Source organism: Rubrimonas sp. (assembly GCF_036788415.1).
GTDB lineage: Bacteria > Pseudomonadota > Alphaproteobacteria > Rhodobacterales > Rhodobacteraceae > Rubrimonas.
The window spans coordinates 1-56100 of record NZ_DAIQNN010000004.1 but is presented as its reverse complement, the minus strand read 5'-3'; the positions used below and the strand labels follow the sequence as shown (position 1 = coordinate 56100).

Genomic DNA, 56100 nt, shown 5'->3' with positions numbered 1-56100 from the left:
CATCGGCATCATGGGCGGCTATCTGGTCGGGGTCGCGCGGCTCGGCTTCAATGGCGGGACCTACATCCAGAACACCTGGGACTTCTTGGAACTCGGGGACGTCACCTCCGGCTTGGTCAAGGCCGCCGTGTTCGGCTTCATCATTGCGCTGATGGGCTGCTATCAGGGCTACCATTCCGGCCGCGGCGCACAGGGCGTCGGGCGCGCCACCACCAACGCCGTGGTGGGCGCCTCGATCCTGATCCTCGCCTCCAACTACATGCTCACCGAATTCTTCTTCGCGGGGCGCTGATGGAGGCCATTGCCCGGATCGAGTTGCGCGGCGTCGCAAAGAGCTTCGGTTCGAACCATGTGCTGCGCGGCGTGGACCTCTCCGTGGCGCGCGGCGAATCGATGGTGATCATCGGCGGCTCGGGCACCGGGAAATCGGTCACGCTGAAATGCGTGATCGGCCTGATCGAACCGGATGCGGGCCGGATCCTTCTCGACGGCGAGGACGCGACCCATGCGCGCGGAAAGGTCCGCGCCGCGATGCTCGACCGCTTCGGGATGCTGTTTCAGGGCGGAGCGCTCTTCGACAGCCTTCCGGTCTGGCGCAACGTCGCCTTCCGCCTGCTCAACGGCAAGGGGCGGCTGAGCGACGACGAAGCGCGCGCCGTGGCGCTCGACAAGCTGCGCCGCGTGGGGCTCGGCCCGGAGACGGCGGAGAAGTTCCCCGCCGAACTGTCGGGCGGCATGCAGAAGCGGGTCGGCCTCGCCCGCGCTATCGCCGCCGAGCCCGAAATCATCTTCTTCGACGAACCCACCACTGGCCTCGACCCGATCATGGCCGACGTCATCAACGCCCTGATCCGCGAGATCGTCGTCGAGATGGGCGCCACGGCCATGACCATCACTCACGACATGAGCTCGGTCCGGCGCATCGCCGACCGGGTCGCCATGCTGCATGAGGGCGTCGTGCAATGGTGCGGCGGCGTGAGAGAAATGGAAGACAGCGGAAATGCTTACGTCGACCAGTTCATCCACGGCCGCGCCGAAGGCCCAATCGCCGCTCTGCGCTGACCAAGGGAGACGCCGATGTCCGACGACGCCCTCTGGGCCGAACTGATGCGCGCCGCGCAGGAGCATCTCGAAGCCGAAGAACCTGCGGATTTCGCGACCAACTACCGCCGCGTGGCCCGCGTGCTCGCCGTCTGCAACCGCCTCGGCGTGGTGCATGAGGACGCCGGCATGATCGAGCGCGACGGCTTCTCCCCCGAGGAGCTCGCCGCTTTCTTCAGGAAGACCTGGCGGATGGCCGCCCTGCACGCGGAACAGGACACTGTCGCCCGCATCGAGGCGCGGCGCGGCGTGGACGAGGACGCCGCCGACTTCAAGCGCCTGCGCGCGCTGCTGTCCGAGGCGCGCGGCATGATCCTCGATTTCAGCTGGCTCCCCGAGCCCGCCAAGCGCCGTCATCTCGAGCAGCTGGAGGCGCTGCAATCCCAGCTCCAGCGCGCGCGCGACGATTTCGACGTGGCGATGCGCGACGTGCGCGACCCCGTCGTCGCCGCCGCCGTCGAGATCGGCCGCCCCTCGCGCTGGGAAAACTTCTGGAGGCACACCGTCGCCCTGTTCGGCCCGGCCAAGGTGGACGAAGACGAGCCCCGACCGGCGCGCAAGGCGCTCCCGCCCCTGCGCCCCGAAGACCCCGCCTGAGCGGCGCCTTGAGCCGCGCCCCCGCCTTCGTCTGCGCCGAATGCGGCGCCGCCCACCGCAAATGGGCGGGGCGCTGCGACGCCTGCGGCGCATGGAACAGCCTCGCCGAAGATCAGGGCCTCTCGACTGCAGGCCCGCCCGGCAAGTCGCTCGGCGCCGCCAAGGGCCGCCCCGCCGCGCTCGTGCCGTTGGCCGGCGACGACGCGCCCCCGCCGCGCCGCCCCACCGGCAAGGCCGAATTCGACCGGGTGCTAGGCGGCGGGCTGGTCGAGGGCTCGGCGGTGCTCGTCGGCGGCGATCCGGGCATCGGCAAGTCCACGCTGCTCCTGCAAGCCGCCGCCGGCCTCGCCGCCGCCGGCGCCCCCGTCATCTACGTCTCGGGCGAGGAGGCGACGGCGCAAATCCGCATGCGCGCCCGCCGCCTCGGGCTTGACGCAGCCCCCGTGCGCCTTTGCGCGGAAACGAACCTGCGCGACATCCTCACCATGCTCGACGCCGAGCGTCCCGCCCTCGCGGTGATCGACTCGATCCAGACCATGTGGGCCGACAGCGTCGACAGCGCACCCGGCTCCGTCTCCCAGGTCCGCGCCGCCGCGCATGAGATAACGAACTTCGTCAAGCGCCGCGGCGGCGCCGCCATCATGGTCGGCCACGTCACCAAGGAAGGCCAGATCGCCGGTCCCCGCGTGGTCGAGCACATGGTGGACACCGTGCTCTATTTCGAAGGCGAGCGCGGGCACCAGTTCCGCATCCTGCGCGCAGTCAAGAACCGCTTCGGCCCGGTGGACGAGATCGGCGTCTTCGAGATGACCGGCGCCGGGCTCGCCGAAGTCCCCAACCCCTCGGCGCTCTTTCTCGGCGAGGGCGGCCGGCGCGCCGCCGGCGCCGCCGTCTTCGCCGGCGTCGAGGGCTCGCGTCCCCTGCTCTGCGAAATCCAGGCGCTGGTGGCGACCTCCACCCTCGGCACGCCCCGCCGCGCCGTGGTGGGCTGGGATTCGGGCCGGCTCGCCATGATCCTCGCCGTGCTCGAGGCGCGCGCGGGCGTCTCCTTCGCCGGGCTCGACATCTACCTCAACATCGCCGGCGGCCTGCGCGTGTCGGAGCCCGCCGCCGATCTGGCGGTCGCCTGCGCGCTGCTGTCGGCGCTGCATGACGCGCCGCTGCCGCAGGATGCGGTGATTTTCGGCGAAATCGCGCTGTCGGGGGCCGTGCGCCCTGTTTCCCAGATCGAGGCGCGGCTAAAGGAGGCCGAGAAGCTCGGTTTCGCCGCCGCATGGACGCCGCCTTCGGCGGCGCTCTCCGGCGCGGGGCCGGGCGTGCGCGCGACCCCAGTCGAGGATTTGCGGGAGTTCGTCCTGCAAGTCTTCGGCGCCGACCATGCTGGATGATTTTCGATGACCGCCGCCATAGCCGACGCCGCCATTCTGCTCATCGTCGCCATTTCCGGCTTTCTCGCCTATGCGCGCGGCCTCACCCGCGAGGCGCTCGCGATCGGCGGCTGGGTCGTGGCGGCGCTCGGCGCCTTCTTCTTCGCCCCTTTCGTCGAGCCCCTGATCGCCGAAGTCCCCTATCTCGGGGACTTTCTGCGCTCTTCCTGCACGCTCTCGCTGCTCGCCGCCTTCGCCGTCGCCTTCGCCGCCATCCTGATCCTGCTGTCGATCGTCACCCCGCTGATCTCGAGCGTGATTCTCGACAGCGCGCTCGGTCCCTTCGACCGGGGCTTGGGTTTTCTGTTCGGCGTGGCGCGCGGCGTGATCCTCGTCGCCGTGCTCTACCTGCTCTACGGCCTGCTTGTCCCCGTCGATCAGCGCATCGCGGCGCTTGAGGAGGCCCGGTCCATCGCCCTGATCGCCGACGCCGCCGAATTGCTGCGCGCCAACGCGCCCACCGAGCTGCCGCCCTTCATCGGCGAGCGCATCGACCGGCTGATGGGCGTCTGCGGCCCGGCGGACGCAGGCGCCGGCGTTGCGACAGGCGGGTGACAACCCCCGCGCGCCCCGCTATACCCCGCGGCGTTCCACGCCTCGCCATCGGAGATCGCGGATGTTGAGCGGCGCGCCCGGCCTTCCGCTATCCAGCCCATTCGACGACGACAAGCTGCATGAGGAATGCGGCGTCTATGGCGTGTTCGGGGCGCAGGGCGCTGCGAGCTTCGTGGCGCTCGGCCTTCACGCGCTGCAGCATCGCGGGCAGGAGGCCGCCGGCATCGTCTCGCACGACGCGACGACCGGCGAATTCCACACCGTCCGCCGCCTCGGCTATGTGCGCGACAACTTCACCTCCGCCAAGGTGATCGCCGCCCTGCCCGGGACTCACGCGCTCGGCCATGTCCGCTACTCGACGGCGGGCGGCAAGGGCGCGACGGCGATTCGCGACGTCCAGCCGCTCTACGCCGAACTCAATTCGGGCGGCTTCTCGATCGCGCATAACGGCAATCTGGTGAACGCCGACGCGCTGCGGGCGGAGCTGATCGAGCGCGGTTCGATCTTCCAGTCCTCCTCCGACACCGAATGCATCGTCCATCTGATGGCGCGCTCGATCCAGAAGACCGTCGCCGAGCGTATGAAGGACGCGCTGCGCCGCGTCGAAGGCGCATTTTCGGTCGTCGCGATCACCCGCTCGAAGCTGATCGGCGTGCGCGACCCGTTGGGCGTCCGCCCGCTGGCGCTGGGCCGCGTTGGCGACACCTGGATTCTCTCCTCCGAGACCTGCGCGCTCGACATCGTCGGCGCGGAGCTCGTCCGCGACGTCGAGCCGGGCGAGATGGTCATCATCTCGAAGGAGGGGGTGGAGAGCATCTTTCCCTTCACCCGCGCGAAGCCGCGCTTCTGTATCTTCGAATACGTCTATTTCTCGCGCCCCGACAGCGTGATCGACGGCCTTTCGGTTTACGAGGCCCGCCGCCGCATCGGCGCCGAACTCGCCCGCGAAGCGCCTGTCGAGGCCGATCTCGTCTGCCCGGTGCCCGACAGCGGCACGCCGGCGGCCATCGGGTTCAGCCAGCAGAGCGGGATTCCCTTCGCCATGGGGATCATCCGCAACCAGTATGTCGGCCGCACCTTCATCGAGCCGTCCGAGCAGATCCGCAACATGGGCGTGCGGCTCAAGCTCAACGTCAACCGCGCGGTGATCGCAGGCAAGCGGGTGGTGCTGGTCGACGACAGCGTGGTGCGCGGAACCACGAGCCTCAAGATCAAGGAGATGGTGCTCGACGCCGGCGCCCGCGAAGTCCATCTGCGCGTCGCCTCTCCGCCCACGGTCTGGCCCTGCTTCTACGGCGTGGACACGCCCGAGAAGGACAAGCTCCTCGCGGCGCAGATGACCGAGGAGCAGATGCGCGCGCATCTGGGCGTCGACTCAATCCGCTTCGTCTCGCTCGACGGGCTCTACCGCGCCTGCGGGATCGACGAGGGCCGCGACGCCGCCGCGCCCCGATTCTGCGACGCATGCTTCAGCGGCGACTACCCCGTTCCGCCCTCCGACCAGATCGCCAAGGGCAAGATCAAGCTTCCCAACTCCCGGTGAACTTCATGACCGACCGTCTCGCCTTCGTCGCCGGCGCCTCCCGCGGGCTCGGCTGGGCCTGCGCGCGTGAGGCCGCGCGCCGCGGCTTCCATGTGATCGCGCTGGCCCGCACGGTCGGCGGGCTCGAGGAACTCGACGACGCGATCAAGGCCGAAGGCGGCGCCGCCACGCTCACGCCGCTCGACCTGACCGACGACCCCGCCCTTGAGCGCCTCGGCGCCGCCATCGCCGAGCGCTGGGGCAAGCTCGATCTCTGGCTGCACTGCGCCGCCTTCCCGCCGATGCTCTCGCCGACCCCGCACGCCTCGGCCGAGGATTACGACAAGGCGATGGCGATCAACGCCCGCGCCCCGCAGCGGCTGATCCGATCGCTCGACCCGTTGCTGCGCGCCGCCCCCGCCGCGCAGGCGGTGCTGATGGACGACCCGCGCCCGAGCCGCGCCTTCTTCTCCAGCTACGCCGCCTCCAAGGTCGCGGCGCGAGAGATCTGGACGTCATGGGCGCTTGAATCGAAAGCCACGGCGCTCCGGGCGATGCGCGCATGTCCTCCCCCAATGCCGACGGCGCTGCGCGCCCGCTTCTATCCCGGCGAGGACCGCGCCGCGCTCACCCGACCCGAGACGGTGGCCGCCGAGCTGTTCGACGCGCTGGAGGCCAAGCCCGAGGCGAACGCCGAGATCGATCTGCGTCACTTGTCGGCGTAAGGATTGTCCGACTTGCGGTAGCTGAAGCGGATCGGCGCGCCTTCGAGCTTGAAGTCGCGCCGCAACCCGTTGACCAGAAAACGCGTATAGCTTTCCGGCAGGTCCTCGGGGCGCGAGCAGAACGCCACGAAGCTCGGCGGCCGCGCCTTCACCTGCGTCATGTAGCGCAGCTTGATCCGCCGCCCCGACGGCGCAGGCGGCGCGTGCTCCTCGAGCTTCGCGGCGAGCCAGCGATTGAGCTTCGCCGTGGGGATCCGCACGTTCCACGCCGCGTGCGCCCGGATCACGGCCTCGCGGAGCCGGTCGAGCCCCTGCCCGGTCAGCGCCGAGACCGTCACCAGCGGCGCGCCCTTGAGCTGCGGCAGCAGCCGGTCGAGCTCCTCGCGCAACTGCTTGAGGCGCTGAGCCTTTTCGGCCTCGAGATCCCATTTGTTGACGGCGACCACCACCGCCCGCCCTTCGCGCTCCGCCAAATCGGCGAGCCGCAGATCCTGCGTCTCGAAGGTCGAGCCGACCTCCAGCAGCACGACCACCACTTCCGCGTAGCGGATCGCCCTGAGCGCGTCGCCCACGGAGAGTTTTTCGAGCTTCTCCTGCACCCGCGCCCTCTTGCGCATCCCCGCCGTGTCGAAGATGCGGAAGACCCGCCCGCCCCACTCCACCTCCAGCCCGATGCTGTCGCGGGTGATCCCCGCCTCCGGGCCGGTCAGCAGACGCTCCTCGCCGAGAATGGCGTTGACCAGCGTCGATTTGCCGGCGTTGGGCCGCCCCATCACCGCGATCTGGATGGGTCGCGGGGCGTCGGGCTCGGCTTCGTCCTCAGCATCCGCGCCATGAGCGTCGACGAAAGGCTGCAGCGCCGCATAAAGCGCCTCCATCCCCTCGCCATGCTCCGCCGAGAACGGGATCGGCTCGCCGAGCCCCAGCGAGAACGCCTCCATCGCGCCGGCGATGCCCTGCCGCCCTTCGGCCTTGTTGGCGCCGAGCAGCACGGTCGCGCCGCTGCGGCGCAGCAGATCGGCGAAGACCTGATCCTGCGGCGTCACGCCCGCGCGCGCGTCGATCACGAACAGGCAGATGTCGGCCTGCGCCACCGCCCGGTCGGTCAGCTTGCGCATGCGGCCCTGAAGCGAGCCTTCCTCGGCCTCCTCCAGCCCCGCGGTGTCGATGGCGGTGAAGCGCAGGTCGCCGAGCCGCGCATCGCCCTCGCGCAAGTCGCGCGTCACGCCCGGCTGGTCGTCCACCAGCGCGATGCGCTTGCCGACGAGCCGGTTGAACAGGGTGGACTTGCCGACATTGGGCCGGCCGACGATGGCGAGTTTCAGCGACATGCGCCGGGCGATACGCGATCGCCGGCGCGGCGTCCAGTTGGCGCGCGCTCAGCGGAACGCGAACAGGTCCCCGGCGTCGCTCAGGACGTAGAGAACGCCGCCGGCGACGACCGGCCCTAGCGTCGCCCCGCCCGGCAGCGGCGCTTCCGAGAGCTGCGCTCCGGTCTGCGGATCGAAGGAGAGCAACCGCCCGTCGCTCGACGTGACATGCACTGCGCCGCCGGCCAGCATCGGCCCCCCATAGCTGATCAGGTCCTCCCGGTCCTCCGGGTCGCCCCATTTCGGCAGATCGGTCGCCCAGAGCGTCTCGCCGGTCGAGGCCGCGAGCCGGAAAAGCCGCGCGTCGACGCTCATCGCGAAGAGCGTGGCGCCCGCCACCCAGACCGGCGAGGTCGAGCCGATGTCGCGCGTCCAGCCGCGCGCCCCGCTGCGCCCGTCGATGGCGAGCATGAGGCCGGCCTGATTGCTCGCGAAGACCGCGACGCCCGCCATCACCGGATCGCCCGAGACGTCCGCGATCTCGGTCATCGCCGAGCCCCGCCGCCCGCCGCGCAGCGCGTCCGACCACAGCCGACGCCCGTCCACCGCCCGCACCGCGATCAGCTCGCCCGATGCGAAGGGCAGCACGGCCACCGGTCCGCTGATCGCGGGGCTCGCGCCGCCGAGAAAGCCCGCCCCCCCGGTCGCCCCGGAAACCCGCCACCGCAGATCGCCGGTCGCGGCGTCGAGGCCGAACGCCGTGTTGTCGCGCGTCGCCGCGACCACGAGCCCGCCATCCACCGCCGGCGCAGCGCGCATCGGCGCGCCGAGGTTGCGCCGCCAGAGGACCTCTCCGGTCGCCGCCGAGAGGGCGATCACCTCGCCGAATCCGGTCGTCGCGATCACGCGCCCGTCGATCTCCGCGAGCCCGCCGCCGAAGCCGTCCGAGGCGTTCTGGCCCTCTGGCGCGATCTCCGCGCGCCAGATGCGCGCCCCGCTCGCAGCGTCATGAGCCGAGACGTCCGCCGAAGCGCCCAGCGCGAAGACGCGCCCGCCCGAGACGATCGGCGCGGCGGTGATCCGCGCGTCGCCCCGCGCGCCCGACACCGCCGAGACGCGCCAGAGCTGCGTCGGACGCGTCGGCCCGGCGAGATGCCCCGGCGCGCGGTCGGGCGTGGCGTTGGGTTGCGGCCAGTCCGCATTGAGCGCGGGCGGCGCGATGGCGGAGACCGCCGCCGCGAGCTCGGGCGAGGCGATGCGCGGATCGGGCGCCGCCCGCACCGGAACGCGCGCGCCGGGCAGCGGCGGATCCTCGTCGGAGAACCCGGAGCACCCCCCCAGCGCGAGCGCCGCCGCGAGCAGAGCCGCCCGCGCCCGACGCGTCGGACGCGCCCGCTTCGTCGTCGCCAGCGCGCTCATTGGACGCCTCCGAGCAGGCCCCACAGCGCGCGCACCCGCTCGCGCATCGCTTCGGTCGCCGCCGGATCGGCCGCGACCGCGTCGAAATCGGCCCGCGCGCCGGCATGGTCGCCCACCGCCAGCAGCGCCGCCCCCCGCGCCTCGAGCGCCAACAGGCGGAACGCGGAGTCGGGCCCGGTCAGCGGCGTCAGCGCGGCGGCGGTCGCTTCCGGCCCAAGCGCCTCCGCGTTCAGCACTGCAGCGCGAAAGGCTGCGAATTGCGCGAGCGGCAGGGGCGCCGCCGGGGCCTCCGCGATCGCCGCATAGCGCGCCGCCGCCTCGGCGAAAGCGCCCGACTCCGCGAGCGCCGCCGCCGCGCCGAACTCCGCCGCCAGCGCAGGCCCCGCCGGCAAGGCGTCGACAGCCGCCGCGTAAGCCTCCGCACGCTGCGTCGCGTCCGGGGAGCGCGCCGCCGCGATGAGCGCAGCGCCTGCGCGCCGCGCCGCTTCCTCGTCCCGATGATCGAGCCATTGCAGCGCCGCCGTCGCCGCCACCGCCGCAACGACGGCGCCGATCGCGAACGGCCCATAGCGCTTCCACAGGCGGAACATCCGGTCGCGGCGAACCTCTTCGGTCACCTCATGGATGAAACTGTCGGCATCGCTCAAAGACTGGACCTCCTGCGTTCGCGGGCGACCCTACAAGCGGCGATGCGCGTCGCCAAGACCCCCGGATCTCGGGCGGCCCATGGAAATCCGACGCCGCCGGCTATATGTTTCGAGATGTGCACCGCAACATGACGGACCGGACTCAAATGCCCTCCCCACCGCGCGCGCCCTCCGCGCCGCTGCGCGCAGCGCTCGCCCTGCTCTGCCTGCTCGCGCCGCCCGCAGTCGCGCAGGACCTCGGGGGCGCGACCCGCGTCGTTGCGCTGCGCAGCGCCGCGCAGCCCTATGCGGAGGTGGTCGCCATCCGCGGGCGCACCGAAGCCGACCGCCGCGTCGAGCTGCGCGCCGAACTCTCGGGCCTCGTCATCTCCACGCCGATCCGCAAGGGCGCGCAAGTGAAGGCCGGCGACGTGCTGTGCCGGCTCGACCCCGGAGAGCGGCCCGCGGCGCTCGCCGAGGCCGAGGCCGAGCTGCGCCAGGCGGAAGCCGAAGTCGCCGCCTCGCGCCGGCTGTCCGAGCGCGGCTTCACCGCCGAGACCGAGGCGCTGACCCGCGAGGCGCAGCTCGAGGCGGCGCGCGCCCGCCTGCTCCGCGCCCGGATCGACCTCGATCGCCTCGCCATCGTCGCGCCCTTCGACGGCGTGCTCGAGACCGACACCGCAGAAACCGGCGGCCTGCTCCAGCCCGGCTCGCTCTGCGCCACGCTGCTCGCGCTCGACCCGATCGCGGTCGTGGGCTACGCCGCTGAACGCGACGTGGACCGGCTGACCGTCGGCGCTCCGGCGCAGGCGCGGCTCGTCACCGGGAGGCGCATCGAAGGCGACATCCGCTTCGTAGCCCGCTCCGCCGACGAACAGACCCGCACCTTTCGCGTCGAGATCGCCGCCCCCAATCCCGACCTCGCGATCCGCGACGGCATGACCGCCGAAATCACGGTCGCCCTGCCGCCGCGCGCGGCGCATTTCGCGCCGCAATCGGCGTTGACACTCGACGATGCGGGCCGGCTCGGCGTGCGGCTGGCCGTCGAGGACCGCGCGCGCTTCGCCCCTGTCGAGATCCTAGCAGACGTCCCGGACGGCGTCTGGCTCGCCGGGCTGCCGCGCGACGCCGCGATCATTGTCGTCGGTCAGGAATTCGTGGACGATGGCGCGCCGGTGGCGCCGAGCTACGTCGCTGAGGACGCGGTCGAAGCGCTGCGGCGGGAGCTTCCATGACCGGACTGATTTCATGGGTGGTCGACCGGGCGCGGATGATCGCCGCGCTCGCGATCTTCTCAGTGGTCGCGGGGCTCGTCGCCTATGTAGGCCTGCCCAAGGAGGGCAGCCCCAACATCGACATCCCCGTGCTCTACGTCTCGGTCGGGCTGCCCGGCGTCTCCGCGACCGACGCGGAGCGCCTACTCGTCAAGCCGATGGAGGCCAAGGTCCAGGGGATCGAGGGCCTCAAGAAGATGACGGGCATCGCCTCGGAGGGGCACGCCAGCCTTCTTCTCGAATTCGATTTCGACTGGGACAAGACCAAGACGCTCGCCGACGTTCGCGCCCTGATCGACGAAGCCAAGGCCGAGATGCCAGACGACGCGCTCGAGCCGACGATCAAGGAGGTCAATCTCTCCGCGCTGCCGATCCTGATCGTCTCGCTCTCGGGCGACGCGCCGCAGCGCGCGATGCAGCGGCTCGCCAAGGACCTCCAGCGCGAGATCGAGGCGCTAAAGCCCGTGCTCGAGGCCGGCCTCGCCGGCGAGCGCGAGGAGCTTGTCGAAGTCCTCGTCGATCCGCTGCTGCTCGAAGCCTATGACGTGACCGCCTCGGAGCTGCTCGCCATCGTCTCGCGCAACAATCGCCTCGTGGCCGCCGGCGCGATGCAGAGCGAGAGCGGCCGCTTCGCAGTGAAGCTCCCCGGCAACTTCCAGTCGCCGCAGGAGATCCTCCAGACCCCCGTGCGGGTGAACGGCGACCGGATCGTGACCATCGGCGACATCGCCACGATCCGCCGCACCTTCGACGACGCCGAAGGGACCGCCCGCTTCAACGGCGCGCCGACCGTCGCGCTGCAGGTCAAGAAGCGGACCGGCGAGAACCTGATCGACACGGTCGATTTGGTGAAGGCGACCGTCGAGCGGTCGGTCGCGGCCTGGCCGTCCGCGCTGCAGGCCGCGGTGTCGGTTGCCTACTCGATGGACGAGTCCCGCCAGGTCAAGGACATGGTGCGCCAACTTGAGGGCTCGGTGATGCTGGCGGTGACGCTGGTGATCGCGGTCGTGGTTCTCACGCTCGGCGCGCGCTCGGCGCTGCTGGTGGGCCTGTCGATCCCGCTGTCGTTCCTGCTCGCCTTCGCCCTGCTCGGGGCGTTCGGCATGACCGTCAACAATATGGTCATGTTCGGCCTGATCCTCGCGGTCGGGATGCTGGTGGACGGCGGCATCGTCGTCGCAGAATACGCCGACCGCCGCCTCTCAGAAGGCGCCGAGCCCGACGAAGCCTACGCCGAGGCCGCGCGGCGCATGTTCTGGCCCATCGTCAGCTCGACGGCGACCACCCTGTCGGCCTTCCTGCCGATGCTGTTCTGGCCGGGCGTGCCGGGGCAGTTCATGGGCCATCTGCCGATCACGCTGATCTTCGTGCTCTCCGCCTCTCTGATCGTGGCGCTGATCTATCTGCCGGTCATCGGCGGCGGCGTCGCCCGCGTGTCGGCGGCGCTCGGGCGCGGCGCGCGCGGGCTCGGCGGCGTCGTCGGCCTGCGCAGCGCGTCCCGCCCGCGCCCCCTCGCGCCTGCGCCGGGGCGCACCCTGTTCGGACGCGTCCTGTCGCTCGTCGTGACCAACCCCGTCGGCCCGTTCCTCGGCATCGCCGGCGCGGTCGCCGCCATGATCGGCGTGTTCGCGATCTACTCCGAACATGGCCGCGGCGTGGAGTTCTTCGTGGACACCGAGCCCGAGCGCGCCATCGTCCATGTGCGCGCCCGCGGCAATCTCGCACTCGCCGAGAAGGATCGGCTCGTGCGCGCCGTCGAAAGCCGCATTCTCAGCGTCGAGGGCGTCGAGGCCGCCTTCGCCTTCGCCGGTTCGGGCGGGCTCGAGAAGATGGGCGACAGCGGCCCCAAGGATGCCATCGGCCAGATTCAAATCGAACTGGCGCCCTGGGGAACCCGCCCGCCCGGCGACGACATCCTCGCCGAGATAGGCCGCGTCGGCGCGCTCGTGCCCGGCGTCTTTGTCGAGATCGCCGAACAGGCGGACGGGCCCGAGCAGGGCAAGCCGATCCAGATCCGCGTCGAAGCCGAGGACTGGGAGCGCCTTCTGAGCGCCACGGCCGAGATCGGCGCCCGCCTGCGCGGCGTCGAGGGGCTCGTCGACGTCGACGACACGCTGCCTCTGCCCGGCATCGACTGGGAAGTCCGCGTCGACCGCGAGGCCGCCGGGCGCGACGGCGCCGACATCGAGACCATCGGCGCCATCGTCCAGTTGGTGACGCGCGGCGCGCTGCTCGACACCATCCGCCCCGACGACAGCGACGAGGAGATCGACATCCGCGTCCGCTTCCCCGCCGACCAGCGCCTGCTCTCGACCTTGCGCGGGCTGAACCTGCGCACCGAGAAGGGGCTGATGCCGCTCGGCAATTTCATCGAGATCGTCCCCGCCCCGGCGCTGGCCGAAATCACCCGCCTCGACGGGCGGCGCTTCCTGCTGGTCAAGGCCGACGTGGCGCCCGGCGTCAACGTGAACGAGCGCATCGCCGCCATCTCGTCGATGCTCGCCGCCGACCCGATCCCCGGCGTGATAACGACGTTCCAGGGCGATCAGGAGGAACAGGCCGAAAGCCAAGCCTTTCTGATGAAAGCCTTCGCGGCGGCGCTGGGGCTGATGTTCGCGATTCTTCTGGCGCAGTTCAACAGCCTCTACAACTCGGTTCTGGTCCTGAGCGCGGTGGTGATGTCCTTCACCGGGGTGATGATCGGGATGATGGTCATGGATCAGACTTTCTCGATCATCATGACCGGCACGGGCGTCGTCGCGCTGGCGGGCATCGTGGTCAACAACAACATCGTTCTGATCGACACCTATCGCGAGTTCTCGCGCACCATGCCGCCGCTCGAGGCGATCCTTCGCACCGGCGAGCAGCGCATCCGCCCGGTTCTGCTGACGACCATCACGACCATGGCCGGCCTCGCGCCGATGATGTTCACGGCGAGCATCGACCTCACTGCGCTGGGCGCGGGACTGCGCGACCTTCTGGGTGGCGGTTTGTTCACGGTCGCGGGATGGGCCGCGTTCCGCTCCGACGTGATGACCGTCGGAGCGCCGGCGGCGCTATGGTGGGCGCAACTCGCCACCGCCGTGGTTTTCGGACTGGGCTCCGCGACCGTGCTGACGCTGGTCGTCACGCCCGCCGCGCTCGCGGCGCGCGTCTGGTTCTGGCGCGGCGTGGCGGCGCTCGGGGCCGGCGCCGGCCTCGGGCCCTCGCGGGCCGAGCGCGCGCTGCGCCGCTGGGCCCGCCGCACCGCGCCCCCCGACATCCTTTGGGACGTCGAGGAGCCGCCGGCTCCGCCGCGCGTCCTGCCGCCGCGCGCCTACGCCGACGCGGCGGAGTGAGCGCCCGACGCGCGAGGCCGCGGCCTCACGCGTCCTGCGTCTCCCGCTCCGTCTCCTGCATCCGCCACATCGCGGCGTAGCGCCCCCCTCGGGCGAGCAGCTCGGCATGCGCGCCGCGCTCGACGATCCGGCCGGCCTCGAGCACGACGATCTCGTCGGCGTCCACGACCGTGGACAGCCGGTGCGCCACGATCAGCACGGTGCGGTCGCGCGCCAGCGCGCGCAGCTCGTCCTGGATCGCCCGCTCGGTCGCCGTGTCGAGCGCCGAGGTCGCCTCGTCGAGGATCAGGATCGGCGGGTTCTTCAGGATGGTGCGCGCGATGGCGACGCGCTGCTTCTCGCCGCCCGACAGCTTCAGCCCGCGCTCGCCGACGACGGTGTCGTAGCCCTGCGGCAGCCGCGCGACGAAGTCGTGGATGCTGGCCGCCTTCGCCGCCGCCTCGATCTGCGCCTGGCTCGTCGACTCCGCCCCATAGGCGATGTTGTAACCGATGGTGTCGTTGAACAGCACCGTGTCCTGCGGCACCACCCCGATGGCCGCCCGCAGGCTCTCCTGCCTCACGTCGCGCACGTCCTGACCGTCGATCCGCACGGCGCCCGAGGTCGCGTCGTAGAAGCGGAACAGCAGCCGCGAAAGCGTCGACTTGCCGGCGCCGGACGGCCCCACCACCGCCAGCGTCCGCCCGCCCGGAATGACGAAGTCCACGTCACGCAGGATCTGGCGGTCGGGGTCGTAGGAGAAGTCGACATGCTCGAAGCGCACTTCGCCGGCCCCCACATTCAGGGGTCGCGCGTCTGGCCGGTCCACCACTTCCGCCGGGTGGTCGAGCAGGCGGAACATGTCGGACATGTCCACCAGCGCCTGCCGGATCTCGCGATAGACCGTGCCCAGGAAGTTCAGCGGCAAGGTGATCTGGATCATGTAGGCGTTGACCATGACGAAATCGCCGATGGTCAGCGTCCCCGCCATCACCCCCTGCGCCGCCATCGCCATCACCGCCGCAAGCCCCGCCGTGATGATCAGCGCCTGACCCGCGTTCAGCGCCGCGAGCGACGTCGCCGTCTTGACCGCCGCCGCCTCGTAGCCGGCCATCGCCCGGTCGTACCGCTCAGCCTCGCGCGACTCGGCGGTGAAGTACTTGACCGTCTCGAAATTCAGCAGGCTGTCGACGGCCTTCTGATTGGCGTCGGTGTCCTCGGCGTTCATCTTCTGGCGGATCTTCACCCGCCATTCGGTGACCCGGAAGGTGAACGCCACATAGAGCGCGATGCAGACGAGGATCGCCGCGAAATAGCGGACGTCGAACACCCACAGGAAGATCGCCGCAACCATCGCCAGTTCGAGGATCAGCGGCCCGATGCTGAACAGCAGGAAGCGCAGCAGGAAGTCCACGCCCTTCACCCCGCGCTCGATGATCCGGCTGAGCCCGCCAGTGCGCCGCGTCAGGTGAAACCGCAGCGACAGCGCGTGGATGTGCCGGAACGTCTCCAGCGCGAGCCGCCGCAGCGCGCGCTGGCCGACCTGGGCGAAGACCGCGTCGCGCAGCTGCTGGAAGCCAACCGAGGCCAGCCGCGCCAGCCCGTAGGCCAGCACCAGCCAGACCGGGACCGACAGCAGCAGCGCCTCGCGATCCGCCCCCGAAGCGTCGAGCGCGTCGACCGCGAACTTGAACACCGCCGGCGTCGCAACGGTCGCGATCTTGGCCAGCACCAGAAATCCCAGCGCCGCAAGCACCCGCAGCTTCGCCTCGCGGTCGTCCGTCGGCCACAGATAAGGGGCCACCCGGCGCAGCACACGAGTCTCGATCTCGGCGCGCGGAGGGGCGCCCGCGCTGGATGCGCGCATGAACAGGCTCCTGAAATGGCCCGCCGGTCAGGGACTCGACGCGGCCGTGGGAAGTTCGAGGATCTGGCCGGGATAGATCAGATCGGGATCGCGGATGCGGGCGCGGTTGCTGTCGTAGATCACCGTGTAGCGCAGACCCCGTCCATAGACCTGCTCGGACAGTTTCCACAAGCTGTCGCCGGGCTGGACGACGATGCGATCATCCCGCGGCGCGTCCTCGCTCGGCGCGGCGCGCTGGAATGGAGTTTCGATCCGGCTGAGGACGCTCCCCTGCGGCCCGAGCTCGTCCACCCGCAAGGTATAGTCGCCCGGAGCGAGCCCTTCCGCGCCCTGCGCCGTCCAGTCGCCATCGGGCGAGGCCGTCGTCTCGGCGATGACCGTCGCGCCGGCGTAGATGCGCACCCGGCTGTCGGGGCTGGCGCGGCCCTGCATGGTGACGGCGCCCTCCGGCGAGTATGAGAGGATGTCGAGCGTGACCGGCCCGTCCTTCGGCTTCTCCGGGGCTTGCAGCAGCGCCACGCCCTCGGGTCCGGCCTGGGCGACGATCGGCGGTGCGGCGTCGGGGCGGTCCTCCTGCGGCGCCGTCACGAAGACGGGTTCGCGGCTCAGCCGCTCGCCGAGCTCTCCCGTGGCGCGCAGATCGAGCCGGATCAGCCCGCCGCCCTTCGGCAGATCGAAGGTCGCGACGAAGGCCCCCGACCCATCGGCTGTGACGCGCGCCGCCGCGGAGGAATCGAGCAGGACCTCCACCACGTCGCCGGGGTCGGTCGATCCCGCGACCAGCGTCGCGCCGTCGGGTTCGACGCGGACCAGATCGAAACGCGGAGCCGTCGCGGGAGCCTCCCGCGGATCGGACGGCGGCTCCGCCGCAGGCGGCGGCGGCGGCGGCGGCGGGACCGCCGCGCTCGCCGGCGCCTCTGGGGCGTCGATCCGGCGCATCTCGATCGCCGCCAGCACGCCGGCGGCGACGACGGCGACGATGGCGAGGCCCAGCAATACTCTTTTCACGCCGCTCATTTCCGGCCTCCGGAACGCGACAGCGCGCACGTGATCGTCGGCTGGTCGCGTCAGCCCGACAGTTTAGCCGCATTGCGTCGCCACTTCAAATTCTTGCTGCAACGCGATAGGGCTCGGGAAAAACCGCAACGGAGTCGCCCCATGTTTCCCCATCCCGTCGAGAGCGTCTGCGTCTATTGCGGCTCGCGCCATGGCGACGATCTCGGCTTCACCCATGCGGCGCGCGCGCTCGGCGCGGGGCTCGCCGAACGGGGACTGCGGCTGATCTACGGGGCGGGCGACGTCGGTCTGATGGGCGAGGTCGCGCGTTCGACGATGGCGGCCGGAGGAAAGGCGGTCGGGGTGATCCCGCGCCATCTGCTTGACATGGAGGTCGGCCTGCGCGACCTCACGGCGATGATCGTCACCGACACCATGCACGAGCGCAAGAAGATCATGTTCGCCAACGCCGACGCGGTCGTGGCGCTGCCCGGCGGCGCCGGGACGCTCGACGAACTTATCGAAGTTCTGACCTGGAGGCAGCTCGGCCTGCACGACAAGCCGCTGATCCTGGTCGACGTCAACGGCTACTGGCGGCCCTTCATGGATCTTCTGCGCCATGTCGTGGCGCATCGCTTCGCCTCGGAGACGCTGCTCGACTTCCTCACCCTCGTCCCCGACGCCGAGGGCGCGCTGCATCTGCTCGCCCGACGCTGAGCCGGTCGCGCTCGGCGCTCAGATCAGCTGGCCCGCATCCAGCCGGACGACGCGGTCCATCCGCGCCGCGAGGTCCGGGTTGTGGGTGGCCACAAGCGCCCCGGCCCCTTGGCCGCGCACCGCCGACAGCAGCACGCCGAACACCACATCGGCCGTCGCCGGGTCGAGATTGCCCGTCGGCTCGTCGGCCAGCAGCAGGCGCGGGCGATTGGCCAGCGCCCGGCAGATCGCCACGCGCTGCTGCTCGCCCCCCGACAGCTCCGAAGGGCGATGCCCCAGCCGAGCCTCCAGCCCGACCGAAGCCAGCAGCGCCCGCGCCCTGCCCTCCGCCTCCGCCCGGCCGGCGCCTGAGGCGCGCTGCGGGATCGCGACGTTCTCCAGCGCGGTGAACTCGGGCAGCAGGTGGTGGAACTGATAGACGAAGCCGACCGCTTCGCGCCGCAGCGCCGTGCGCGCCGCGTCGCCCAACGCGCTCGCCTCCACGCCCCCGATGCGCACCGTCCCCGCATCCGCCCGGTCGAGCAGCCCCGCGATCTGCAGCAACGTCGACTTGCCGGCCCCCGACGGCGCCGTCAGCGCCACGATCTCGCCCCGCGCAACCCGCAGATCGACGCCGCGCAGCACCGCGAGCGCCGCGGCGCCCTGCCGATAGCTGCGCGCGACCCCCGTAAGCTCCAGCGCCGGCGGCGCGCCCTCACTCACGCCGCAACGCCTCGACAGGGTCGAGCCGCGCCGCCCGCCAGGCGGGATAGAAGGTCGCCAGAAACGACAGCCCCAGCGCCATCGCCACCGTCGCCGCGAGGTCGCCCGCCCGCAGCTCCGCCGGAATGTCGCTCAGCACCCGGATCGAGGGGTCCCAGACCGACCCGCCGCTCAGCGCCTCCACCCAGCCCTGCACAGTCTGGATGTTGAGCGTGAACGCCACGCCCAGCGCCACCCCAAGCGCCGTGCCGACGACGCCGATAGAGGCGCCGCAAATGAAGAACACCCGCAGGATCGCGCCCCGCGTCAGCCCCATCGTGCGCAGGATGCCGATGTCGCGGTTCTTGTCCTGCACCAGCATGATCAGCCCCGAGACGATGTTGAGCGCCGCGACCAGCACGATCAGCGTCAGGATCAGGAACATGGTGTTGCGCTCGATCCGAAGCGCGTCGAGAAAGCCGCCATTGGCCTGCTTCCAGTCCCAGAAGCGCACCGGCTGGCCGATGGCGTCGCCAATGGGGCCGCGCATCCGCTCGACCCGATCCGGCTCGGCGACCATGATCTCCAGCCCGTCCACCGAGCCCTCGCGGTCGAAGAAGAGCTGCGCGTCGTCGAGCGCCATGAACACCAGCGAGCGGTCGTACTCGTGCATCCCGACCCGCACCACATAGGCGACCGGATAGCTGCGCGAGCGCAGCGACCGCCCGAACGGCGTCGCCAAGCCATTCGGCGAGATCAGCGTGATCGAATCCCCGACCGACAGCCCCAGCGCATCCGCCACGCCCCAGCCGATGGCGACGCCCGGCCCGACATCCTCGAGCCGCCCCATCCGCGATTCGGGCTCGGCGAGAGCCGGCAGCGAGGCGAGGTCCTCGGGTCGGTAGGCGCGAACCAGCACGCCGGAATTGCCGCGCGGCCCTGAGGCCATCACCTGCCCCTCAAGCACCGGGGCCGCACGGACGACCCCCGGCAGCGCTGCGACCCGCGCCGCCGCCCCGACCGGATCGGCGAAGCCCTGGGGCCCGGGCGTCGCCATCACATGCGCGTTGGCGCCGAGAATGCGCGCCACCAGCTCGTCGCGGAACCCGTTCATCACACTCATCACGATGATCAGCGTCGCGACGCCGAGCATAATGCCCACGAGGCTGAACCCCACGATGGCCGAAATCGCCCGTTCGCGCCGCCTAGCGCGCAGATAGCGCCCGGCGATCATCCACTCCAGCGCCGAAAAGGGCCCCGCCGCGCGCTCAGCCATAGATCGCCTTCAGCCGCGCCACCGCCGCGTCGGGCGTCAGTTCCTCGCTCACGCCCGTGCGTCGGCAGGTCAGCTCGACAACCCCAGAGGCGAGGCCCCGCGGCCCCACCGTCACCCGCCAGGGCAGACCGATCAGGTCCATCGTGGCGAATTTCGCCCCCGCCCGCTCGTCGCGGTCGTCGTAGAGCGGCTCGAGCCCCGCTGCGACGAGCTGCGCATAGAGGCTCTCGCAGGCCGCATCCGCCGCCGCATCCCCCTGCCGCAAGTTGACGACCCCGACGTGGAAAGGCGTCACGCCTTCCGGCCAGACGATGCCCTTCTCGTCATGGCTCGCCTCGATGATCGCGCCGACCAGCCGGCTGACGCCGATGCCGTGGCTGCCCATCTCGACCGGAACCCGCGCGCCAGCCTCGTCGACCACCACCGCGCCCATCGGTTCGGAATACTTGGTCCCGAAATAGAAGATCTGCCCGACTTCGATGCCCCGGCCCACCTTGCGGCGCGCCTCCGGGATCGCCTCGAACAGCGCCGGGTCATGCGTCTCGTCGGTGCGGGCGTAAGGCGTCGTCCACTCCGCCTTGATCGCCTCGAGCTGGGCGCGGTCGCCGTAATCCACCGCTCGGTCGCCGAGCTTCAGATCGACGATGGCGCTGTCGTAGAACACTTCAGACTCGCCGGTCTCCGCCAGCACGAGGAACTCATGCGTGTCGTCGCCCCCGATCGGCCCCGACGCCGCCCGCATCGGGATCGCCGTGAGCCCCATCCGCTCATAGGTCCGCAGATAGCTGACCATGTGGCGGTTGTAGGCGTGCAGCGCGTCCGCCTTGGTCAGGTCGAAATTGTAACCGTCCTTCATAAGGAACTCGCGGCCGCGCATCACCCCGAAGCGCGGGCGCACCTCGTCGCGGAACTTCCACTGGATGTGGTAGAGCGTCAGCGGCAACTGCTTGTAGCTGCCGACATGGGCGCGGAAGATGTCGGTGATCATCTCCTCGTTGGTCGGCCCGTAGAGCATGTCGCGCTCGTGGCGGTCGCGGATGCGCAGCATCTCCGGGCCGTAGGCGTCATAGCGCCCGCTCTCGCGCCAGAGCTCTGCGGGCTGGAGCGTCGGCATCAGGACGGGGATGTGGCCTGCGCGTTGCTGCTCCTCGTGCACGATCTGCTCGATCCGGCGCAGCACCTTCAGCCCCAGCGGCAGCCAGGAATAGATCCCCGCCGCCGCCTGCTTGATCATGCCCGCCCGCAGCATCAGCCGGTGCGAGACGATCTGCGCTTCGGCCGGGGTCTCCTTCAGAACGGGGAGGAAATAACGGGTCAGGCGCATCGGCGGGCTCCACAAGGCGGCGCGGACGCGGCGAAGGCCGCGCACGCGCGGGGTTTAGGCCAAGCCCCGACGCCGCGCAACGCGCTCCGAAGGCGCCACCCAGACAGATTTGAAAGGCTGTTTATTAGGCGGGCCTGATCAAAAAAACGACAGGATTGCGACAATGCGCTCGACTCGGCGGGCGCGGTCGGGTAATAAACTTTCGCAAAGGGTCCAGCGAGGCTCAAGTCTAGGGGGGAGCGGCTCGCAAGCGTGCGGGCCGTTTTCTTTTGATGACTTACGCCACGACGCGCGGCGTCCGCCCCAGCGCGTCGGCGAGCGCGCCAAGCCGTCGCGCCACCAGTTCGCCGTTCAACCGATGCGCGCTCGGCCCCAACGTCAGCGAGACCGCGCCGTCGTCCAGCGTCAGCGCCGCGTCGGCGAGCGCGCCGGGGGTCGAGGCCGACAGCATCGCGCCGAGCCGCATCGCCCGCCCGAGCGCCTTGGCGCGCTGGCGCCCGTCATCCGCCATCAGCGCCAGCGCGCGCTCGATCTCGGGCGGGCGCATCGGACCGCCGCCGCCATAGCGCTGCATCAGCGCATAGCCCAGATAGACGCGGTCCGCATGGTCGAGCCCGGCGAGATTGGCCCGCGTCACCGTCTCGAAACAGCTGGTCGCCCGATAGTCGGGATGGGCGCGCCAGTTGACGTCGTTGAGCAGGCAGGCCGCCCGGTTGAGCCGCCGCTCGCGCTTGGTCCATTCGGCGGCGAGAGGCGCGCTCCAGCGGGCGAGTTCCTCCCCGAAACCGGGGAAGCGCGCCTGCGTCGCCTCCAGCACGCGCGCCGCCTCGATCAAGGGGTCGCGGTCGCGCACTTCGGGCGGCAGCTGTTCGAAATAGGCCCCCTCGCGCAGCCCGAATGCCGAGATGGCGAGGCGCGCCGGCGCGAGAACCGCCAGCATCCGCGCCAGAACCCGCGCCGCCAGCGGCGCCGTCGTCGCGCGCGCAGCGGAGACGCCGGACAGCGCGCGCAGCGCCTCGGGGCTTTGCGCGGCGACCCACTCCGCCGCCTCCGCCGCCGCATCCGCCTCGATCGCATGGCCATGCAGCACATGCAACGGATGGCCCGTCCGCGCCATCTGGATGCGCGCGAAGGCGCGCCAGGCGCCGCCGACCAGATGCAGCGTCCGCCCCCGCACATACGAGGCCATCGCGCTGCGACGCAATTCGCCGTCGATCGCCTTGGCGAGCGCCGCCCCGCTCAACCCGTCGAGCCTCTGCGGCCCGAGCGCCAGCGTCGTCCGCGCGCCGACCGCGCCGCCGCCCAGCGCCGCGAGCTCCATCGACGATCCGCCCATGTCGGCCATCGCGCCCTCGGCTTTCGGCTCGCCGACCAGCACGCCCAGCGCCGACAGCCGCGCCTCCTCGTCGCCCGAGATCACGCGCAGGCTCAGCCCGGTGCGCCGGCGGACTTCGGCGCAGAAATCGGCTCCGTCGCGCGCCTCGCGCACCGCCGCGGTCGCCACCGCGTCGAGCCCGGCGACGTGCATGCGCCGCGCCAGTTCGCTGAAGCGGCCCAGCGTCTCCAGCGCCCGCGCCACCCCCTCGGGATCGAGCGCCCCGGTGCGCGCGATCCGCGCCCCGAGACCGCAGGCGACTTTCTCGTTGAAGAAATAGGCCGGCGCCCGCCCCGCCCCGTCGAACACCACCAGACGCACGGAATTCGAGCCGACGTCGATCACCGCGATCCGACCTTGCGCGGCGCCGGGGCGCGCGAAGGAAGGCGGCGCGTCCGCGAAGAAGTCGCCCTGCCTGCTCACGCCGTCTCCGCCGTCCGCCCGCATCGTCCTTCGGCCCGCGCGCAGCTTGCATGGCGCGCTCGCACGGTCAACCGTCGCGCCCGCCCGCCTCCGGTCGCCCCGCCGCCGGGATCACGTCCACCGCGACCGTCAGCTGATGGGTCCCGCCGCCCAGCACCACGCCGGTCACCGGGCCGACGTCGCCGTAATCGCGCCCCCAGGCGCAGGTGACGTGTTCGAGGCTCGGCGAGAGGTCGTTGGTCGGATCGAACTCGACCCAGCCGTCGTCGGGGCCCCAGACGGCGACCCAGGCATGGCTGGCGTCGGCGCCGACGAGCCGCTCGCGACCCTCCGGCGGGCGGGTCAGCAGATAGCCAGACACATAGCGCGCCGGCGCGCCGAGCGCCCGACAGCAGGCGAGGAACACATGCGCGAAATCCTGACAGACGCCGCGCTTCAGCGCGAAGGCCTCGCGCGCCGTGGTGTGCGCTTCCGTCGCCTCGGGGTCGTAGGCGAAATCGGCGTGGATGCGCGACATCAGATCGCGCGCCGCGGCGAGCAGCGGGCGGCCCTGCGAGAAGCTCTCGCGCGCATAGGCCTCGATGGCGTCGTCGGCGAGGGTGAAGCGCGAGGGGAAGGCGAACTCCGCCGCCTCCAGCGCCTCCGCCCCGGCGGGCGCGCGCAGCCGCGTCGCGACATCCTCCCACGAGGTGAAGTCGAGCGCGGGCTCGGCGGCGCGCAGCGCGACTTCCGAACGCGCCTCGATGGTCAGCTTGGCGTGGTCCTCGCGGATTTCGAGCAGGTGGCCGCTGTTGCCGAAGCCGTCCTTCTCGGCGACCAGCGATCCGATCTGCGGCAGGATCTCGAGCGCGAAGCGGCGCAGCTTCTGGCGCGGCGTCTCGCGCGGGGTCAGCCGCAGGCGGTGGCTCGACAGCGTCACCGGCGTCTCATAGGCGTAGGTGGTGCTGTGGCGGACCGAGTAGATCACGTCTAGGACCTCGCGATCCGGCTGGTCATGATCTCGGTGAGCGCCGGCTCCGCATGGGCGAAATAGGCCTTGGCCACCAGATCGGAGATGTCGGCGAGCCCGATTTCCGCGTCGGCCAGCAGCGCGATCAGCGCAGGGCGCGGGTGGTCGGGATCGGCGAACTCCACCGCGCCCAGCGCGTCCGCGTCGCTCACGCGCAGGGCGGTCAGCAGCTTCAGCGCGATGCGGTGCTCGGCGTTGCGATAGGGCGTCGCGCGCGGCAGGGCGTCGAGCACCTCCTCCATCCGCGCGAGCTGGAACGCCAGACTGCGCGGGTTGGCCTCGTCGAGGATCAGCAGGTCGATGGCCGGCACGGCTTCCGGCGTCGTCAGATAGCGCGCGCGATAGGCGAAGAAGCTGTCGCACAGATGCAGCATGGCGAAGATCGCAGCGGGCTCGTCCGCCCCGGCATGGCCGACCATCGCCTTGAACAGCGCCACGGTCTGCTGCGCCCGCTCGATCCGCCGCCCGAGTTCGAGAAAACGCCAGGCGTAGTTGCGGGTCATGTTCTCGTGGCTCGCCCCGGCGAAGGCGGCGAGGCTGCGGATCGCATCCTCGATCGGCGCGGCCAGCGCGAGCGCGCGGCCCGGCGCCGGCGCGCTCCGCCAGACCGGATCGCCGCACAGCCGGCTCACGTCGCGCCAGGCGTCGCGCGACAGATGCGCCCGCGCGGCGCTGGCGTTCCAGTAGAGCACGTCGAGCGCCTGCCCCAGCCCGTTCGGCTCGTCGCGGTCGAGCGCCAGCAGCGCGATGCGCGCGCGCACTTCGGCGAGCGAGGAGGTCTCGGGCGGCGCCTCCAGCCGCAGCGACAGCAGCCGGTGCAGCAGCGCCGGGTCGCGGTCGGCGCGCGGCGCGTCGATCATCCGCTCCAGCACCGCCTTGAGAACGCGCAGGGTCGCCTCGGCGCGCTCCGCGTTGCGGCCCAGCCAGAACAGATTGTCTGCGACCCGGCTGAGCAGCTCGCGCCCGGTGCGACGCAGATGGGCGGTGCGCTGTCGGCGCGTCAGCAGCGTCGTCGCGGCGGGCTGCGAGCTGCGCTCGGTCTCGCTTTCCACCCAGACGTCCTTGACCACCCAGTCGAGCGACAGCCGCGTCGCCTCCGGAGTCGGCGAGATCGCGGCTACCCCGCCCGGCATCACCCGGAAACCCTCGGGCGCGGCGGTGGCGAAGAGCCGCAAAGCGATCGGCGCCGACGCAAGCTCGCCGCCCTGCAGCGTCGGCGCGACCGACAGCGCCACCGGCGCGCGCGCGACATGCGCCCATCCCTCCCGCCCGAGCCGCCGCGCCAGCGCATCGCGGTCGGCGCGGTCGAGATCTTCGCCGAGCGACCAGCGCGCCGTCTCCTCCAGCACCTGCGCCCGCGCCGCCGGATCGCCCAGCCACAGATGCGGCGCTTCCGCGAGCGCCGGCTCCTCGCCGAGCAGATCGCCGATCAGCCGCGCGCTGAACGGCGCGAGCGCCCGTCCGTCTGCCACCCCGGCCCCGAGCGCATTGGCGAAAGTCAGTTTTCCGAAGCGCGCGGCGCGCAGGATGCCCGGCGCCCCCAGCGCGCCGCCGCCCGGGGCGTAGAGCGGGTCGATCCGCCGCGAGCCGACGCCGCGCAGCAGCACGTCGACCCGCCGAAGCCCCTCCAGCGTCTTGACATGCGCCTCGCCGTCGCGCGCGGCGAGATCGCCCGGCTCGACCAGCGTGATCCCCAGATAGCGCGCCAGATAGGCGTGCGAGAAATAGCTCGGATCGCCGGGTCCGGGAGTCAGCAGCGCGATGCGGCCCTCGGCGCCGGTCTCCTCCTCAAGCGTCTCCTGAAGCAACGCGAAATGCGCGCCGAGCCGGCGCACCCCGGTCTCGGCGAACAGCTCCGGCGTCGCCTGCGCCAGCGCGATGCGGTTGGCGAGCGCCCGACCCGAGCCGTCGGGGCGGTCGGCGTGATCGTCGAGCAAGACCCAGCGTCCGTCCGGCGCGCGCGCCACATCGACGGCGTAGCGGATCAGCCGCCGGCGCGGCGGCCGCTCCCAGCGCGCCGCCTCGCGCAGGAATTCGCGCGACCCGAAGGCGACCGAAGGCGGCAGAGCGCCCGTCGCGATCAGCGTGCGCGCGCCATAAAGGTCGCGCAGCGCCGCCTCGATCATCCGGGCGCGCTGGATCACGCCCGCTTCGAGCGTCCGCCAGTCCTGCGCCGAGATAATGAGCGGCGTCGGGTCGAAACGCTCGGCCCCGCGCGCCGACGCGCCGTCGGCATGGGCGTTGTAGGACAGACCGGATTCGTCGAGCAGCCGCCGCGACTCCGCCGCCGCCTGCGCGCGCTCATGCGGAGCCGCGCGGGTCCAAGCGGCTGCGAAGGCGCGCCAATGCGGGCGCGGCGCGCCGTCCGCGCCCAGCATCTCGTCATGCCGACCCGGCGTCGGCGCGTGACGCTGCTGCGGAGCGGCGAGGTCATCCATGCGGCTTGAAGTCCTTCAGGCTTGGCGCGGGATGCGCCGGCCCAGATAGGGCCGCGATGGTGAACGAAGCGTCGATCATAGTCGCGCGCAACTGTGCAGCGGCGCGCGGGCTCCGTCCAGCGAGTCGACCTCTCAGCCCGCCTCCGCGAGCGAATCGAGATAGATCTCGCGCAGCCGCCGCGCAACCTGCCCCGGCGCGCCGTCGCCAAGCTTCACACCGTCGATTTCGACCACCGGCGTCACGAAGGCCGAAGCCGACGTCATGAACGCCTCCGCCGCGTCCTGCGCTTCGGCGATGGTGAAGGGCCGCTCCTCGACCCGAAGCTGCGCCTCGGAGGCGAGTTTCAGGACCGAAGCGCGCGTCACCCCGTGAAGGATGTCATTCGACAGCTGCCGCGTCACGATCGTCCCGTCGCGCGTGACGATATAGGCGTTGTTGGAGCTGCCCTCGGTGACGAAGCCATCCTGCACGAGCCACGCGTCGTCCGCCCCTGCGTCATGCGCCGCCTGCTTGGCCATCGACGCCGCCAGAAGCTGCACGGTCTTGATGTCGCGCCGCCCCCAGCGCAGGTCGGGCGCCGAGACCACGCGCAGGCCGACGCGCGAGGCCCGCGTCTCGCGCACGTCGCGCGCCTGCGTGAACATCACCAGCGTCGGCGTCGCGCCTTCCGGGTAGAGGAAATCGCGGTCGGCGGCGCCCCGCGTCACCTGCAGATAGACCGAACCCTCCCGCAGATCGTTGCGGCGCACGAGCTCCTCCATCAGCGCCGCGATCTCCGAGACCGGCATCGGCGCCGGCATCGCCAGTTCGCGCAGCGAACGCTCGAGCCGCGCCATATGGCCCTCGTTCTCGAGCAGACGCCCGTCGAGAACCGGCGTCACTTCGTAGATCGCGTCGGCGAACAGGAAGCCGCGGTCGAAGATCGAGACGCGCGCCTCCTCCTCCGGCAGGAACTCGCCGTTGACATAGACGATGCGGCTCATCTCACCCCCAGAGCTCGGGCGACGGCGGATGCGCGCCCGCCTCGTCATAGAGCAGCCCCGGCTCGCGGTCGCGCGCCAGCAGCAGCGGGCCGTCGAGATCGACCACCGCCGCGCCCTGCGCGACGATCAGCGCCGGCGCGATCGACAGCGAGCTGCACAGCATGCAGCCGACCATCAGGCCGAACCCCGCCGCCTCCGCCGCGTCGCGCAGCTTCAGCGCCTCGGTCAGCCCGCCGGTCTTGTCGAGCTTGACGTTGACCATGTCGTATTTGCCGCGAAGCCCCTCGAGCGAGGCGCAATCATGCGCGCTCTCGTCGGCGCAGACCGGCAGGGGCCGCTCCAGCGTCGCGAGCGCCTCGTCGGCTCCGGCGGGGAATGGCTGCTCGACCATCAGCACGCCGAGCGCGACCAGCTCCGGCGCGAGTTCGGCGTAAGTGTCGGGCGTCCAGCCCTCGTTGGCGTCGACCACGATCGGCGCATAGGGCGCGCCCTCGCGCACCGCCCGGATCCGCGCCAGATCGCCCTCGCCGCCCAGCTTGATCTTCAGAAGGCCGCGAAAGGCGTTCCGCGCCGCCTTGCGCCGCATCTGCTCGGGCGGGCCGAGCGAGATGGTGAAGGCGGTCGGCACCGGGGCCGGCGGGTCGCGCCGCGCGATCTCCCAGACGCGCTTGCCCGCGCGTTTTGCCTCGAGGTCCCAGAGCGCGCAGTCGAGCGCGTTGCGCGCGGCGCCCGGCGGCATCGCGCTCTGCAGCGCTTCGCGGTCGAGCCCGTCGGCAACCGCGCCCGCCATGCCGCGCAGCGCCTCCATCACGCCCTCGATGGTCTCCCCGTAGCGCGCATAGGGCACGCATTCGCCCCGCCCCACATGTCCGCCCCGCCGCAGCGTCGCGACCACCACTTCCGCCGTCTTCCGCGCGCCGCGCGAGATGGTGAAGGACCCGTCGACCGGGAAGCTCTCATGCGCGACATCGAGCGTCGCCTCCGCCGTGTCGAGCCTCATTCCAGCGCCTCCGCGATCCGCTCCACGCCCGTGCGCACCGGGTCCACCGCCGGCAGGCCAAGCCGCGCCTCGATCTCCGCGAGACAGGCAGCGGCCGCCGCGTCGTCGAGCGCATGGGTGTTGATCGAGGCGCCTGCGAAGCGCGCCTTCGGATTTGTCAGCCGCGCCGCCGTCAGACACTGCTCCATCACGGTCTCGAGGCTGGGGATCGGATAGTGCGGCAGCCCCCGCAGATGCGTGCGGGTCGGCTCGTGGCAGATCACCAGCGCGTCGGGCTGCGCGCCGTGGATCAGACCCAGCGTCACGCCCGCGAAGGACGGGTGCAGCAGCGAGCCCTGCCCTTCGATCAGATCCCAGTGATCCTCGGGCGCGTCGGGGCTGACCGTCTCGACGGCGCCCGAGATGAAGTCGGCCACCACCGCGTCGAGGGGAACGCCCTCGCCGGTGATCAGGATGCCGGTCTGCCCGGTCGCCCGGAAAGTCGCCGGGCGCCCCCGCGCGCGCAGCGCCGCCTCCAGCGCCAGCGCCGTGTACATTTTGCCGCAGGAGCAGTCGGTGCCCACCGGCAGCAGCCGCTTGCCGCTGCGCTTGCGCCCGTCGCCGACCGGATAGGGACGCTCGGGGCTGCGCACGTCGTGGATGGCGCGACCGCGCGCGCGCGCCGTCTCGGCCAGTTCGGGGATGTCCGACAGACGCTGATGCAACCCCGCCGCGAGGTCGAGCCCCGCCTCCAGCGCCGCCTTGAGGACGGCGACCCAGGACGGCGCGACCACGCCGCCGCGATTGGCGACGCCGACCAGCAGCGTGCGCGCCCCCGCCGAGACCGCATAGCCGACGCTCATCTCGGCGAGCCCGAGATCGGCCTTGCATCCCGGCATGGACAGCTGGCCCAGACAGGCCTCCGGGCGCCATTGCTTGACCCCCAGCGCCACCTTGGCCGCGAGCATGTCCGGGGCGTCGCCAAGGAACAGAAGGTAGGGCTGGCGCAGACTCATGAGGCCCCTCGATCAAATGCAGCGCCTGATCATGCGCAATCTCTGCTGCGGCGCAAGACGGAGGCCGCAGCCCGAGCGGCTTGCGCGCCGTGCGCGCCGCGGTAACATTTCCCTAAGCACGCTCGAAGCGCGGATGGGCGACGGGCCCGACGGGGAGGAGAACATGAAAACCACGACACTCGCATTCGGCCTCGCGATGGCCCTCGCAGCCGGGGCCGCCTCCGCGGAGCCCGCGATGAAAGTCGCAATCCATGTCGACGAGCAGGACATCCAGACGATGGTGATGGCGCTGAACAACGCCGCCAACATCCAGAAATATTACGCCGACAAGGGCGAGGAAGTTCAGATCGAGATCGTCGCCTACGGACCCGGGCTCCACATGTTCCGCAAGGACACGAGCCCGGTCGCCGACCGCATCGAGATGATGGCGATGGAATCCGATTCGATCGCCTTCTCGGCCTGCCTGAACACGGTGGAGTCGATGGAGCGCAAGGAGGACAAGGACGTGCCCCTGCTCGACGAAGTCGCGGTCACGCCCTCGGGCGCCGTGCGGCTGATCGAGCTGCAGAAAGAGGGCTGGACCTATCTGAGACCCTGATCAGGGCGCGCTCCAGAGCCCCAGCGCCGCGCCCTCCGCGGCGATGTCGGCGGGCTCGAAGCCGATCAGCGCGATCAGCCGGTCCCCGTCCTCGCCGGTCAGAAGGAGCCGCTCGACCAGACGCCCGCGCCGCCAGCCCCGCGGCTCGCGCCTGCCGGCGAAAGTCTCGCCGGTAGCGAGCGCGAGCTGCGCGGTCCCGTCCTCGGCGAGCCGCGCGGTGGCGACTGCTCCGCCGGCGTCGCGGAAGACGACCTCGCGCAGATCCGGCTCGCCCTCGACCCCGCGCTCGGCGGCGACCAGCGGGCGCCCGCCGAGCCCGGCGGCGCCTATCAGCCGCGCGCCGACCCCCGGCGCGAAAGCGAAGGCGTCGAGTCGCGCCGTGAGCGCGTCGCCGATGGCGAGCAGCGCGCAGCCGCATTCGGGCGGGGCTCCGACTGCGCGCAGTTGGTCGTGACAGGCCTCCAACGCGGCGCGCGCCGCGAGGGCGTGATCCTCCGGCGCCTGCGCGACGCCTACGGCGCCGGCCGGGCATCGCGCGTCCGGCGCCCCCCGGGCGAGCGCGCGCGGCGCGGCGGCCTCCAGATAGCGGCGCCCCAGCGCCGCGCCGTAGAGAAACGGAGCGGCCTGCGGCTCGATCCGGCGCGAAGCGCGGAGCGCGGCGTCTGCGGGCGCGCCTCCCGCCGGGCCGTGCGCTTCGCCGAACGCAGCCGCGCGCAGCGCCGCCGCCTGCGTCGCGACGGCGGCGGTCTGCGCCGGTGTCGCAGCGATCAGCTCGGGCGGATCGCGCAGCGCGACCAGCGCGCCGGTCCCGCCGGTCCGGCTGGGCGCGTCGCCTCCGGCGCAGCTCGACGACGCGACGACCGAAATCGCGGCGGCGACCGAGAAGAGGCTTCGAACGAGAGGGCGAGAGGAAGACATCGCGCAGAACCGGACGCGCTTTTTACCTGTCTGGCGATGCAACTTGGTGTCGCGCCCGGCTTCACGCTCTGTTAACGTCGAGGTGTGCGGGTGGCGGGGAGAGAGTGCGTGGAGGAACCGAGCGAGATCGAACCGATCGTCGTGCGCGGCCGTGTGAAGTGGTACGATTCGGTGAAGGGCTATGGCTTCATCGTCGGCGACGAGGTCGACCAGGACATTCTCGCTCATGCGAATTGCGTGCGGGCCTCGGGCAGATCGAGCCTGCCGGAGGGCGCGCGCGTCACGCTCCAGGCGGCGCTGTTCGAGCGCGGATGGCAGGCGATCGAGATCCTCGAGGTCGAGCCGGTCCCGCCCGCCCAGCTTGGCGAGCGCCCGAGCGATTTCGCGCAGGCGGCCGAGGCGATCGGCCCGTTGCAGCCGGCGCGCGTCAAATGGTTCGACCGCGCCAAGGGCTTCGGCTTCATCAACATCTTCGGCGACGTCAAGGACGTGTTCGTGCATATGGAGGTGCTGCGGCGGAGCGGCCTGTCCGACCTCGCTCCGGGCGAGGCGGTCGCGGCGCGCACCATGCAGGGGCCGCGCGGGCTGATGGCCGCGGAAGTCCGCCAATGGGAAGAGGCGGCGACCGAGAGCGCAGCGCAGCATCCCCAGCCGGAGAGCGTCGCGCAGCCGGGTCGCGCAGGCCGATGATCCGCCCTGCGCTGCGGGCCGCCGCAGTCGCGGCGGGGATAGCGCTGGCGTGCGTCGTCCAGCCCTGCGCCGCGGCGGCGCAGGCGGTTTGCGATCCGGGCGTCGTGGAAGTGGAAACCCGGTCGGGAGTCGCGGCCTTCGCCGTCGAAATCGCCGACGAGCCCGCCGAGCGCGCGCAGGGCCTGATGTTCCGCACCGATCTGGCGGCGGACGCCGGCATGCTCTTCGTGTTCGAGCGCGTCGAGCCGGTGACCTTCTGGATGAAGAACACCCCGCTACCCCTCGACATGGTCTTCGTCGGCCCGGATGGGCGCGTCTGCGGGCTGATCGAGGGGGCGACGCCCTTCAGCCTCGATCCCCGCCCCTCCGGCTGCCCCGCGCGCGCGGTTCTCGAGGTCAATGGCGGCGTCGCCGCGCGGATCGGGCTGGAGATCGGCGCCCGGATGCGCCATCCGGCCTTCGGCCCCGACGCCGCGTGGCCCTGCGCAGCCGACTGAGTGACTGTGTCGCCGCCCGCCGTTTTCCCCGATGCGGAAAGCGTGTAGAGACGGATCGTCGGGGCGTGGCGCAGCCTGGTAGCGCGTCGGTTTTGGGTACCGAAGGCCGCGAGTTCGAATCTCGCCGCCCCGACCAGCGGCCCGACCAGCGGAACGCCGCCGCGCCCTTGGCTGACGAGCGGCCTCACCAGGGCTCGACGACCGCTTCCGGCCAGCGCCGCAGGATTCGCGCGCCCTTCTCTTCGTGCGTGGCCCGGTTCGGCAGAATGCGGTTGGGAACCACGCGCATCTCAAACAGCTCCGACAGGCCGAAGGGCGCTTCGATCTCAAGGCCGTCGGGGCCGAGGCGCGCCGCGACCGCATGGCAGCGCGAGGCGTAGAGACGCAGGCTCTGGGTCGCCCGGCGGAGTCTCGGATAGCGCGCGCCGAAGCGCGCCGGATACCACAGATGCACGCGCGCCTGATTGCGCGGCTCGACTGGCGCGCACAGCCCCAGCGACGCGGCGGCGCGCTCGAAGCGCGCGATCTCCCGCGCCTCCGCCGCCTCCGACAAGTCGGGATCGAAATAGGCGATGTCGAAATCCTTGATCCCGTGCGCGGGGGGGCGCCCCGTCAGCGCGTTCCACAGCGTCGCATAGAGCGCGCCCGAGACCAGCCAGCAATCCTGCGGCCCCTGCGCGCGCAGCATGGCGAGCAGCGCCGAGATGCGCGGGTCGGCGGCGAACAGCCCGGCGAGGCGCGCGCGGCGCTCCGCTTCGTCGGACGGTTCGGCAGTGGCGGCGAGCATCGCCGCAGCAAGGGGCGCCGGCGGTGCGGCGTCAAGCGGCCACAGGTCGCGGACTGGCGGAAGTCGCCGAGCGCCGCTAAGACCCCGTCAGACCGAGAGACCGACGAGGCGACCATGACCGCAGGATGGACCAAAGACAGCTGGCGCGCGCGCAAGGCCGAACAGCTGCCCGACTATCCCGACGCCGCCGCGCTCGCCGACGTCGAGGCGAAGCTCGCCAAATACCCGCCGCTCGTCTTCGCGGGCGAGGCGCGGGACCTGACGCGCCGGCTCGGCGACGCCGCGCGGGGCGACGCCTTTCTGCTTCAGGGCGGCGACTGCGCCGAGAGCTTCGCGGAATTCACCGCCGACAACATCCGCGACACCTTCCGCGTTCTCCTTCAGATGGCCGTGGTCCTCACCTACGCCGCCAAGAAGCCGGTGGTGAAGGTGGGCCGCATGGCGGGCCAGTTCGCGAAACCCCGCTCCGCCCCCACTGAGAAAGTCGGCGATCTGGAGCTGCCCTCCTACAAGGGCGACATCATCAACGAGGATTTGCCGACGCCGCAGGCCCGCATCCCCGATCCGGCACGGATGCTTCAGGCCTATCTGCAATCGGCCGCCTCGCTGAACCTGCTGCGCGCCTTCGCAACGGGCGGCTACGCCGATCTGCACCGGGTCGCGAGCTGGAATCTCGGCTTCACGCAGGGGTCGCCCGAGGCCGAGCGCTACGGGGCGCTCGCCGCGCGCATTTCCGCCGCACTGGATTTCGCCGACGCCTGCGGCGTGAACCCGGGCAATTCCGCGGCGCTCAAGGGCGTGAGCTTCTTCACCAGCCACGAGGCGCTGCTGCTGCAATACGAGCAGGCGCTGGCCCGGCTCGACAGCACGTCGGGGCGCTGGGTGGCGGGCTCGGGCCACATGATCTGGATCGGCGACCGCACCCGCCAGCTCGATGGGGCGCATATCGAGTTCTGCCGCGGCGTGCTCAATCCGCTCGGCCTGAAATGCGGCCCGAGCCTCGCGCCGGACGAGCTGCTGCGCCTGATCGACCGCCTCAACCCGCATGACGAGGCGGGCCGCCTGACGCTGATCGCGCGCGTCGGCGCCGGCAAGGTCGAGCAGCATCTGCCGGGCTGGATCCGCGCGGTGAAGCGGTCGGGGCGCACGGTGCTCTGGTGCTGCGACCCGATGCACGGCAACACGATCAAGTCCGACACCGGCTACAAGACCCGCCCCTTCGACCGCGTGCTTCAGGAGACGCGCGAGTTCTTCGCCGTCTGCAAGGCCGAGGGCGCCTATCCGGGCGGCGTGCATTTCGAGATGACCGGCCAGAACGTGACGGAGTGTCTCGGCGGCATGCACAATCTCGCCGAGGCCGACCTGCACAGCCGCTACCACACCGCCTGCGACCCGCGGCTGAACGCCAGCCAGGCGCTCGAGCTGGCCTTCCTGCTGGCCGAGGAGTTGGAGGAATCCGCCGCCGCGCCGCGCGCCGAAGCGATCTGACCTCGCGATGACTCGCGCGCTGGTGCTGACGGCGCCCGCGCCGCTCTCCGACGCCGACGCGGCCCGCGCCTTCGCGGCGGCCGGCTGCGCGGCGTGGCGCCGGCTGGCGCCCGAAGCTGCGGAGGCGGAGGCCCTCGACGCCGACCGCGCGCGGCTGGAGGCCGCCCGCGCCGCGCTCGCCGAGGCTGCGGTCGACGCGAACCTCGTCCCTGTCGAAGGGCGGCACAAGCGGCTGCTGCTGGCCGACATGGACAGCACGATCATCACGGTGGAATGCATCGACGAGATCGCCGATTTCGCCGGCGTGAAGCCGCAAGTCGCCGCCGTGACCGAAGCCGCGATGCGCGGCGAACTCGACTTCGACGGCGCGCTGACCGAACGCGTCGCCCTGCTGGCGGGCCTGCCGGAGGCGGCGCTCGGGCAGGTCTGGCGCGAACGGGTGCGCCTCAGCCCGGGCGCGGCGACCTTGGTGCGAACGCTCGGCGCGCTCGGCGTGGAGACGGCGCTGGTCTCGGGCGGCTTCACCTTCTTCACCGAGCGCGTCGCGGACGCCGCCGGCTTCGCCTCGCACCGGGCGAACCGGCTCGAAGTCGCCGAGGGACGGCTTACCGGCCGCGTGATCCCGCCGATCCTCGGGCGCGAGGCCAAGCGCGAGCGGCTCGCCGCGCTCTGCGCCGAACTCGCGATCGCGCCGGCGCAGGCAGTCGCCATCGGCGACGGCGCCAACGATCTGGCGATGGTCGAGGCGGCGGGCCTCGGCGTCGCCTATCGCGCCAAGCCCGCGCTGGCCGAAGCGGCGGACGCGCGGCTCGACCATTCCGACCTCTCCGCGCTGCTGCATCTCATGGGGGTCGCGCCGGAGCGCTGGGTCCGCGCCTGAATTTCGCCCCGCGCCCCTGTAACGAAGAGCTGCGGCCCTACGTTAGACGCCAGACCGGCAGGGAGAGACCGATGCATGTGATCCGCCGCCCCGACTGGGCATTGCCCGAGAGCGCAGCCACCCCCGAGAGCGTCTGGCTGGACCGCCGCGCGATCCTCGCCGGCATGGGCTTCGGCGCGGCGGCGCTGGCGGCAGCGCCTGCTCGCGCGATGGGCCCGACCCCGCCCGACTTCCCCCACCCCGCCCCGCGCGGCGACGCCTTCGCCGATGCGGGCCGTCCCGTCACCCCGGAGGAGATCAACGCGCGCTACAACAATTTCTACGAGTTCGGCAGCCACAAGCAGGTCTACGACGCTGCGCAGGCGCTGAAGACCGAGGGCTGGACGATCACGCTCGACGGCCTCGTCGAGCAAGAGCGCAAGATCGCCGTCGATGACCTGCTGACCGCCGTCCCGCTGGAGGAGCGCGTCCTGCGACACCGCTGCGTCGAGGCGTGGTCGATGGTCGTGCCGTGGATCGGTTTCGAACTGTCCGCCCTCGTCGCCGAGGCGAAGCCGCTCTCCTCGGCGAAGTATCTGCGGATGGAGACGTTTCTCGACCCCTCCACGGCGCGGGGCCAGCGCCAGTTCTGGTATCCGTGGCCCTATGTCGAAGGGCTGACCATCGAGGAGGCCGCCAATCCGCTGTCCTTCATGGTGGTCGGCGCTTATGGGCGCGTCCTGCACAAGCAGTTCGGCGCGCCGATCCGGCTGCACCTGCCGTGGAAATACGGCTTCAAATCGATCAAATCCGTCACCCGCATCAGCTTCGTCGAGGAGCGTCCGGTCAGCTTCTGGGAAGAGCTTCAGGCCGCCGAATACGGGTTTTGGGCCAATGTGAACCCAGAAATCGCCCATCCCCGCTGGAGCCAGGCGACAGAGGAGGTTCTCGGAACCGGCGAGCGCGTTCCCACGCAACTCTTCAACGGCTACGGCGCGCAGGTGGCGCATCTCTACGCCGGAATGGAGGCCGAGGGCGACCGACTGTGGCGGTGACTTAGGCGCCCGAGCGCCCGGCCCGCCGGTCAGTCAGCCGGTCAGGGCGAAGTCCGGGACCTCCGGCGCTGGCGCGTCCGCGGCCATGGCGAGCGCCCCCGGCAGCGCGATCCGCACGCAGGCGCCGCCGCCCGCGAGCGTTTCGGCCTCGACGCGCCCGCCCATGCGCTGCGCCCCCCGCCGGCACAGGGCCAGCCCCAGCCCGAGCCCGCCGCCGCGGCGCGTCGCCGAAGAATCGCCTTGGGCGAAGCCGTCGAAGAGCCGCGCAGTTGCGCCTTCGGGAAAGCCCGGCCCGGTGTCGCGCACCTCGCACACGAGCGCGGTGGGGTCGCGCGGGTCGCGGCGCATCGCCATCTCGACGCCGCCGCGCTCGGTGAACTTCACCGCATTGTCGGCGAGCCGCAGCAACGCCCGCCCCAGCGTCTCCGCGTCGCCCTGCGCCAGCGCCGGCAGATCGGCCCCGAGCCGGGTTGAGAAGGTCAGCCCCTTGGCCGCCGCGTCGCCCTCCACGATCTGGCCGAGATCGTCGAGCAGCGCCGCCGGCGAGAACGTCGCGCGCGGCGCAGCGTCGCCGCCGTCCGCGGCGAATTCGAGGATGTCGCTCAGCACCCGCAGCAGCGCTTCGCCCGAGGCGCGGACCTGGCCGAGCTGCGCCCGCTGGCGATCGTCGAGCGGCGACGCGGCGAGCAGCCCCGCCATCCCCAGAACGCCGTTAAGCGGCGTGCGCAATTCGTGGCTCATGACCGAAATGAACTCGGATTTCGCCCGGCTCGCGGCTTCAGCGCGGTCGCGGGCGGCTTCGAGCTCGGCTTCGCGCGCCTTGATGTCGGTGACGTCGTTGAGCACCAGAACCTGCGCGCGCACGGCGCCGGCGTAGTCGCGCACCGGCAGAACCGAAGCCTGCGCCCAGTAGGGCTCGCCGCGCCGCGTGCGGAACTCGACTTCGGTCTCCCAGTTGCGCTGGGCGTCGATCGCCGCGGCGAGCCCCGCGCAGGCCTCCGGGTCCGCCCCGTCCGCGCGGAGCGCCTCGCAAGGGCGTTTGCCCTCCAGATCGCGCAGCGTCAGCCCGGTATGGCCGCTGAGGGCGGGATTGACCCACGTGACGCGCCCGCCGGGATCGAGCAGCAGGACCGCGTTGTGGCTGTGGGTGGCGATGGCGCTGAGCCGGCTGATCTCGGCCTCGCCGCGGCCATGCGCCCAGGCCACGGCGGCGAAGGCGAGCGACAGCGCGTTGGCCAGGAAAACCATCACCGGCTGGACCGCGCCGCGCGGCAGGTCCATCGGGCCGAGCGCGCCCCCGGCGCCGACGGTCGTCGCCGCGAGACCGCCGAAATGCAGCGCCGCGAGGCCGAGCAGGAACAACCCGCTCGCCGTGATCGTCCGCCGCCGCCGACCGCGCCGCAGCGCGCGCAGCGCCGCCGCGGCGAAGACCGCGCACAGCAAGGCGAGCGCTGCGATCGCGCCCTGGTCCTGCGCTGGCCCGCAACCGCCGAGCGTCTCGACGGCGAGGACATGCATCGCAGTCGAGGCCAACGCCGCGCCCGCCCCGCCCAGCGCGTCGCCCAGCGCCGAGCGCCGAGACGCGCCCCAGAAGAGGGCCGGCCCGACCCCGGCCAGCGCGATCACGGCGCTCAGCATCGTCGACTGCGCGTCGAAGCCGAGCGCGAGATCGGGCCGCCAGCCGAGCATCGCGAAGAAATGCGTCGACCAGACGCCGGCGCCGAATGCGGACAGCCCCAGCAGCAGCCAGAAGGTGCGGCGCTCGGACGGATCGTCGCGCCAGACCAGCAGGCTGCGGAAGCCGACGCCGAAGGCCGCCAGACAGACGACCACCGCCCCGATCACGAAGATCGGGTCATGCGTCACGGTGAAGAACCGCCATGACGCCGCCAGCCAGCCTGCGGCCGTCTCCGTCATCGAACGCCTCGGTCGAACGCGAAACCCCTGCGTCGATGCTGATCACGGGGCCGGTGAAGAACCGGTGAAGACCGGTCCGCGACTGCGCGGCCCCGGCGGAAGCGGGCGCGTCAGGCCGCCGCGCGCTCCGGGAACAGGCCCAGCAACCCCGCCTCGGTCGCCGCCGCGATCCCGCGTTCGGTGACGAGGCCGCTCACAAGCCGCGCCGGCGTCACGTCGAAGGCCGGATTGGCCGCCGGCGAGCCGGGCGCAGCCACCCGCACCTGCGCCGGCCCCTGCGCGGTGAGGCCGGGTATCTCGGTCACCTCTTCTGGGCGGCGCTCCTCGATGGGGATCGAGGCGACGCCGTCGCGCACCGTCCAGTCGATGGTCGGCGAGGGCAGGCACACATAGAAGGGCACGCCGTTGTCCTTGGCCGCCAACGCCTTGAGATAGGTCCCGATCTTGTTGCACACGTCGCCCGTGCGCGTCGTGCGGTCGGTTCCGACGAAGCAGAGGTCCACATGCCCGCGCTGCATCAGATGGCCGCCCGCGTTGTCCACGATCACCGTATGCGGCACGCCGTGCTTGCCGAGCTCCCACGCCGTCAGGAAGGCCCCCTGATTGCGCGGACGGGTCTCGTCGACCCAGACATGCACTTCGATCCCCTTGTCATGCGCCTGATAGATCGGGCTCGTGGCGGTCCCCCAGTCGCAGGTCGCCAGCCACCCCGCGTTGCAATGGGTGAGCACGTTCACCCGCCCCTTGCGCGTCGCCACCGCCTCGATCAGCGGCAGGCCGTGCACGCCGATCATCCGGCAGAGCTCGACATCCTCGTCGGCGATCTCGCGCGCGCGGGCGAAGGCGGCGTCGGCGCGGGCCGCGGGCGGAAGGGGCCGCAGCCGGGCGGCGACGTCGTCGATGGCCCAGCGCAGGTTCACCGCGGTCGGGCGGCTCGCGAAGAGCCGCGCATGGGCGGCGGCGAGATTGGCGTCGGATGGGTCCTCGCGCATCGAGAGCGCCATGCCGTAGGCGGCGGTCGCCCCGATCAGCGGGGCGCCGCGCACCAGCATCTCCGAGATCGCCCGCACGGCCTCCGCCTCCGAGCGCAGCGCGCAGGTCTCGAAGGCGAAGGGAAGCTTCGTCTGGTCGATGATGCGGACCTCGCCGCCTTCCTCCCAGATCGGGCGGTAATGCCTGCCGTCGACTTTCATCGCGCGCCTCCCGTGCCTCGGTTGCGTCAGCCTACAGCTTCAACTGGCGGGCGTCATCCCGGCGCGCATCGCCAGCAGCGGATCGGCGGGGTCGAGCGCGATGTCGGCGAGGCGCACCGGCTGGCCCGCCGCGACCGGGCGGACGAGCGTCACGTCCTGCGCCAGCCCGATCGGGCACAGCCCCTCTCGCGCCGACCGCTGAGCCGTCGCCAACTTGCCCCAGACCGTGAAGCCGCCTTCGCCGTCGAGCGTCTCGCCCGCCGCAAGGTCGCGCTTGGCGATCGCCGCCACGTCGCCCCGCCACGCCCGCGCCGTCCCCGTGGGCCGGCCGTCGAGCGCGCAGGACAGGATCGAGGGCGCAAGCTCGAGCCCGATCATGTGGAAGGGCCGCCAGAGCGCAGCGAAACGGCCCGACGGATCGGTCGGAACGCCGTATTGCGCGAAGCAGGCCGACGCGTAGTTCGACAACGCCTCGACCACGACGAACACGCCCCAGCGCAGGTCGCGGGGCACCGGCTGGCCGTCCGCGTCGAGCGACGACACCACCTCGACCCGCCCCCGCCGCCCCGGCGCCGGGCCGGTCCGCGCCGGGCGCAGCGCGCGCGCCAGATCGGCCTCGCCGCAGGGAGGGAAGCCGAGCCCATCCTCGGGGCAGTCCAGATCGCAGGCGTTGGCGAGCGCCGCCATCTCGATGGCCGACTTGGTGCCGTCGAGAAAGCTGTTGAACATCTTGGGGTTCATCCCGGCCTTGCGCGCCTCCTCCGGGGTAAGGCCGTAATGACCCCAGACCGTCTCGGGGGTGGAGGCGTGGTAGTGGGGCTGGTGCTTCGTCCCCTTCCCCGCCGCGACCACCCCGAAGCCCGAGCAGCGCGCCCAGTCCACCATCTCCGCGATCAGCGCCGGCTGGTCGCCATAGGCCATCGAGACGGCGACCCCCGCGGCCTCCGCCTCGCGCGCGAGCGCCGGCCCAACCAGCGCGTCGGCCTCGACATTGACCATCACGACATGGCGGCCCTTCGCGAAGGCCATGCGCGCATGCGCGACGCCCGCGCGGGGATGGCCGGTCGCCTCGACCACCACTTCGACGCCCGGAGCGGCGATCGCGGCCTCGACGTCGTCGCCGATCTCGACCGCTTCGATGCGGCCCGCGCTCCAGCCGACATTGCGGCAGGTCGCGCGCGCCGCATCCGGCCGCAGATCCGCGATCGAGCGCACCACGAGGCCGGGAATGGTCGGAACCTGCGCCAGAAACATCGCGCCGAACTTGCCCGCCCCGATCAGGCAGACCCCCACGGGCCGGCGCTCGGCGGCGCGCCGCATCAGCTTGTCGCTCAGAAACACCGCGTCTCTCCCCCTCGTCGCGCGGCGTCTGGCGTCTGCGCCGCTTCTCGCGATCCCCGCGTCTCAGTTCTTGCGGCGCTGCGTCGGCGCTTCCGAAGACCCCGCCGCCTCGAAGCCGAGCTCCGCCGGGTCGAAGACGTAATGCGCGCCGCAAAACTGGCAGTCGGCGGTGAGCTCGCCTTCGGCGTTGGTCATCGTCGCGATGTCGCGCGCCGAATACTGCGCCATCGCCGCCTCGACCCGCGCTCGCGAGCAGGTGCAGCCGAAGCGCACCGGCTGGGCCGGCCAGACGCGCGGCGTCTCCTCGTGAAACAGTCGCAGCAGCAGCCGCTCCGGCGCCACCAGCGGGCCGAGCAGTTCGTGCGGCTCGACGGTGTCGAGAAGCAGGCCGACGCGCCGCCAGGCGTCGGGATCGTCCGACATCGCGGCGACGTCCTCGGCGCGCATCAGCCCGTCGTTGGCAGTCGGCTCGGGCGGGGCGGCGTGGGGCGAGGCCTTGGGCAGGTGTTGCAGCATCACCCCGCCGCCGCGCCATTCCGCCGCCTGCCCCGGCGCCGCCGACATCGCCGCGACGATCTCGAAGCGTGTGGCGATCTGCTCGGACTGCGCGAAATAGGTCGCCGCGCAGTCCGACAAGGCCGCCCCCGACAGCGGCGTCATCCCCTGATAGGGCCGCATCCCCGGCCCCTGATCGACCGTGAGCGCGAACACGCCGTCGCCGAGCTGGGCGAACGGCGTCGCGCCGGCGTCGAGCCGGTCGGCGTCGAAACCGGCGTAGGCGCGCAGCCGCGCCGGCTCGCCGTCGCGCTCGGGTGCGTAGTAATCGGTCGCAATCAACCGCACCGCGCCCGAGCCGCGCACCTGCAGCGACAGCCGCCAGCGCAGCTTCATGGTCTGGCCGATCAGCGCGGTCAGCAACGCGGCCTCGGCGGTCAGCGCGCAGATCGCGGGCGGATAGGCGTGCTGGCGCAGGATCGCGCCGAGCGTCGCGTCGAGCCGCGCGACCCGGCCCCGAATGTCGGCGCGGTCGAGCTGGAACGGCAGCACCGCGTCGTCTCCCGGCGCGCCTTGCGCGCTCGGAGCGGCCGCGCGCCCCTCCGAGCCGCCTGCGCCGCCGCTGAACATCGGCGCCATCGCCCGCCCTCCCGCTGGATCGGCCCCGAGGATTAGCGGCGGGGGCGCGCCCGTCAATCCCGCGTTCATCCCGCGCTCCTAGGCTCGCGCGGCCTGCACGCCGATTGTTCGCCCGGGAGGGCCGTCCGATGCGTTTCCTGCGCAATCTCAAGATCACCTGGGCGATGCTGCTCGTCGGCCTGCTGCCCAGCGCCGCCGCGCTCTGGTTCGCCGCCGATCTGGCGCTGCGCGAACGCGACCGCGCCGCCGAGGTGGCGCAGCTGGCGCGGCGCATCGAGATGGCGACGGAGCTCAGCTATGTCGTGCACGAGTTCCAGCGCGAGCGCGGCGCGACCTCGGTCTTCGTCGGCTCCGCGGGCGCGCAATTCGCCGAGGAGCTCGCCGACCAGCGCGAGGTCACCGACGCCGAGCGCGCCTCCCTCGCCGAGCAGATCGCGCTGTTCGACGCAGAGGCGGACCCGGCTTTCGCCGCCCGCCTCGCCGAGCTCGCCGCCGTGATCGACCGCATCGACACGGTGCGCGCGCAGGTGGATGCGCTGAGCGTCGACCGCGTCGCCGCCGTCGGCGCCTACACAGCCGCCAACGCGCAGCTGATCGGCGCGCTGACCGAACTCGCCCATCTCAGCCCCGATCCCGAGATCGCCGGCGACATGGCGGTCTACGCGCATCTGCTTGAGGCAAAGGAGCGCGTCGGCCTCGAACGCGCGACCGGCGCGCACGGCTTCGCGCAGGGCCGCTTCGACGTCGCCACGCGCGACCGCTTCATCGGCCTGATCGCCGAGCAGGACACCTTTCTGAAGCTCTATCGCGCCTCCGCCAGCCCCGATCACGCCGCCTATCTCGAAGAAGTCCTCGACGGCGAAGCATCGACGGAAGTCGCGCGGATGCGGGCCGCCGCCGTCGAGCGCGGGCTCGATGGCGACATCTCGGACGTGGACGTCGCCGACTGGTTCGAGATGATCAGCGACAAGATCGTCGAGCTGAAGAACGTCGAGGACACGCTCGGCTTCGACCTGCTCGACCGGATGGCCGCCAAGGAGGAGGCAGCGCAAGCCTATGCCGCGCGCGTCGCGGCGCTGGCGGCGACCGCGTTGCTCGCCTCGACGCTCCTGTCCGGCGCGACCATCTGGATGGTGCGCCGCGCCTTCGCCGGCGTCATCGCGCCCATGCGGGCGATGGCGACGGGCGACTTCGAGACCGCCCTGCCGCCCGAAGGCGCCAACGAGTTCGGCGAAGTGGCGCGCGCGCTGCGCGTCTTCCGCGACAACGGGCGCGCCAAGGCCGAGATGGAGGCGCAGGAAGCCGAGCGCCACGCCGCCGCCATGCTGCGCGCCGACGCGATGGAGGCGCTGAAGGGCTCGCTCGGCGCGGCTGTGGCCAAGGCCGTGGAGGGCGACTTCTCCGCCCGCGTCTCGACCGAGACCGCCGAGGCGGACCTCGCTCATCTCGCCGAAGGCGTGAACCGGCTGCTCGCGACGGTCGACGACGGGCTGCGCGAGACGGTGGAGATGCTCCAGGCGCTCGCCGCGGCCGATCTGACGGCGCGCATGAGCGGAACTCGCGGCGGGGCCTTCGCCACGCTGCGCGACAGCGCCAACGCCACCGCCGGAAGCCTGTCGCGGCTGGTTGCCGAAATCCGCGCCGCCGCCGAGGCCTCCGCCGAGCGGGCCGCGCGCATCGAGGCCGGCGCGGGCGACCTGTCGGCGCGCACCGAATCGCAGGCGGCTTCACTGGAGCAGACGGCGGCTACGACCGAGCAGATGTCGGCCAATGTCCGCAGCAACGCCGAGGCCCTTCAGGAGGCCGAAGGGGTGGCGGCTGAGGCGACCGGCGCCGCCGGCGACGGCGAGCGCGCCGCCGAGAGCGCCGTCGCCGCCGTGGCGCGGATCGAGGCCAGCTCCGCGCGCATCTCCGAAATCGTCGCGGTGATCGAGTCGATCGCCTTCCAGACCAATCTTCTCGCGCTCAACGCCGCCGTCGAGGCGGCCCGCGCGGGCGAAGCCGGGCGCGGCTTCGCGGTGGTCGCCTTCGAGGTCCGCACGCTGGCGCAGCGCGCTTCGGAATCGGCGCGCGACATCGCCGGGCTGATCGGCGAGAGCGCGGGCCACGTCTCCGAAGGGGTTAAGATGGTGCGCGAGACCGGGCGGGCGCTCGGCGCGATCACGGCGGGGGTGGCGCGGCTGTCGGGCATGATCGCGGACCTGTCGACGGCAGGGCGCGAGCAGGCCGGCGGGGTCGAAGAGATCAACCAGGCCGTCTCGAACATGGACGTGATGACCCAGCAGAACGCCGCGATGGCCGAAGAGTCGGCGCGCGCCGCGCGCGAGCTGAGCGCCGGCGTCGCCCAGCTCGCCCAGCTCGCAGCCGCCTTCCGCACCGAAGCGGACGCGCGAGGCGCGCGCGCCGCCTGATCCCGGGCTTGCGGGATCCCGGGCTTGCGGGGCGCCCGGCGGCGCTGCGATATGGGCGTGTCCGCATCAGGAGACGCCCATGCGCCGCCACGGCCCGCCCCCTTCGCGCGCCATCAGCTATCGCGACCGTCCCGGCGCCTATGGCGTGCTGCTGCGCGACGGCGAGGTTTTGCTGGCCGAGCAGCGGGGCGATCTGCTGCTGCCCGGCGGCGGGATCGACCATGGCGAGACGCCGCTGCGCGCCCTTCATCGCGAGGTCTATGAGGAGACCGGCTGGCGCATCGGCCTTGCGCGGCGGCTCGGCGCCTTCGCCCGCTACGGCTGGCTGGTCGAGGAGCAGTGGCACGCCCGCAAAGTGCAGCATGTCTTCCTCGCCCGCCCGGTCCGCCGCCTCGGCCCGCCCCTCGAACACGACCATACGCCGGTCTGGATGACGGCGTCGGCGGCGGTTGACCGACTCAGCGTCGAAGGCGAGGCCCGCGCGCTGGAGGCGGCGCTGCGGGCGGGCTGGCACTGAAGTCGCCGCAATATCTGGTGGACACCGCCCCGGCCTCCGCTATGCTGTTCCCCGATTGTTCATAGGAGGGGCGCGTGCGGGTCGCAGGGCTTTTCGCCGGCATCGGGGGACTCGAACGGGGACTTGAAAAGTCGGGCCACTGCGCCGGGCTGCTCTGCGAAATCGCAGCCTCAGCGCGCGCCGTGCTCGACGCGCACTTTCCCGATGCGCCCAAGCACGCCGACGTGACAACGCTCGCGGCCTTGCCCGGCGATACGGAGATCGTCGCCGCCGGGTTCCCCTGTCAGGACCTCAGCCAGGCCGGTCTGACACGCGGGATCGGCGGGGACAAGTCGAGCCTCGTCGGACATGTCTTCCGTCTGATCGACACGGCCTCGCCGCATCTCGTGATCCTCGAGAACGTGTCGTTCATGCTCAGCCTCGAGCGCGGGCGAGCGATGGCGACGCTGGTCGCTGCGCTGGAGGCGCGGGGGTTCCGCTGGGCCTACCGGGTGGTCAATTCGCTCGGCTTCCTGCCGCAGCGGCGCGAGCGCGTCTATCTCGTCGCGTCGCGCTGCGACATCGAGCCGGCCGACGTGCTCCTCTGCGACGACGCCCAGGTCTCCGACACCCCGCCTGCGAACCTCGCCGCCCGCGCTCACGGCTTTTACTGGACTGAAGGCGTGCGCGGGCTGGGCTGGGCGCCCGACGCAGTGCCGACGCTGAAGAACGGCTCGACCATCGGCATTCCCTCGCCGCCCGCCGTGCTGATGCCAGACGGGTCGGTGATCAAGCCCGACATCCGCGACGCCGAGCGGTTGCAGGGCTTTCCCGAGGACTGGACGGCGCCCGCCGAGCGCGTCGCGCGACCGTCGGCGCGCTGGGCGCTGGTCGGCAACGCCGTCACCGTCCCGGCAGCGGAGTGGCTCGGCGCCCGGATCGCCCGACCGGGTCGCTACGAGGCCGGGCGCGACCGCGCGGCCTTTGGCGAGACCGGCTGGCCGCGCGCGGCGCGGGGCGGCGCCGGCGCGCGGGTCGCCGTCGAGATCGGGCCGTTTCCCGAACGGCGCGCGCGCGAACCGCTGCATGCGTTCCTGCGTCATCCCGGCGCGCCGCTCTCCGCGCGCGCCACCCGGGGCTTTCTCGCGCGGACCGAGCGCAGCACGCTGCGCTTCGCCCCCGGTTTTCTCGACGCCCTGCGCGGCCACCTCGCGCGCATGGAGGCGCCGACTCGGATGGCCGCGGAATAGCCGGCGCCGCGATGCCGGACACGCCGCGCTGGCGCGATCTCGAGGCCGATCCGGCGATCATCGCCGCTCTCGACCACGCCGGCGAGAAACCGCCCGCGACCGCCGACCAGAACGCCAAGCGCCGCTGAAGCGAGCGTTTCGCCAATGGCTGCGCCGTCGCCTTCGCCGAAGCGCTGCGGCTTCCCGAGCTGCGGCGAAAAGACGATTCGCCCCGTCGATCTCGCCAGCGGGACCGAGCCTCTCACCCCGCTCGGTTCCGGGACGGAGAAGCGCATCGACGTCACGGTCGCCGACCCGATGCTTGGGCTTGAGATCGGCGTGTCCCTCAAGGGACTGAACTTCCGCGACGCCCGTTCGGGCAATTCTCGACAAGAACCTGACGGGCCGGCTCTACGAACTGGGCGACGAGGTGCGCGTGGTCCACGAGCATCTGCCGCACGCCTTCATGGCCGGCGTCCTTCTGCTGCCGCTGGCCGCCGCCTGCGACAAGACCGAAGCCGCGGTGGCGTCCTTCGGCCATGCCGTGCGAAAGCTGCGCGAACGCACCGGCCGGCTCGACGCCGCGCTCGCGGGCCATGCGGCGCGCTGCGACCGGGGGTTCGTCGGGCTGTACGTCGACGCCCCCGAGACCGCAGGCCCTGCCCGCGGCGTCGCCCGCTTCTTCGACGTGGCCGATGCGCCGCCCCGCCGGGGTCGCCCGGTCGTCGCTGCGACGCTCTCGCGGGAGGAGGTCGCGCGTCGAATCGTCGCGCGCGCGATGGATCGGGAGGCAATGGTCTGGGCCGACCCGGAACCCGACGAATGACGCCCCCCTCACCCCGCCGGCGTCTCGCGCAGCCACAGCGCCATGCGGTGCTCGGTCTCCTCCGCGGCTCCGATCTCTCGCCAGCGGAAGCGGGCCTCGGCGCCCGCGGTCTTGGCGTAGCCGCGCCGGGTCCAGAAGGCGTCGAGCGGGCGGTGATGCGGCGGGCGGCGGGGGTCGTCGGGGTCGCGCAGCACGGCGCAGAAGGCGCACCAGCGTCGGCCCAGCGCGCGGGCGTGCGCCTCCCGCGCCTCGAAAAAGGCGCGCCCCACCCCAAGGCCCCGATACGCGGGGTCGAGCACCGATTCGCCGAAATAGAGCGTCTCGCCCGGCGCCAGCCCCGCCGCCGCGAGCGCCTGCCCGAACTCGGCCGCGTGATCCTCCATCGGCGCGGCGGTCGCGGCGCCGACGAGGCGGTCGCCGTCGTAGGCCCCGACCACCAGCGCGTCGGCGCTGTGGGCGTAGGCGCGCAGGTAGCGCGCCTCGTAGTCCGGATCGCCCTCGTAGAGATACGGCCAGTCCGCGAAGACCGAGATGCGCAGGCGCGCGAGGGCGGGCAGCGCGTCCAGCAGCGCCGCCTCGGTCAACGGGGCGAGGCGGAGCGCGGCGCGAGGGGCCGCGGTCGGCTGGCGGACGCTCACGCGGAGACCTGCGCGATCCAGTCGGGCAGGTTGTAGCAGGTCGCCACCCGCGCGATCCGCCCCTCGGCGATCTCGAAGAACGCCCCCGCCGGCAGGACGTATCGCTGCCCGCGCGCCTCCGGCAGGCCCTCGTCGGTCGCGAGATAGGTCCCGTGGACGGTGAAGGTCGCCGCCCCCTGCGCGCCGTCCGCCGAGGCCATGACGACGACGTCCTCCAGCCGCTCGGCGTAGCAGCGCGCCATATGGGCGAGAAACTCCGCGAAGGCCGCTTTGCCGACCCGTCGCGCGCCCTGATTGACGTCGTGGCGCACGTCTTCGGCCAGCAGGGCGAGCATCGCCGCAGCGTCGCCCGCGTTGAACGCCGCGTAATAGCCGCGGATCAGCGTTTCCGCCCTCGCCTCCGCGGCAGGGTCTCGGGAAGGGTCTGCGGTCGGCTGTGGGATCATGTGGCGTCGACTCCTCGCCGCCCTTCTTAACGCCGTCGCCGATTTGCGCTAGGGGAGAGGCGCAGGGGCGAAAGGGGGAGAAGAACGATGGTCTGGGTCGGTCGGGGGCTGTTCGCCGCGGCGTTTCTGGCGCTCGCCGCGCTCGTGTGGTGGAGCGCGCCTTCGCACAGCGTCGTGCGCATCCTCGACACCGACGTGGTGCGCATGAATGTCGAGACGACCAACGCGCAGGGCGACTCGGTCACCCGCACCCGCGACGTGCGCTTCATCAACGCGGTGACGCCCTCGGGCCGGCCCGCCGTGTTCCGCAACGAGGACACGGGCTGGGGGTGGCCGCCCTATTTCAAGTTCGACAGCGCCAATCTCTCGGCCGCCGCGTCCAACCTCGCCTCGACCGAGGCCGAACCGCGCTGGGTGGTGCTGACGCATTACGGTCTGCGGCTGACCTGGTTCTCGATGTTTCCCAACGCGCTCGGCGTGTCGCCCGCCGAGGGACCCGACCAGACGGCGATCCCGTGGATCAGGATCGTCGCGCTCGCGGCGCTGGCCCTTGGGATGCTGACCCTGCGTCGCCTCGCCATCATGGCGTTCGGCGGATCGGCCCCGTAGCGCCCGCGCCGCGCCGCCCTCAGGGCGCGGCGATCTCGCCCGCGACCCAGGCTTCGAGCAGCGCCCGCGCCACCGCGCCGCGACGCGCTGCGGTGAAGCGGGCGGGCTCGCCGCGCAGCGAAGCGGCGACCTCCGCGCGGTCGGCCCAGAGCGCGTCCTCGATCTCGGCGGGGTCGGGCGCGAGCACGTCGCTCAGCGCGGTTCCGACGCAGCCGATCATCAGCGAAGCGGGAAACGGCCAGGGCTGCGAGCAGACATAGCCGACCGCGCCGACGCGAACCGAGGTCTCCTCGAAGGTCTCGCGGCGCACCGCCTCCTCGATGGTCTCGCCGGGCTCCATGAAGCCCGCGAGCAGCGAGTACATCTTCTCGGGCCACGCCGCCTGCCGGCCCAGAAGAACGCGCTCGCCATGCAGCACCAGCATGATCACGACCGGATCGGTGCGCGGGAAGTGCTTGGCGCCGCACGCGGCGCAGCCGCGACGCCAGCCGCCGTCTTCCTGAGCGGTCGGCGCGCCGCAGCGGGCGCAGCGCGGATGGGTCCGATGCCAGTCGAGCACGCCCTTGGCGGTGGCGGCGTCGCCGGCGTCGTCGGCGGGCAGATCGGCCATCGCCCCGCGCAGTTCGGCGAAGCGGCGGGTCGGCGACACCTCCAGCACGGCGCGGTCGAGAAACCCCGCCCCCGCGCCGTCGGGCCCGTCGAGATGCGAGACGTCGAGCGCGAATCGCGGGCCCTCGGCCATGCCGAGAAACACCGCCGGCTCGCCGGCCCCGGCGAGCAATGGATCGGACGCCGGAAGCCAAACCAGACCGGGGCCGTCCTCGAGCAGCGGTTTGCCCCGCCACAGCGGCAGGACGCGCGCGGCGGGGTCGGCGAGCAACTCGGCTGCGCGCGGGCGCAGGGCGGCGGCGCGGTCGACGGCGCCGCCGGCGAATGTCAGGGGACGCATTGGAGCTCCGGTCGGACTTGCCGCATCATGGCGCGCCGCATCGCGCGCGGCAACCGACGCGCGGAGCGCTCGCAAGCGGGCCCATCGCCGGCTATCTTCGCTCCGCGCGCGGAGTTGCGCCGGGGAGGAAGAGCATATGAGCCTTGAAGCGATACTCGGAGAAATGATCAAGAGCGGCCTCGGCGCGCAGGCGCAGGGCCGGATGACCCGCGGCGCGGGCGCGGGCGGGCTCGAGGACCTGCTCGGCGCGATGCTCGGCGGCGGCGGCGCGGCGGCGCCCGTCGCGAGCGGCGGTCAGGACGGCGGCGGGCTCGGCGGCTTCGCGCAGTCGGTCGAGCGGATGATGCGGGGCGGCGCCTCGGCGCGCCCGACCGGAGCCCCAGGCGGCGGCGCGGGCGCGGGCGCGGGCGCGGGCGGGCTGGGCGATCTGCTGGGCGCGGTGCTGGGCGGCATGCAGGGCGGCCCCGGCGCGATTCAGGGCGGGGCGCGCGGCGGCGCGGCGCAAGGCGGCGGGCTCGGCGATCTGCTCGGCGCGGTGCTCGGCGGCATGCAGGGCGGCGCGCAGGCGCCGGGCGCGGCGCGCGGCGGGGCCCCGGGCGGAACTGCGGGCGGCATCGAGGACATCCTCGGCGCGCTGCTCGGCGGCGGCGGAGGGCGTTCCGCGGCGGGCGGCGGCGCGATGGCGGTGCTGGGCGGGCTCGCGCTTCAGGCATTCAAGACATGGCAGGCGCAGGCCGGGGCGGCGGCGCAACAGACGCAGGCGGCGATGACGCGGCAGGCTCCCACGGTCGCGGACGCCGACGCCGCCGAGCTGGTGCTGCGCGCGATGCTCGGCGCCGCCAAGTCCGACGGCAAGCTCGATAAGGCCGAAGTCGCGCAGCTGACCGCCAAGCTCGAGGAGGACGGCGAGACCTCGCCCGAAGAGCGCGCGCTGGTCGACGCGGAGCTCGCCCGCCCAGCCGATCCGCAGGCGCTTGCCGCCCTCGTACGCAGCCCCGCGCAGGCGGCGCAGGTCTATGCGGCCTCGATCATGGCGATCCAGATCGACACGGAGGCCGAGCGCGCCTATCTGCGCGCGCTGGCGCAGGCGCTCGGTCTGCCGCCGGCTGCGGTGGCCGAACTCCACCGCATGACGGGCGCGCCGGCGGTCTGAGACGGGCGCAAGGCGGGGGGAGCGGTCGGGGATGCGCCTGCGGCGGGTCGCCTCATTCGGTCTGGCCGCCCTCCTGCTCGCCAGCTGCGGCGGCCTCGGCCCGCGCGAGGCGCCGCGAGGCGCGCTGATGGCGACGTTCGACCACGGCGCGGACCGCGTGCTGCCGCCCGAAGCGCCGCCCCCGATCTCGCCCGAGGGCTACACCGAACTGCGCTATCTCGGGCTGGCGGGGTCGAGCGCGATCCTGCTCCAGACTTCCCACGCCCCCGACCCGGCCGCGACCGACCCGGCCCCCGAATTGCCGCGCGTCTCGACCAGCGTCGCGGTCGATCTCGGGCGCGTCGAGGCCGACGGGTTCGAGACGCGCCGCGGCGCCGTCGTCGTGCGGCGGCATCGCGTGGAGCTTGAGGACGTGCGGCCCGAGGCGGTGCGCTACCGCGTGCGCCCGGCGGGGGGCGCGTGACGCAAGGCGGCGCGCCGCTGCGCCTCGATCAGGCGCTGGTGGCGCGGGGACTGGCGGACAGCCGGGCGCGCGCCCGCGCGCTGATCGCCGAGGGCGCCGTCAGCGTCGACGGCGCGCCGGAGCGCCGGCCCGCGCGCAAGGTGGGCGCGGCGGCGGCGCTGGCCGTCGCGCCGGCGCGGCGCTGGGTCGGGCGCGGAGCGCTGAAGCTACTTCATGCGATGGCGGCGTTCGGGCTGTCGCCGCGCGGCGCCTCGGCGCTCGATCTGGGCGCCTCGACCGGCGGCTTCACCGAAGTCCTGCTCGCCGAAGGCGCGGCGGCGGTGACCGCCCTCGACGTCGGACGCGGCCAGCTGCACCCGTCGCTGCGCGTCGATCCGCGGGTGACGGTCGTCGAGGGGGTCAACGCGCGCGAGCTGCGCGCGGGCGAGGTCCCGCCGTTCGACTGGATCACGGCGGATCTGTCCTTCATCTCGCTGCGCACGGCGCTGCCGGCGGCGCTGGCGCTCGCCCCGCAAGGGGCGACGCTGATCGCGCTCGTCAAGCCGCAATTCGAGGCCGGGCGCGCGGCGGTCGGCAAGGGCGGGATCGTCCGCGATCCGTCGGCGCATGCGGCGGCCTGCGACGCGGTCGCGGCGTTCCTGCGCGAGGCGGGGTGGGACGCGCTCGGGCTGACGCGCAGTCCGATCGCGGGCGGCGACGGCAATGTCGAGTTCCTGATCGCCGCGCGAAAGCGCTGAGCCCCTCGACGCGCCGGCCGCTCCGGGCTATCGCCGCGCGATGGCGGAGATCGAGATCATCGCGCTGGGCCATCGCGGCGACGGCGAGGCGGCGGGGGAAGGCGGCGCGCTCTACGCGCCTTTCACCTTGCCCGGCGAGCGCGTCGCGGGCGAGATCGCAGGCGACCGGATCGCGCGACCCGCCGTGCTGAGAACGGCGCCGGCGCGCATCGCGCCGGTCTGTCCCCATTTCGGGGCCTGCGGCGGCTGCGCGCTGCAACACGCCTCTGACGCCTTTCTGGCCGAGTGGAAGACCGAATTGGTCCGCACGGCGCTCGCCGCGCGCGGGCTGGAGGCGGAGCTGCGCCCGATCCATGTCAGCCCGCCCGGCGCGCGGCGGCGCGTGGTCCTGTCGGGGCGGCGGCTGAAATCGGGCGTCCTGCTCGGGTTTCACGGGCGGGGCGAGGCGGAGATCGTCGGTGTCGACGCCTGCCCGGTCGCGCATCCTGAGATCCTCGGCGCGCGGGCGGCGCTGGCGCGGATCGTCGGGCTGATCGGCTCGCGCAAGGGCGAGGTCAAGCTGTCGGTCGCCGTCTCCGAAGCCGGGCTCGACGTGGCGGCGGAGGGCGGAAAGCCGCTCGACGCGAGCTTGCGCGCCGCGCTCGGGGCGCTTGCCGAGGAGGCGGATTTCGCCCGGCTGAGCCTCGGGGGCGAGACGCTGGCGGGGCGTCGCCCGCCCTTCCAGCGCTTCGGGCGCGCGCTTGTCGCGCCGCCGCCGGGGGGCTTCATTCAGGCCACCGCCGACGGCGAGGCGGCGCTAGTCGCAGCCGCGCGCGAGGCGGTGGGGGATGCGAAGCGCGTCGCCGACCTGTTCGCCGGCGCCGGCGCGCTGGCCCTGCCGCTCGCCGAGCGCGCCGCGGTGACTGCGGTCGAGGCCGACGCGGCGGCGCTGGCGGCCCTCGATGCGGGGTGGCGGCGCGCCGAGGGCCTGCGGGCGGTGCGCTGCGAGGCGCGCGACCTGTTCCGCCGCCCGCTCGCCGCCGCGGAGCTCGATGCGTTCGACGCGGTCGCGATCGACCCGCCGCGCGCCGGCGCGCAGGCGCAGACCGCGCAGATCGCCGCCTCGCGCCTGCGCGCCGTCGCCGCGCTCAGCTGCAATCCCGCGACCTTCGCCCGCGACGCGCGCATTCTGGTCGATGCGGGGTTCCGGCTGCTGTGGATCCAGCCGGTGGACCAGTTCCGCTGGTCGCCGCATGTCGAATTGGCGGCGGCCTTCGCGCGCTGAGCGGCGCGGCGCCCCGCGACCATGAATCCGCTTTCCAAGACGGACGGTGTCAGGTGTAATTTACGCCATGAGCGTCACACCCCTTGCGCCCCCTGTCCGCAGCCTTCCCGCGCCCGGCGCGGTGCTGGAGCTTTTGAAGCCGATCACGTGGTTTCCGCCGGTCTGGGCGTTCATGTGCGGCGTCGTCTCCTCCGGCGCGGCGTTTTCCGACAACTGGTCGCGAATCGCGCTGGGGCTGATCCTCGCCGGCCCGATGGTCTGCGGCATGAGCCAGGCCGCCAACGACTGGTGCGACCGCCATGTTGACGCGATCAACGAGCCGCATCGCCCGATCCCCTCGGGGCGCATTCCGGGCCGCTGGGGGCTGTGGATCGCGCTGATCTGGACGGTCGGCTCGCTGGCGCTGGGCTGGGCGCTGGGGCCGTGGGCCTTCGGCGCGACGGTCGTCGCGGTCGCCGCAGCCTGGGCCTACAGCGCCGAGCCGATCCGGCTGAAGAAGAACGGCTGGTGGAGCGCGCTGGTCTGCGGCCTGTCCTACGAGACGCTGCCGTGGATCACCGGCGCCGCCGTGATGCTCGCCGCGGCGCCCGATCCGCGGATCATCCTGATCGCCGCGCTCTACGGGCTCGGCGCGCACGGCATCATGACGCTCAACGACTTCAAGTCGATCGAGGGCGACCGGCATTTCGGCCTCGGCTCCCTGCCCGCCAAGCTCGGAGTGGAGCGCGCGGTGCGGATCGCCGTGGTCGCGATGTTCACGCCGCAGGTCGTCGTGATCGGGCTGCTGCTGGCCTGGGGCAAGCCGTGGCAGGCGGTGTTCGTGGCGCTGATGCTCGCGGGGCAGGCGGCGATGCTGCCGCGCCTGCTGGCCGATCCGAAGGGCCGCGCCGTGTGGTTCGCGGGCTTCGGCGTGCTGCTCTACGTGCTGGGGATGCTCGCCTCGGCCTGCGCCCTGCATCTGATCGTTCCGGGGGCTTCCGCATGAAACCGCTGACATGGCTCGGCATTGTCCGGCTCGGTTTGGCGCAGGTCGCGCTCGGCTCGATCATCGTGCTGACGACCTCGACGCTCAACCGCGTGATGGTGGTGGAGTTGGCGCTCGCGGCGATGCTGCCGGGCGCGCTGGTCGCCCTGCACTACGCGATGGGGATGCTGCGTCCGCGCTGGGGCTACGGGTCGGACCGCACGCGCCGCACGCCGTGGATCGTCGGCGGCATGGCGACGCTCGCCTCGGGCGGCGTGCTCGCCGCGGTCGCCGTCGCGCTGATGGGGAGCAATTTCGCCGCGGGCGTGGCGCTCGCCGTGGTCGCCTTCCTGATGATCGGCGGCGGCGTCGGGGCCGCGGGGACCGCGCTGCTCGCGCTTCTGTCCCAGCGCTGCGCGCCCGAGCGGCGCCCGGCGGCGGCGACCATCGTGTGGCTGATGATGATCCTCGGCCTCGCCGCGACCGCAGGCGGCGCGGGCGCGCTGCTCGACCCGTACAGCCCCGAGCGGCTGGTGGCGGTGGTCGGCGGGGTCGCGGTGATCGCGATGGCGCTGACGCTCTTCGCCGTCCACGGCATGGAGGGCGCGGGGCGGCCGGAGGCGGAGAAGCGCGGCGAGCCGTTCCTCGACGTGCTGCGCGCCGCCTGGGCCGAACCCGACGCGCGGCGCTTCACGATCTTCGTCTTCGTCTCGATGCTGGCGTTCTCGGCGCAGGACCTGATCCTCGAACCCTTCGCGGGGCATGTCTTCGGGATGACGGTCGGCGAGACGACGCTGCTCGCGGCCAAGCAGCAGATGGGCGTGTTCTTCGGGATGGTGACGGTCGCCGTGCTCGGCTCGGGCGTCGGCGGGCGGCTGTTCGGCTCGCTGCGGATGTGGACGGTGCTGGGGTGTTTGTGCTCGGGCCTCGCGCTGGCGGGGCTGGCGGTCGGCGCGTTCACGCCGGACTGGCCGCTGAAGGCCAATGTCGCCGCGCTCGGCTTCTCCAACGGCATGTTCGCCACGGCGGCCATCGGCTCGATGATGGCGCTGGCGGGGGCGGATGGCGGCGGCCATGAGGGCTCGCGCATGGGGATGTGGGGCGCGGCGCAGGCCGTCGCCTTCGGCATCGGCGGGATCGTGGCGACGAGTTCGGTGGACCTGTCGCGCGCGCTGATCGCGTCGGACGCGACGGCCTATGCGCTGGTGTTCACAGTCGAGGCGGGGCTCTTCGTCGTGTCGGCCTGGCTGGCGCTGGGCCTCGCGCTTGCAACCACGCGGCCCGCGCGCGCGATGCGCCGGCCCGCCCAGGCTGACCCGGCGATCGCCGTGGCGGGAGAATGACCATGGAGCGTTTCGAAGCGGTGGTGGTCGGCGGCGGGCCTGCGGGCGCGACGGCGGCGCGCGAGCTGGCGCAGGCGGGGCGGCGGGTGCTGCTGCTCGACCGCGCGGGGCGCATCAAGCCCTGCGGCGGCGCGATCCCGCCCAAGGCGATCGTGGATTTCGACATCCCCGACCACATGCTCGTGGCGAAAGTCGACAAGGCGCGGATGATCTCGCCGAAAGGTCGAAAGGTGGTGATCCCCATCGAGCACGGCTTCGTCGGCATGGTCGACCGCGCCGAATTCGACGAATGGCTGCGCCAGAGGGCGGCGGACGACGGAGCCGAGCGCCGCACGGGCACCTTCGAGCGCATCGAGCGCGACGCGCAGGGCCGCGCCATCGTGGTCTATCGGCCCAAGACCGCCGAAGGCATGGGCGCGGAGGAGAAGGTGCAGGCCGACGTCGTGATCGGCGCGGACGGCGCGCGCAGCAATGTGGCGCGGCAGGAAGTGCCGGGGGGCGATACGATCCCCTATGTCATCGCCTATCACGAGATCATCGAGACCCCGCAATCGCCCGACTGGGACCCCGCGATGTGCGACGTGGTCTATGACGGGCGCATTTCGCCCGATTTCTACGGCTGGGTGTTCCCGCATGGCCGCACCACCAGCGTCGGCATGGGCACCGAGATCCGCGATTTCGAGCTCAAGCGCGCCACGGCCGACTTGCGCGCGGCCTCGGGCCTCAGCGACCAGCGCACCATCCGCAAGGAGGGCGCGCCGATCCCGCTCAAGCCGCTCGACCGCTGGGACAACGGGCGCGACGTGCTGCTGGCGGGCGACGCGGCGGGGGTGGTCGCCCCGGCTTCAGGCGAGGGCATCTTCTACGCGCTTCTGACCGGGCGTTACGCCGCCGACGCCGCCCACGCCTTCCTGACCACCGGCGACCCCGCGAAGCTGCGCACGGCGCGCAAGCGCTTCATGAAAGTGCATGGGGGCGTGTTCTGGATTCTCGGCCAGATGCAGAAATACTGGTACGGCAACGACGACCGGCGCGAGCGGTTCGTCGCGATCTGCCGCGACAAAGATGTGCAGGAGCTGACTTTCGACGCCTACATGAACAAGGAGCTGGTCAAGGCCAAGCCGCTTGCGCATGTGC

The 56100-nt window shown here is 72.2% G+C and carries 51 protein-coding genes and 1 tRNA gene (1 of these 52 only partly in view); 29 read left to right on the top strand and 23 right to left on the bottom strand.

Going from position 1 to position 56100, the window contains the following annotated elements; translation table 11 throughout:
* The 7 genes from V7Q31_RS02070 to V7Q31_RS02040 form a co-directional block, all read left to right on the top strand.
* Positions 1–292, top strand: the 3' portion of a protein-coding gene (locus tag V7Q31_RS02070; protein ID WP_442976304.1) for an MlaE family ABC transporter permease. 443 nt of this gene lie to the left of the window's left edge; the window shows 292 of its 735 coding nt (coding positions 444–735); the start codon falls outside the window, past its left edge; the stop codon is at positions 290–292.
* Positions 292–1062 (top strand): ABC transporter ATP-binding protein, encoded by a 771-nt coding sequence (locus V7Q31_RS02065; protein WP_333832007.1) that lies wholly within the window; start codon positions 292–294, stop codon positions 1060–1062. Before V7Q31_RS02070 ends, V7Q31_RS02065 begins: the two co-directional genes overlap by 1 nt.
* Positions 1063–1077: 15 nt before the next feature.
* Positions 1078–1698 (top strand): hypothetical protein, encoded by a 621-nt coding sequence (locus V7Q31_RS02060; RefSeq protein WP_333832006.1) that lies wholly within the window; start codon positions 1078–1080, stop codon positions 1696–1698.
* Positions 1699–1706: 8 nt separating this feature from the next.
* On the top strand, positions 1707–3086 hold the full coding sequence (gene radA, locus V7Q31_RS02055) for a DNA repair protein RadA (RefSeq protein ID WP_333832005.1): 1380 nt from the start codon (positions 1707–1709) through the stop codon (positions 3084–3086).
* A gap of 6 nt (positions 3087–3092) precedes the next feature.
* Positions 3093–3680, top strand: a complete 588-nt coding sequence (locus tag V7Q31_RS02050; RefSeq protein ID WP_333832004.1) for a CvpA family protein — start codon at positions 3093–3095, stop codon at positions 3678–3680.
* 61 nt (positions 3681–3741) lie between these two features.
* Positions 3742–5223, top strand: a complete 1482-nt coding sequence (purF, locus tag V7Q31_RS02045) for an amidophosphoribosyltransferase (protein WP_333832003.1) — start codon at positions 3742–3744, stop codon at positions 5221–5223.
* A gap of 5 nt (positions 5224–5228) precedes the next feature.
* Positions 5229–5927, top strand: a complete 699-nt coding sequence (locus V7Q31_RS02040) for an SDR family NAD(P)-dependent oxidoreductase (protein WP_333832002.1) — start codon at positions 5229–5231, stop codon at positions 5925–5927.
* Here the strand turns inward: V7Q31_RS02040 and der are convergent.
* From der to V7Q31_RS02025, 3 genes are read right to left on the bottom strand one after another with little or no spacing between them, the layout of a single operon-like run.
* Complete coding sequence (der, locus tag V7Q31_RS02035) at positions 5912–7258, bottom strand: ribosome biogenesis GTPase Der (protein WP_333832001.1); 1347 nt, start codon at positions 7256–7258, stop codon at positions 5912–5914. The genes V7Q31_RS02040 and der overlap by 16 nt on opposite strands.
* Before the next feature lie 48 nt (positions 7259–7306).
* Positions 7307–8656, bottom strand: coding sequence for a PQQ-like beta-propeller repeat protein (locus V7Q31_RS02030; RefSeq protein ID WP_333832000.1), 1350 nt, complete (start codon positions 8654–8656; stop codon positions 7307–7309).
* Positions 8653–9303: a tetratricopeptide repeat protein gene (locus V7Q31_RS02025; RefSeq protein ID WP_333831999.1), complete on the bottom strand. Its 651-nt coding sequence runs from the start codon at positions 9301–9303 to the stop codon at positions 8653–8655. The genes V7Q31_RS02030 and V7Q31_RS02025 overlap by 4 nt, the downstream gene beginning before the upstream one ends.
* Positions 9304–9449: 146 nt before the next feature.
* Here V7Q31_RS02025 and V7Q31_RS02020 point away from each other — a divergent pair, with 146 nt between their 5' ends.
* Together V7Q31_RS02020 and V7Q31_RS02015 are read left to right on the top strand one after the other, a co-directional pair.
* Positions 9450–10517, top strand: a complete 1068-nt coding sequence (locus V7Q31_RS02020) for an efflux RND transporter periplasmic adaptor subunit (RefSeq protein WP_333831998.1) — start codon at positions 9450–9452, stop codon at positions 10515–10517.
* Positions 10514–13894: an efflux RND transporter permease subunit gene (locus V7Q31_RS02015; RefSeq protein WP_333831997.1), complete on the top strand. Its 3381-nt coding sequence runs from the start codon at positions 10514–10516 to the stop codon at positions 13892–13894. Before V7Q31_RS02020 ends, V7Q31_RS02015 begins: the two co-directional genes overlap by 4 nt.
* 25 nt (positions 13895–13919) lie before the next feature.
* Here V7Q31_RS02015 and V7Q31_RS02010 read toward each other — a convergent pair whose 3' ends face one another.
* On the bottom strand, positions 13920–15740 hold the full coding sequence (locus V7Q31_RS02010; RefSeq protein ID WP_333831996.1) for an ABCB family ABC transporter ATP-binding protein/permease: 1821 nt from the start codon (positions 15738–15740) through the stop codon (positions 13920–13922).
* A gap of 27 nt (positions 15741–15767) precedes the next feature.
* The gene (locus V7Q31_RS02005) at positions 15768–16757 is read right to left on the bottom strand and encodes a LysM peptidoglycan-binding domain-containing protein (protein ID WP_333831995.1); all 990 of its coding nucleotides are present in this window, start codon (positions 16755–16757) and stop codon (positions 15768–15770) included.
* A 141-nt stretch (positions 16758–16898) separates the two neighbouring features.
* Here V7Q31_RS02005 and V7Q31_RS02000 point away from each other — a divergent pair, with 141 nt between their 5' ends.
* Complete coding sequence (locus V7Q31_RS02000; protein ID WP_333831994.1) at positions 16899–17453, top strand: TIGR00730 family Rossman fold protein; 555 nt, start codon at positions 16899–16901, stop codon at positions 17451–17453.
* Positions 17454–17471: 18 nt separating this feature from the next.
* On the opposite strand, the gene V7Q31_RS01995 is transcribed toward V7Q31_RS02000, so the two are convergent.
* From V7Q31_RS01995 to dgcN, 9 genes are all read right to left on the bottom strand, one after another.
* Entirely contained in the window at positions 17472–18131 is a 660-nt protein-coding gene (locus tag V7Q31_RS01995) for an ABC transporter ATP-binding protein (protein WP_442976302.1), read from the bottom strand.
* Positions 18132–18147: 16 nt separating this feature from the next.
* Complete coding sequence (locus tag V7Q31_RS01990; RefSeq protein WP_333831992.1) at positions 18148–19410, bottom strand: lipoprotein-releasing ABC transporter permease subunit; 1263 nt, start codon at positions 19408–19410, stop codon at positions 18148–18150.
* Positions 19403–20734 (bottom strand): proline--tRNA ligase, encoded by a 1332-nt coding sequence (gene proS, locus V7Q31_RS01985; protein ID WP_333831991.1) that lies wholly within the window; start codon positions 20732–20734, stop codon positions 19403–19405. Before proS ends, V7Q31_RS01990 begins: the two co-directional genes overlap by 8 nt.
* A gap of 277 nt (positions 20735–21011) precedes the next feature.
* Complete coding sequence (locus tag V7Q31_RS01980) at positions 21012–22532, bottom strand: Ppx/GppA phosphatase family protein (protein ID WP_333831990.1); 1521 nt, start codon at positions 22530–22532, stop codon at positions 21012–21014.
* 67 nt (positions 22533–22599) lie between these two features.
* Positions 22600–23499, bottom strand: coding sequence for a transglutaminase family protein (locus V7Q31_RS01975; protein ID WP_333831989.1), 900 nt, complete (start codon positions 23497–23499; stop codon positions 22600–22602).
* Positions 23500–23501: 2 nt separating this feature from the next.
* Positions 23502–25979, bottom strand: coding sequence for a circularly permuted type 2 ATP-grasp protein (locus V7Q31_RS01970; RefSeq protein ID WP_333831988.1), 2478 nt, complete (start codon positions 25977–25979; stop codon positions 23502–23504).
* A 132-nt stretch (positions 25980–26111) separates the two neighbouring features.
* A complete protein-coding gene (locus V7Q31_RS01965) occupies positions 26112–26963 on the bottom strand; it encodes a D-amino-acid transaminase (RefSeq protein WP_333831987.1) in 852 nt (283 codons plus the stop codon).
* 1 nt (position 26964) lies between these two features.
* The gene (dgcA, locus tag V7Q31_RS01960; protein ID WP_333831986.1) at positions 26965–27963 is read right to left on the bottom strand and encodes an N-acetyl-D-Glu racemase DgcA; all 999 of its coding nucleotides are present in this window, start codon (positions 27961–27963) and stop codon (positions 26965–26967) included.
* A complete protein-coding gene (gene dgcN / locus V7Q31_RS01955; RefSeq protein ID WP_333831985.1) occupies positions 27960–28958 on the bottom strand; it encodes an N-acetyltransferase DgcN in 999 nt (332 codons plus the stop codon). Before dgcN ends, dgcA begins: the two co-directional genes overlap by 4 nt.
* A 163-nt stretch (positions 28959–29121) precedes the next feature.
* Between dgcN and V7Q31_RS01950 the strand changes: the two genes are divergently transcribed.
* Positions 29122–29556 carry a DsrE family protein gene (locus V7Q31_RS01950; protein ID WP_333831984.1) on the top strand — a complete coding sequence of 145 codons (435 nt, stop codon included), beginning with the start codon at positions 29122–29124 and terminating at the stop codon, positions 29554–29556.
* On the opposite strand, the gene V7Q31_RS01945 is transcribed toward V7Q31_RS01950, so the two are convergent.
* Positions 29557–30474, bottom strand: coding sequence for a hypothetical protein (locus V7Q31_RS01945; RefSeq protein WP_333831983.1), 918 nt, complete (start codon positions 30472–30474; stop codon positions 29557–29559).
* Positions 30475–30582: 108 nt separating this feature from the next.
* Here V7Q31_RS01945 and V7Q31_RS01940 point away from each other — a divergent pair, with 108 nt between their 5' ends.
* The 3 genes from V7Q31_RS01940 (at position 30583) to V7Q31_RS01930 (ending at position 31797) form a co-directional block, all read left to right on the top strand.
* Complete coding sequence (locus tag V7Q31_RS01940) at positions 30583–31164, top strand: cold-shock protein (protein ID WP_333831982.1); 582 nt, start codon at positions 30583–30585, stop codon at positions 31162–31164.
* Positions 31161–31661, top strand: coding sequence for a DUF192 domain-containing protein (locus V7Q31_RS01935; RefSeq protein WP_333831981.1), 501 nt, complete (start codon positions 31161–31163; stop codon positions 31659–31661). Before V7Q31_RS01940 ends, V7Q31_RS01935 begins: the two co-directional genes overlap by 4 nt.
* Positions 31662–31720: 59 nt before the next feature.
* A tRNA-Pro gene (locus tag V7Q31_RS01930) sits at positions 31721–31797 on the top strand.
* Positions 31798–31845: 48 nt separating this feature from the next.
* On the opposite strand, the gene V7Q31_RS01925 is transcribed toward V7Q31_RS01930, so the two are convergent.
* Positions 31846–32448: a nucleotidyltransferase family protein gene (locus V7Q31_RS01925; RefSeq protein ID WP_333831980.1), complete on the bottom strand. Its 603-nt coding sequence runs from the start codon at positions 32446–32448 to the stop codon at positions 31846–31848.
* 114 nt (positions 32449–32562) lie between these two features.
* On the opposite strand from V7Q31_RS01925, the gene V7Q31_RS01920 reads away from it, so the two are divergent.
* From V7Q31_RS01920 to msrP, 3 genes are all read left to right on the top strand, one after another.
* A complete protein-coding gene (locus tag V7Q31_RS01920) occupies positions 32563–33936 on the top strand; it encodes a class II 3-deoxy-7-phosphoheptulonate synthase (protein WP_333831979.1) in 1374 nt (457 codons plus the stop codon).
* A gap of 7 nt (positions 33937–33943) precedes the next feature.
* Positions 33944–34816 (top strand): phosphoserine phosphatase SerB, encoded by an 873-nt coding sequence (gene serB / locus V7Q31_RS01915; RefSeq protein WP_333831978.1) that lies wholly within the window; start codon positions 33944–33946, stop codon positions 34814–34816.
* A gap of 71 nt (positions 34817–34887) precedes the next feature.
* Entirely contained in the window at positions 34888–35850 is a 963-nt protein-coding gene (gene msrP / locus V7Q31_RS01910; protein ID WP_333831977.1) for a protein-methionine-sulfoxide reductase catalytic subunit MsrP, read from the top strand.
* A 33-nt stretch (positions 35851–35883) separates the two neighbouring features.
* Here msrP and V7Q31_RS01905 read toward each other — a convergent pair whose 3' ends face one another.
* From V7Q31_RS01905 to hslO, 4 genes are all read right to left on the bottom strand, one after another.
* Entirely contained in the window at positions 35884–37767 is a 1884-nt protein-coding gene (locus tag V7Q31_RS01905; RefSeq protein WP_333831976.1) for an ATP-binding protein, read from the bottom strand.
* 110 nt (positions 37768–37877) lie between these two features.
* Positions 37878–38960 (bottom strand): S-methyl-5-thioribose-1-phosphate isomerase, encoded by a 1083-nt coding sequence (gene mtnA, locus V7Q31_RS01900; RefSeq protein WP_333831975.1) that lies wholly within the window; start codon positions 38958–38960, stop codon positions 37878–37880.
* Positions 38961–38999: 39 nt separating this feature from the next.
* Positions 39000–40301, bottom strand: coding sequence for an NAD(P)H-dependent oxidoreductase (locus V7Q31_RS01895; RefSeq protein WP_333831974.1), 1302 nt, complete (start codon positions 40299–40301; stop codon positions 39000–39002).
* Positions 40302–40364: 63 nt separating this feature from the next.
* Positions 40365–41435 carry an Hsp33 family molecular chaperone HslO gene (gene hslO / locus V7Q31_RS01890; RefSeq protein WP_333831973.1) on the bottom strand — a complete coding sequence of 357 codons (1071 nt, stop codon included), beginning with the start codon at positions 41433–41435 and terminating at the stop codon, positions 40365–40367.
* 128 nt (positions 41436–41563) lie between these two features.
* Between hslO and V7Q31_RS01885 the strand changes: the two genes are divergently transcribed.
* The 4 genes from V7Q31_RS01885 to V7Q31_RS01870 all read left to right on the top strand — a co-directional run bounded on the left by V7Q31_RS01885 (position 41564) and on the right by V7Q31_RS01870 (position 46397).
* Complete coding sequence (locus tag V7Q31_RS01885; RefSeq protein WP_333831972.1) at positions 41564–43846, top strand: methyl-accepting chemotaxis protein; 2283 nt, start codon at positions 41564–41566, stop codon at positions 43844–43846.
* Positions 43847–43925: 79 nt separating this feature from the next.
* The gene (locus V7Q31_RS01880) at positions 43926–44363 is read left to right on the top strand and encodes an NUDIX domain-containing protein (protein ID WP_333831971.1); all 438 of its coding nucleotides are present in this window, start codon (positions 43926–43928) and stop codon (positions 44361–44363) included.
* A 74-nt stretch (positions 44364–44437) separates the two neighbouring features.
* Positions 44438–45592: a DNA cytosine methyltransferase gene (locus V7Q31_RS01875; protein ID WP_333831970.1), complete on the top strand. Its 1155-nt coding sequence runs from the start codon at positions 44438–44440 to the stop codon at positions 45590–45592.
* Positions 45593–46007: 415 nt separating this feature from the next.
* Positions 46008–46397, top strand: a complete 390-nt coding sequence (locus tag V7Q31_RS01870; protein WP_333831969.1) for a hypothetical protein — start codon at positions 46008–46010, stop codon at positions 46395–46397.
* 8 nt (positions 46398–46405) lie between these two features.
* On the opposite strand, the gene V7Q31_RS01865 is transcribed toward V7Q31_RS01870, so the two are convergent.
* Positions 46406–47035, bottom strand: a complete 630-nt coding sequence (locus V7Q31_RS01865) for a GNAT family N-acetyltransferase (protein WP_333831968.1) — start codon at positions 47033–47035, stop codon at positions 46406–46408.
* Positions 47032–47481: a ketosteroid isomerase-related protein gene (locus V7Q31_RS01860; RefSeq protein WP_333831967.1), complete on the bottom strand. Its 450-nt coding sequence runs from the start codon at positions 47479–47481 to the stop codon at positions 47032–47034. The genes V7Q31_RS01865 and V7Q31_RS01860 overlap by 4 nt, the downstream gene beginning before the upstream one ends.
* Before the next feature lie 87 nt (positions 47482–47568).
* Here V7Q31_RS01860 and V7Q31_RS01855 point away from each other — a divergent pair, with 87 nt between their 5' ends.
* The gene (locus tag V7Q31_RS01855) at positions 47569–48090 is read left to right on the top strand and encodes a DUF1523 family protein (protein ID WP_333831966.1); all 522 of its coding nucleotides are present in this window, start codon (positions 47569–47571) and stop codon (positions 48088–48090) included.
* Positions 48091–48109: 19 nt separating this feature from the next.
* Here the strand turns inward: V7Q31_RS01855 and nudC are convergent, their stop codons facing one another.
* The gene (gene nudC / locus V7Q31_RS01850) at positions 48110–49039 is read right to left on the bottom strand and encodes an NAD(+) diphosphatase (protein ID WP_333831965.1); all 930 of its coding nucleotides are present in this window, start codon (positions 49037–49039) and stop codon (positions 48110–48112) included.
* A 136-nt stretch (positions 49040–49175) separates the two neighbouring features.
* Here nudC and V7Q31_RS01845 point away from each other — a divergent pair, with 136 nt between their 5' ends.
* The 7 genes from V7Q31_RS01845 to V7Q31_RS01815 form a co-directional block, all read left to right on the top strand.
* Positions 49176–50192 (top strand): DUF533 domain-containing protein, encoded by a 1017-nt coding sequence (locus tag V7Q31_RS01845; protein ID WP_333831964.1) that lies wholly within the window; start codon positions 49176–49178, stop codon positions 50190–50192.
* Positions 50193–50223: 31 nt separating this feature from the next.
* Entirely contained in the window at positions 50224–50655 is a 432-nt protein-coding gene (locus V7Q31_RS01840; protein ID WP_333831963.1) for a hypothetical protein, read from the top strand.
* Positions 50652–51392 carry a TlyA family RNA methyltransferase gene (locus tag V7Q31_RS01835; protein ID WP_333831962.1) on the top strand — a complete coding sequence of 247 codons (741 nt, stop codon included), beginning with the start codon at positions 50652–50654 and terminating at the stop codon, positions 51390–51392. The genes V7Q31_RS01840 and V7Q31_RS01835 overlap by 4 nt, the downstream gene beginning before the upstream one ends.
* Before the next feature lie 40 nt (positions 51393–51432).
* A complete protein-coding gene (locus V7Q31_RS01830; RefSeq protein ID WP_333831961.1) occupies positions 51433–52656 on the top strand; it encodes a class I SAM-dependent RNA methyltransferase in 1224 nt (407 codons plus the stop codon).
* 67 nt (positions 52657–52723) lie between these two features.
* A complete protein-coding gene (gene chlG, locus V7Q31_RS01825; RefSeq protein ID WP_333831960.1) occupies positions 52724–53641 on the top strand; it encodes a chlorophyll synthase ChlG in 918 nt (305 codons plus the stop codon).
* Positions 53638–54963 carry a BCD family MFS transporter gene (locus tag V7Q31_RS01820; RefSeq protein ID WP_333831959.1) on the top strand — a complete coding sequence of 442 codons (1326 nt, stop codon included), beginning with the start codon at positions 53638–53640 and terminating at the stop codon, positions 54961–54963. The genes chlG and V7Q31_RS01820 overlap by 4 nt, the downstream gene beginning before the upstream one ends.
* 2 nt (positions 54964–54965) lie before the next feature.
* Positions 54966–56100 (top strand): geranylgeranyl diphosphate reductase (locus V7Q31_RS01815; protein WP_333831958.1); only part of this gene is annotated, 1135 nt, incomplete at its 3' end.

Bases quoted from the DNA above. Each gene is read 5' to 3' on its own strand.
- V7Q31_RS02010 (WP_333831996.1), bottom strand. From the start codon at position 15,740: ATGCGCGCATCCAGCGCGGGCGCCCCTCCGCGCGCCGAGATCGAGACT.
- mtnA (WP_333831975.1), bottom strand. From the start codon at position 38,960: ATGAAAGTCGACGGCAGGCATTACCGCCCGATCTGGGAGGAAGGCGGC.
- V7Q31_RS01820 (WP_333831959.1), top strand. From the start codon at position 53,638: ATGAAACCGCTGACATGGCTCGGCATTGTCCGGCTCGGTTTGGCGCAG.
- V7Q31_RS01830 (WP_333831961.1), top strand. From the start codon at position 51,433: ATGGCGGAGATCGAGATCATCGCGCTGGGCCATCGCGGCGACGGCGAG.
- V7Q31_RS02015 (WP_333831997.1), top strand. From the start codon at position 10,514: ATGACCGGACTGATTTCATGGGTGGTCGACCGGGCGCGGATGATCGCC.
- proS (WP_333831991.1), bottom strand. From the start codon at position 20,734: ATGCGCCTGACCCGTTATTTCCTCCCCGTTCTGAAGGAGACCCCGGCC.
- V7Q31_RS02005 (WP_333831995.1), bottom strand. From the start codon at position 16,757: ATGAGCGGCGTGAAAAGAGTATTGCTGGGCCTCGCCATCGTCGCCGTC.
- V7Q31_RS01840 (WP_333831963.1), top strand. From the start codon at position 50,224: ATGCGCCTGCGGCGGGTCGCCTCATTCGGTCTGGCCGCCCTCCTGCTC.
- V7Q31_RS01845 (WP_333831964.1), top strand. From the start codon at position 49,176: ATGAGCCTTGAAGCGATACTCGGAGAAATGATCAAGAGCGGCCTCGGC.
- V7Q31_RS01935 (WP_333831981.1), top strand. From the start codon at position 31,161: ATGATCCGCCCTGCGCTGCGGGCCGCCGCAGTCGCGGCGGGGATAGCG.
- V7Q31_RS01990 (WP_333831992.1), bottom strand. From the start codon at position 19,410: ATGGCTGAGCGCGCGGCGGGGCCCTTTTCGGCGCTGGAGTGGATGATC.
- nudC (WP_333831965.1), bottom strand. From the start codon at position 49,039: ATGCGTCCCCTGACATTCGCCGGCGGCGCCGTCGACCGCGCCGCCGCC.
- msrP (WP_333831977.1), top strand. From the start codon at position 34,888: ATGCATGTGATCCGCCGCCCCGACTGGGCATTGCCCGAGAGCGCAGCC.
- V7Q31_RS01965 (WP_333831987.1), bottom strand. From the start codon at position 26,963: ATGAGCCGCATCGTCTATGTCAACGGCGAGTTCCTGCCGGAGGAGGAG.
- V7Q31_RS01860 (WP_333831967.1), bottom strand. From the start codon at position 47,481: ATGATCCCACAGCCGACCGCAGACCCTTCCCGAGACCCTGCCGCGGAG.
- V7Q31_RS01885 (WP_333831972.1), top strand. From the start codon at position 41,564: ATGCGTTTCCTGCGCAATCTCAAGATCACCTGGGCGATGCTGCTCGTC.
- V7Q31_RS01855 (WP_333831966.1), top strand. From the start codon at position 47,569: ATGGTCTGGGTCGGTCGGGGGCTGTTCGCCGCGGCGTTTCTGGCGCTC.
- dgcN (WP_333831985.1), bottom strand. From the start codon at position 28,958: ATGAGTCTGCGCCAGCCCTACCTTCTGTTCCTTGGCGACGCCCCGGAC.
- V7Q31_RS01925 (WP_333831980.1), bottom strand. From the start codon at position 32,448: ATGCTCGCCGCCACTGCCGAACCGTCCGACGAAGCGGAGCGCCGCGCG.
- der (WP_333832001.1), bottom strand. From the start codon at position 7,258: ATGTCGCTGAAACTCGCCATCGTCGGCCGGCCCAATGTCGGCAAGTCC.
- V7Q31_RS01880 (WP_333831971.1), top strand. From the start codon at position 43,926: ATGCGCCGCCACGGCCCGCCCCCTTCGCGCGCCATCAGCTATCGCGAC.
- V7Q31_RS02040 (WP_333832002.1), top strand. From the start codon at position 5,229: ATGACCGACCGTCTCGCCTTCGTCGCCGGCGCCTCCCGCGGGCTCGGC.
- V7Q31_RS02030 (WP_333832000.1), bottom strand. From the start codon at position 8,656: ATGAGCGCGCTGGCGACGACGAAGCGGGCGCGTCCGACGCGTCGGGCG.
- V7Q31_RS01920 (WP_333831979.1), top strand. From the start codon at position 32,563: ATGACCGCAGGATGGACCAAAGACAGCTGGCGCGCGCGCAAGGCCGAA.
- hslO (WP_333831973.1), bottom strand. From the start codon at position 41,435: ATGGCGCCGATGTTCAGCGGCGGCGCAGGCGGCTCGGAGGGGCGCGCG.
- V7Q31_RS02000 (WP_333831994.1), top strand. From the start codon at position 16,899: ATGTTTCCCCATCCCGTCGAGAGCGTCTGCGTCTATTGCGGCTCGCGC.
- purF (WP_333832003.1), top strand. From the start codon at position 3,742: ATGTTGAGCGGCGCGCCCGGCCTTCCGCTATCCAGCCCATTCGACGAC.
- V7Q31_RS02065 (WP_333832007.1), top strand. From the start codon at position 292: ATGGAGGCCATTGCCCGGATCGAGTTGCGCGGCGTCGCAAAGAGCTTC.
- dgcA (WP_333831986.1), bottom strand. From the start codon at position 27,963: ATGAGGCTCGACACGGCGGAGGCGACGCTCGATGTCGCGCATGAGAGC.
- V7Q31_RS02060 (WP_333832006.1), top strand. From the start codon at position 1,078: ATGTCCGACGACGCCCTCTGGGCCGAACTGATGCGCGCCGCGCAGGAG.
- serB (WP_333831978.1), top strand. From the start codon at position 33,944: ATGACTCGCGCGCTGGTGCTGACGGCGCCCGCGCCGCTCTCCGACGCC.
- V7Q31_RS01945 (WP_333831983.1), bottom strand. From the start codon at position 30,474: ATGTCTTCCTCTCGCCCTCTCGTTCGAAGCCTCTTCTCGGTCGCCGCC.
- V7Q31_RS01970 (WP_333831988.1), bottom strand. From the start codon at position 25,979: ATGGATGACCTCGCCGCTCCGCAGCAGCGTCACGCGCCGACGCCGGGT.
- V7Q31_RS02050 (WP_333832004.1), top strand. From the start codon at position 3,093: ATGACCGCCGCCATAGCCGACGCCGCCATTCTGCTCATCGTCGCCATT.
- V7Q31_RS01905 (WP_333831976.1), bottom strand. From the start codon at position 37,767: ATGACGGAGACGGCCGCAGGCTGGCTGGCGGCGTCATGGCGGTTCTTC.
- V7Q31_RS02020 (WP_333831998.1), top strand. From the start codon at position 9,450: ATGCCCTCCCCACCGCGCGCGCCCTCCGCGCCGCTGCGCGCAGCGCTC.
- V7Q31_RS01950 (WP_333831984.1), top strand. From the start codon at position 29,122: ATGAAAACCACGACACTCGCATTCGGCCTCGCGATGGCCCTCGCAGCC.
- chlG (WP_333831960.1), top strand. From the start codon at position 52,724: ATGAGCGTCACACCCCTTGCGCCCCCTGTCCGCAGCCTTCCCGCGCCC.